General features: G+C 61.3%; 49 protein-coding genes, 1 tRNA gene and 3 pseudogenes (2 of these 53 running past the window's edge). 22 read left to right on the top strand and 31 right to left on the bottom strand.

The window, feature by feature from the left end; all coding sequences use genetic code 11:
• On the top strand, window positions 1-511 hold the 3' portion of the coding sequence (locus AB4O08_RS02435) for an NAD(P)H-dependent oxidoreductase (protein ID WP_010211281.1). 191 nt of this gene lie to the left of the window's left edge; only the last 511 of its 702 coding nucleotides appear in the window; its start codon lies beyond the left edge, outside the window; its stop codon occupies window positions 509-511.
• Between the two features lie 19 nt (window positions 512-530).
• Here the strand turns inward: AB4O08_RS02435 and AB4O08_RS02430 are convergent, their stop codons facing one another.
• Complete coding sequence (locus AB4O08_RS02430; protein WP_021493367.1) at window positions 531-1,610, bottom strand: 3-deoxy-7-phosphoheptulonate synthase; 1,080 nt, start codon at window positions 1,608-1,610, stop codon at window positions 531-533.
• A 612-nt stretch (window positions 1,611-2,222) separates the two neighbouring features.
• Here AB4O08_RS02430 and AB4O08_RS02425 point away from each other — a divergent pair.
• Window positions 2,223-2,654: a GNAT family N-acetyltransferase gene (locus AB4O08_RS02425; protein ID WP_010211279.1), complete on the top strand. Its 432-nt coding sequence runs from the start codon at window positions 2,223-2,225 to the stop codon at window positions 2,652-2,654.
• 35 nt (window positions 2,655-2,689) lie between these two features.
• On the opposite strand, the pseudogene AB4O08_RS02420 reads toward AB4O08_RS02425, so the two are convergent.
• A pseudogene (locus tag AB4O08_RS02420) lies at window positions 2,690-2,840 on the bottom strand (helix-turn-helix domain-containing protein); the annotation flags it as partial.
• A gap of 112 nt (window positions 2,841-2,952) precedes the next feature.
• Here AB4O08_RS02420 and AB4O08_RS02415 point away from each other — a divergent pair.
• The 8 genes and pseudogenes from AB4O08_RS02415 to AB4O08_RS02380 all read left to right on the top strand — a co-directional run bounded on the left by AB4O08_RS02415 (window position 2,953) and on the right by AB4O08_RS02380 (window position 8,330).
• Entirely contained in the window at window positions 2,953-3,318 is a 366-nt protein-coding gene (locus tag AB4O08_RS02415; RefSeq protein WP_010211278.1) for a helix-turn-helix domain-containing protein, read from the top strand.
• Window positions 3,319-3,469: 151 nt separating this feature from the next.
• Window positions 3,470-4,111, top strand: a complete 642-nt coding sequence (gene gacA, locus AB4O08_RS02410; protein ID WP_010211277.1) for a response regulator transcription factor GacA — start codon at window positions 3,470-3,472, stop codon at window positions 4,109-4,111.
• A 1-nt stretch (window position 4,112) separates the two neighbouring features.
• Window positions 4,113-5,936 (top strand): excinuclease ABC subunit UvrC, encoded by a 1,824-nt coding sequence (gene uvrC, locus AB4O08_RS02405; protein ID WP_010211276.1) that lies wholly within the window; start codon window positions 4,113-4,115, stop codon window positions 5,934-5,936.
• A gap of 32 nt (window positions 5,937-5,968) precedes the next feature.
• Window positions 5,969-6,529, top strand: a complete 561-nt coding sequence (pgsA, locus tag AB4O08_RS02400) for a CDP-diacylglycerol--glycerol-3-phosphate 3-phosphatidyltransferase (RefSeq protein WP_010211263.1) — start codon at window positions 5,969-5,971, stop codon at window positions 6,527-6,529.
• A 63-nt stretch (window positions 6,530-6,592) separates the two neighbouring features.
• Window positions 6,593-6,668, top strand: a tRNA-Gly gene (locus tag AB4O08_RS02395).
• Window positions 6,669-6,717: 49 nt separating this feature from the next.
• Window positions 6,718-6,843: pseudogene (locus tag AB4O08_RS02390) on the top strand (hypothetical protein); the annotation flags it as partial.
• 208 nt (window positions 6,844-7,051) lie between these two features.
• The gene (locus AB4O08_RS02385; protein ID WP_221214846.1) at window positions 7,052-7,966 is read left to right on the top strand and encodes a tetratricopeptide repeat protein; all 915 of its coding nucleotides are present in this window, start codon (window positions 7,052-7,054) and stop codon (window positions 7,964-7,966) included.
• A 52-nt stretch (window positions 7,967-8,018) separates the two neighbouring features.
• Complete coding sequence (locus AB4O08_RS02380; protein ID WP_021493365.1) at window positions 8,019-8,330, top strand: YdcA family protein; 312 nt, start codon at window positions 8,019-8,021, stop codon at window positions 8,328-8,330.
• Between the two features lie 204 nt (window positions 8,331-8,534).
• Here AB4O08_RS02380 and AB4O08_RS02375 read toward each other — a convergent pair whose 3' ends face one another.
• Together AB4O08_RS02375 and AB4O08_RS02370 are read right to left on the bottom strand one after the other, a co-directional pair.
• Window positions 8,535-10,760: an ATP-binding protein gene (locus tag AB4O08_RS02375; protein ID WP_010211260.1), complete on the bottom strand. Its 2,226-nt coding sequence runs from the start codon at window positions 10,758-10,760 to the stop codon at window positions 8,535-8,537.
• A 157-nt stretch (window positions 10,761-10,917) separates the two neighbouring features.
• Window positions 10,918-11,187: a hypothetical protein gene (locus AB4O08_RS02370; protein ID WP_010211259.1), complete on the bottom strand. Its 270-nt coding sequence runs from the start codon at window positions 11,185-11,187 to the stop codon at window positions 10,918-10,920.
• Window positions 11,188-11,485: 298 nt separating this feature from the next.
• On the opposite strand from AB4O08_RS02370, the gene AB4O08_RS02365 reads away from it, so the two are divergent.
• Window positions 11,486-12,157: a TetR/AcrR family transcriptional regulator gene (locus AB4O08_RS02365; protein WP_010211258.1), complete on the top strand. Its 672-nt coding sequence runs from the start codon at window positions 11,486-11,488 to the stop codon at window positions 12,155-12,157.
• Here the strand turns inward: AB4O08_RS02365 and AB4O08_RS02360 are convergent.
• On the bottom strand, window positions 12,154-14,190 hold the full coding sequence (locus tag AB4O08_RS02360) for an NADH:flavin oxidoreductase (RefSeq protein ID WP_010211257.1): 2,037 nt from the start codon (window positions 14,188-14,190) through the stop codon (window positions 12,154-12,156). The genes AB4O08_RS02365 and AB4O08_RS02360 overlap by 4 nt on opposite strands.
• A gap of 156 nt (window positions 14,191-14,346) precedes the next feature.
• On the opposite strand from AB4O08_RS02360, the gene AB4O08_RS02355 reads away from it, so the two are divergent.
• Window positions 14,347-15,246, top strand: coding sequence for a glycine betaine ABC transporter substrate-binding protein (locus tag AB4O08_RS02355; RefSeq protein WP_460114678.1), 900 nt, complete (start codon window positions 14,347-14,349; stop codon window positions 15,244-15,246).
• Window positions 15,247-15,252: 6 nt separating this feature from the next.
• Here the strand turns inward: AB4O08_RS02355 and AB4O08_RS02350 are convergent, their stop codons facing one another.
• Complete coding sequence (locus tag AB4O08_RS02350; protein ID WP_010211255.1) at window positions 15,253-16,170, bottom strand: LysR family transcriptional regulator; 918 nt, start codon at window positions 16,168-16,170, stop codon at window positions 15,253-15,255.
• Between the two features lie 136 nt (window positions 16,171-16,306).
• On the opposite strand from AB4O08_RS02350, the gene AB4O08_RS02345 reads away from it, so the two are divergent.
• Both AB4O08_RS02345 and AB4O08_RS02340 read left to right on the top strand, forming a co-directional pair.
• Entirely contained in the window at window positions 16,307-17,623 is a 1,317-nt protein-coding gene (locus tag AB4O08_RS02345) for an MFS transporter (protein ID WP_021493362.1), read from the top strand.
• A 19-nt stretch (window positions 17,624-17,642) separates the two neighbouring features.
• Window positions 17,643-18,416: a creatininase family protein gene (locus AB4O08_RS02340; protein WP_010211253.1), complete on the top strand. Its 774-nt coding sequence runs from the start codon at window positions 17,643-17,645 to the stop codon at window positions 18,414-18,416.
• On the opposite strand, the gene AB4O08_RS02335 is transcribed toward AB4O08_RS02340, so the two are convergent.
• From AB4O08_RS02335 to AB4O08_RS02315, 5 genes are all read right to left on the bottom strand, one after another.
• Window positions 18,405-18,713 carry a hypothetical protein gene (locus tag AB4O08_RS02335; RefSeq protein ID WP_010211252.1) on the bottom strand — a complete coding sequence of 103 codons (309 nt, stop codon included), beginning with the start codon at window positions 18,711-18,713 and terminating at the stop codon, window positions 18,405-18,407. The two genes, AB4O08_RS02340 and AB4O08_RS02335, sit on opposite strands and share 12 nt — an antisense overlap.
• Before the next feature lie 219 nt (window positions 18,714-18,932).
• Window positions 18,933-19,994: an ATP-binding protein gene (locus tag AB4O08_RS02330; protein ID WP_021493360.1), complete on the bottom strand. Its 1,062-nt coding sequence runs from the start codon at window positions 19,992-19,994 to the stop codon at window positions 18,933-18,935.
• Window positions 19,991-20,740: a response regulator gene (locus AB4O08_RS02325; RefSeq protein ID WP_010211250.1), complete on the bottom strand. Its 750-nt coding sequence runs from the start codon at window positions 20,738-20,740 to the stop codon at window positions 19,991-19,993. The genes AB4O08_RS02330 and AB4O08_RS02325 overlap by 4 nt, the downstream gene beginning before the upstream one ends.
• A 64-nt stretch (window positions 20,741-20,804) precedes the next feature.
• Complete coding sequence (gene flgG, locus AB4O08_RS02320; RefSeq protein WP_460114677.1) at window positions 20,805-21,590, bottom strand: flagellar basal-body rod protein FlgG; 786 nt, start codon at window positions 21,588-21,590, stop codon at window positions 20,805-20,807.
• Between the two features lie 275 nt (window positions 21,591-21,865).
• Complete coding sequence (locus AB4O08_RS02315) at window positions 21,866-22,321, bottom strand: GNAT family N-acetyltransferase (protein ID WP_010211248.1); 456 nt, start codon at window positions 22,319-22,321, stop codon at window positions 21,866-21,868.
• 259 nt (window positions 22,322-22,580) lie between these two features.
• Here AB4O08_RS02315 and gabP point away from each other — a divergent pair, with 259 nt between their 5' ends.
• Together gabP and gbdR are read left to right on the top strand one after the other, a co-directional pair.
• The gene (gabP, locus tag AB4O08_RS02310; RefSeq protein ID WP_010211247.1) at window positions 22,581-23,990 is read left to right on the top strand and encodes a GABA permease; all 1,410 of its coding nucleotides are present in this window, start codon (window positions 22,581-22,583) and stop codon (window positions 23,988-23,990) included.
• A complete protein-coding gene (gbdR, locus tag AB4O08_RS02305) occupies window positions 23,987-25,063 on the top strand; it encodes a choline metabolism transcriptional regulator GbdR (protein ID WP_010211246.1) in 1,077 nt (358 codons plus the stop codon). Before gabP ends, gbdR begins: the two co-directional genes overlap by 4 nt.
• Before the next feature lie 2 nt (window positions 25,064-25,065).
• Here the strand turns inward: gbdR and AB4O08_RS02300 are convergent, their stop codons facing one another.
• The 4 genes from AB4O08_RS02300 to AB4O08_RS02285 all read right to left on the bottom strand — a co-directional run bounded on the left by AB4O08_RS02300 (window position 25,066) and on the right by AB4O08_RS02285 (window position 30,952).
• Window positions 25,066-26,409, bottom strand: coding sequence for a c-type cytochrome (locus tag AB4O08_RS02300; RefSeq protein ID WP_010211245.1), 1,344 nt, complete (start codon window positions 26,407-26,409; stop codon window positions 25,066-25,068).
• A gap of 16 nt (window positions 26,410-26,425) precedes the next feature.
• On the bottom strand, window positions 26,426-28,645 hold the full coding sequence (locus AB4O08_RS02295) for a xanthine dehydrogenase family protein molybdopterin-binding subunit (RefSeq protein ID WP_042571508.1): 2,220 nt from the start codon (window positions 28,643-28,645) through the stop codon (window positions 26,426-26,428).
• Window positions 28,645-29,100, bottom strand: a complete 456-nt coding sequence (locus AB4O08_RS02290) for a (2Fe-2S)-binding protein (RefSeq protein ID WP_010211243.1) — start codon at window positions 29,098-29,100, stop codon at window positions 28,645-28,647. Before AB4O08_RS02290 ends, AB4O08_RS02295 begins: the two co-directional genes overlap by 1 nt.
• Before the next feature lie 151 nt (window positions 29,101-29,251).
• Window positions 29,252-30,952 (bottom strand): AMP-binding protein, encoded by a 1,701-nt coding sequence (locus AB4O08_RS02285; RefSeq protein WP_042571509.1) that lies wholly within the window; start codon window positions 30,950-30,952, stop codon window positions 29,252-29,254.
• 261 nt (window positions 30,953-31,213) lie between these two features.
• On the opposite strand from AB4O08_RS02285, the gene AB4O08_RS02280 reads away from it, so the two are divergent.
• Complete coding sequence (locus tag AB4O08_RS02280; RefSeq protein WP_010211241.1) at window positions 31,214-31,990, top strand: ABC transporter substrate-binding protein; 777 nt, start codon at window positions 31,214-31,216, stop codon at window positions 31,988-31,990.
• A gap of 119 nt (window positions 31,991-32,109) precedes the next feature.
• On the opposite strand, the gene AB4O08_RS02275 is transcribed toward AB4O08_RS02280, so the two are convergent.
• The 4 genes from AB4O08_RS02275 to AB4O08_RS02260 all read right to left on the bottom strand — a co-directional run bounded on the left by AB4O08_RS02275 (window position 32,110) and on the right by AB4O08_RS02260 (window position 35,898).
• Window positions 32,110-32,736, bottom strand: a complete 627-nt coding sequence (locus AB4O08_RS02275; RefSeq protein WP_010211240.1) for a helix-turn-helix transcriptional regulator — start codon at window positions 32,734-32,736, stop codon at window positions 32,110-32,112.
• Window positions 32,736-33,869 carry an NAD(P)/FAD-dependent oxidoreductase gene (locus AB4O08_RS02270; protein WP_042571510.1) on the bottom strand — a complete coding sequence of 378 codons (1,134 nt, stop codon included), beginning with the start codon at window positions 33,867-33,869 and terminating at the stop codon, window positions 32,736-32,738. Before AB4O08_RS02270 ends, AB4O08_RS02275 begins: the two co-directional genes overlap by 1 nt.
• Window positions 33,866-34,810, bottom strand: a complete 945-nt coding sequence (locus tag AB4O08_RS02265) for an ornithine cyclodeaminase family protein (RefSeq protein WP_106119646.1) — start codon at window positions 34,808-34,810, stop codon at window positions 33,866-33,868. Before AB4O08_RS02265 ends, AB4O08_RS02270 begins: the two co-directional genes overlap by 4 nt.
• Window positions 34,811-34,956: 146 nt before the next feature.
• Window positions 34,957-35,898 carry a LysR family transcriptional regulator gene (locus AB4O08_RS02260; protein ID WP_010211237.1) on the bottom strand — a complete coding sequence of 314 codons (942 nt, stop codon included), beginning with the start codon at window positions 35,896-35,898 and terminating at the stop codon, window positions 34,957-34,959.
• Between the two features lie 109 nt (window positions 35,899-36,007).
• Here AB4O08_RS02260 and AB4O08_RS02255 point away from each other — a divergent pair, with 109 nt between their 5' ends.
• Window positions 36,008-37,507, top strand: a complete 1,500-nt coding sequence (locus AB4O08_RS02255) for a CoA-acylating methylmalonate-semialdehyde dehydrogenase (RefSeq protein WP_010211236.1) — start codon at window positions 36,008-36,010, stop codon at window positions 37,505-37,507.
• A gap of 232 nt (window positions 37,508-37,739) precedes the next feature.
• On the opposite strand, the gene AB4O08_RS02250 is transcribed toward AB4O08_RS02255, so the two are convergent.
• From AB4O08_RS02250 to xylA, 4 genes are all read right to left on the bottom strand, one after another.
• Window positions 37,740-38,876, bottom strand: a complete 1,137-nt coding sequence (locus tag AB4O08_RS02250; protein WP_021493353.1) for a sugar ABC transporter permease — start codon at window positions 38,874-38,876, stop codon at window positions 37,740-37,742.
• Window positions 38,877-40,424: a D-xylose ABC transporter ATP-binding protein gene (gene xylG / locus AB4O08_RS02245; protein ID WP_460114676.1), complete on the bottom strand. Its 1,548-nt coding sequence runs from the start codon at window positions 40,422-40,424 to the stop codon at window positions 38,877-38,879.
• Window positions 40,425-40,429: 5 nt separating this feature from the next.
• Window positions 40,430-41,431, bottom strand: coding sequence for a D-xylose ABC transporter substrate-binding protein (gene xylF, locus AB4O08_RS02240; protein ID WP_010211233.1), 1,002 nt, complete (start codon window positions 41,429-41,431; stop codon window positions 40,430-40,432).
• Between the two features lie 101 nt (window positions 41,432-41,532).
• A complete protein-coding gene (gene xylA, locus AB4O08_RS02235) occupies window positions 41,533-42,849 on the bottom strand; it encodes a xylose isomerase (RefSeq protein WP_010211232.1) in 1,317 nt (438 codons plus the stop codon).
• A gap of 139 nt (window positions 42,850-42,988) precedes the next feature.
• Between xylA and AB4O08_RS02230 the strand changes: the two genes are divergently transcribed.
• Window positions 42,989-44,164: a XylR family transcriptional regulator gene (locus AB4O08_RS02230; RefSeq protein WP_044286980.1), complete on the top strand. Its 1,176-nt coding sequence runs from the start codon at window positions 42,989-42,991 to the stop codon at window positions 44,162-44,164.
• On the opposite strand, the gene AB4O08_RS02225 is transcribed toward AB4O08_RS02230, so the two are convergent.
• From AB4O08_RS02225 to AB4O08_RS02205, 5 genes and pseudogenes are all read right to left on the bottom strand, one after another.
• A complete protein-coding gene (locus AB4O08_RS02225; RefSeq protein ID WP_042571514.1) occupies window positions 44,161-45,426 on the bottom strand; it encodes a carbohydrate porin in 1,266 nt (421 codons plus the stop codon). The genes AB4O08_RS02230 and AB4O08_RS02225 overlap by 4 nt on opposite strands.
• 57 nt (window positions 45,427-45,483) lie before the next feature.
• A complete protein-coding gene (locus AB4O08_RS02220; RefSeq protein ID WP_045792296.1) occupies window positions 45,484-47,892 on the bottom strand; it encodes a glucose/quinate/shikimate family membrane-bound PQQ-dependent dehydrogenase in 2,409 nt (802 codons plus the stop codon).
• Between the two features lie 210 nt (window positions 47,893-48,102).
• Window positions 48,103-48,807 carry a methyl-accepting chemotaxis protein gene (locus AB4O08_RS02215; RefSeq protein ID WP_420865034.1) on the bottom strand — a complete coding sequence of 235 codons (705 nt, stop codon included), beginning with the start codon at window positions 48,805-48,807 and terminating at the stop codon, window positions 48,103-48,105.
• A gap of 207 nt (window positions 48,808-49,014) precedes the next feature.
• Window positions 49,015-49,890: pseudogene (locus AB4O08_RS02210) on the bottom strand (cache domain-containing protein); the annotation flags it as partial.
• A gap of 301 nt (window positions 49,891-50,191) precedes the next feature.
• Window positions 50,192-51,082, bottom strand: a complete 891-nt coding sequence (locus AB4O08_RS02205) for a bestrophin family protein (protein ID WP_010211227.1) — start codon at window positions 51,080-51,082, stop codon at window positions 50,192-50,194.
• A gap of 300 nt (window positions 51,083-51,382) precedes the next feature.
• Between AB4O08_RS02205 and AB4O08_RS02200 the strand changes: the two genes are divergently transcribed.
• Window positions 51,383-51,535, top strand: coding sequence for a hypothetical protein (locus AB4O08_RS02200; RefSeq protein WP_021493346.1), 153 nt, complete (start codon window positions 51,383-51,385; stop codon window positions 51,533-51,535).
• On the opposite strand, the gene AB4O08_RS02195 is transcribed toward AB4O08_RS02200, so the two are convergent.
• Window positions 51,506-51,805 (bottom strand): ArsR/SmtB family transcription factor, encoded by a 300-nt coding sequence (locus tag AB4O08_RS02195; RefSeq protein WP_032882858.1) that lies wholly within the window; start codon window positions 51,803-51,805, stop codon window positions 51,506-51,508. The two genes, AB4O08_RS02200 and AB4O08_RS02195, sit on opposite strands and share 30 nt — an antisense overlap.
• Window positions 51,806-51,895: 90 nt before the next feature.
• On the opposite strand from AB4O08_RS02195, the gene AB4O08_RS02190 reads away from it, so the two are divergent.
• A complete protein-coding gene (locus tag AB4O08_RS02190) occupies window positions 51,896-52,987 on the top strand; it encodes an NADH:flavin oxidoreductase/NADH oxidase (protein ID WP_010211224.1) in 1,092 nt (363 codons plus the stop codon).
• Between the two features lie 174 nt (window positions 52,988-53,161).
• The gene (locus AB4O08_RS02185; RefSeq protein ID WP_042571518.1) at window positions 53,162-55,279 is read left to right on the top strand and encodes a TonB-dependent siderophore receptor; all 2,118 of its coding nucleotides are present in this window, start codon (window positions 53,162-53,164) and stop codon (window positions 55,277-55,279) included.
• Window positions 55,280-55,434: 155 nt separating this feature from the next.
• Here the strand turns inward: AB4O08_RS02185 and AB4O08_RS02180 are convergent, their stop codons facing one another.
• Entirely contained in the window at window positions 55,435-56,157 is a 723-nt protein-coding gene (locus AB4O08_RS02180) for a FadR/GntR family transcriptional regulator (protein WP_010211221.1), read from the bottom strand.
• 48 nt (window positions 56,158-56,205) lie between these two features.
• On the bottom strand, window positions 56,206-56,260 hold the final stretch of the coding sequence (locus AB4O08_RS02175; RefSeq protein WP_010211220.1) for an IlvD/Edd family dehydratase. It continues 1,682 nt past the right edge of the window; only the last 55 of its 1,737 coding nucleotides appear in the window; its start codon lies beyond the right edge, outside the window — the gene reads right to left on this strand; it ends in the stop codon at window positions 56,206-56,208.

Raw genomic sequence — 56,260 nt, 5'->3', positions numbered from 1 at the left:
TGCCCTGGAGCAGCGCCTGGGGGTGAAGAAGCAGTCAATCGCCGCAGATATCCAGGGCGAGTTGGACAAGCTGCTGTGGGCTGACCTGTTGATCCTCAACTTTCCGATCTTCTGGTTCTCGGCGCCGGCGATGCTCAAGGGCTGGATCGACCGGGTGCTGGTGTCGGGGGTGTGTTACGGCGGCAAGCGCTTTTATGATCAGGGCGGGCTGGCGGGCAAACGGGCGATGATCACGGTGACCCTGGGCGGGCGCGAGCATATGTTCGGTGAGGGCGCGATTCATGGGCCGCTGGAGGATATGCTGCGGCCGATTCTGCGCGGGACGTTGGCGTATGTGGGCTATGACGTGCTGGCGCCGTTTGTGGCGTGGCATGTGCCGTACATCAGCGCTGAAGCGCGGCAGGATTTCCTGGTGGCGTATGAGCAGCGGTTGCAAGGGCTGGCGGATGAACAGCCCTTGGTGTTTCCGAAGCTGGCGCAGTTCGATGAGGCGCTATACCCCCTATCCTGAGCGGATTACCGTTTAAATGTCAGTCGGTCTTGCGTTGTTCCCGCAACCTTTCGGCCGCACTGCGCAACAACCGCTCGGTGCCATTCCAGCCCAGGCAACCATCGGTCACCGATACGCCGTATTTCATCGACGCGCTCAGCGGCTGGCAGCCTTCGAACAGATGGCTTTCGAGCATCATGCCGATCAGCGAGGTGTCGCCCTGCAGGCGCTGGTCCAGCACCTCGTTGAACACCGCCGGTTGGCGCAACGGGTCCTTGCCGCTATTGGCGTGGCTGCAATCGACCATGATGCGCGCCGCCACCTTGGACTTGGCCAGATCGTGCTTCACCTGTGCCACGCTTTGCGCATCGTAGTTCGGCCCACGGTGACCTCCGCGCAGCACCAGGTGAGTGTCAGGGTTGCCTGGGGTCTGGATGATCGCCGGGTGGCCCTGGCTGTCGACGCCGAAGTGACGGTGCGGGTGGGACGCCGAGCGCATCGCGTCACAGGCAATTGCGACGCCACCGTCGGTGCCGTTCTTGAAACCCACGGGCATGCCCAGGCCGCTGGCCATCTCGCGGTGGATCTGCGATTCAGTGGTGCGCGCGCCAATCGCGACCCAGCTGAGCAGGTCATCGAAGTAGCCGGCGGCCATGGGTTGCAGCAGCTCCGTGGCGACCGGCAAGCCCAGGCGCAGCATTTCACGCATCAACTGGCGGGACAGCGTGAGGCCGGCGGCCATGTCATCGCTGCCGTCCAGGTGTGGGTCGTAGGCCAGGCCTTTCCAACCAATAGTGGTGCGCGGTTTTTCGACGTAGGCGCGAATCACCAGCAGCATCTGGTCGCTGACTTCGAGCGCGAGCTTCTTTAGGTTGCGCGCGTATTCCATGGCCGACTCAGGGTCGTGGATCGAGCACGGGCCGACAATCACCAGCAAACGCGAATCTTCGCCATTGAGGATGGCGCGCACGGCGTGGCGATGGGCGTGGACTTGTTCGGTGAGGAACGGGCTGAGGGGCAGTTGGTGCTTGAGCTCAAGGGAGCTGGGCAGGCGCTGGGTCAGGGCTTCATTGGCGCTGGTCAGTGCAGAAATCGGCAGAGCGGCGGTGGCGGAGTTCATATTCAAGGCTTCCTGGGCAAGCGGCGGGCTGTTCCCGCGCGCTCTGCCCTACTGGGGTGTTCGACAATTGGCCGTATTGGCTACGTGTGTTGGCTTGCCACCAAGAGGTGACCGATCGGAGGCGGCAGGCTGTCCCGAGCGGAGCTGGCTAAATCGCCATGCGGTGGAGGTGTCGTAGCGGTAATAGGTGGCGTAGTTCATGTCGTGTGTCCTTTAAGTGTTCTGCGAAATTAATAGAGGCCTGAAAAAACAAAACCCCCGGTCGGGGAGCCGACCGGGGGTTTAGATTTCTCTGGTAGGCGACCCCTTGAGTAGTGGGCGCCGATTTCAGGTATCAGGCGCGCCAGTGGCTAAACCAATACCCAAAATAAAAGCTTACTGCTGCGCTCGAACCGTTCACACGGGTAGCCGATACCGCGCGCGGGGCGCTGGTAGCAGGGCAGACCTGAGTGTGGGTGAGTTGCAACATGGTGTGTCTCCAAATGATTGGCAGAGCTTACTTGACGCACACCGGTAGTTTCAATCAGAAATTTCTATTGTCATGGGCTACTTACGACTATGGGGTGAGTGCCGATATGCTGTGGACACTCTAATTGGGATGGATACGGACAGATGGCGTTTCACTTACGCGCAGCCACGGACCTTGACCTGCCGTTCGCACGCACCCTGACCTTTGAGGCTATGAGCCATTACTACCGGCAATACGGGCTGATGTGGTCCAACGATGGTTTTGACGTCGCCTGGGCTGGCCGTGAAAACTGGCTGATCTGCAATGACGACGGGGTGATGGGCTTTGTCAGCCTGAGCCGCGACAGCCGTGCGCTCTACATCCGAGAGCTGCATATGCTCGAAACGTGTCGCAGATTGGGTGCGGGCAGTTGGGTGCTGGAGCAGATGGCGCTCAAGGCGCAGGCGTTGGGTTTGCTGCGTTTGACGGTATTCAAGACCAATCCGGCCAGGCGGCTCTATCAGCGTAGGGGGTTGAGCATTGTCGGTGAGGAGGACTGCTTCTGGCGTATGGAGCGTGTCTGCCCATCCCGCTAAATCATGCAGTCAATCCTAATAGGCGCATACTGGCTTCAGGAGACGACCTCCTGATCGTTGTTTTGGCCATCAGCCTTAATAAAGGATGATCCCTTCTTTCATGCCCAAAAGGACCGCTACCTTATGGGCTTCTCCACGCCGTCCCTTTTTGCGCCCAGCGAGCACTTGATAGGTGGTTGCCGGATTGGCTTATGCAGCATTACGGATTCCGGGCGTAGTTTAAAGCCGTTCAAGTTCGTTTAATAAAGAGATGAGCGTGTCACCTCTTGAGGTGTGCCAAATAGGAGCATGCATTCAAATGAGTGGAATCGGTTCGCGTTTGAGGCAAGAAAGAGAGCGACTTGGCCTGTCGCAAAAAGTCTTTGGTGAAATAGGCGGCGTTGAAGCCAACGCACAAGGCAAATACGAAAGTGGAGGGCGCGTGCCCAAGGCCGACTACTTGTCGCGTGTTGCCGAGAGAGGCGTGGATGTGTTGTACGTGCTGACCGGCGTGATTACGCCGATTCAACTGAAAAACCTCAGCCAGATTGAAGAAAAGGTACTGGGTGACTACCGCGTAATGTTCAAGGAAGACCAGGCTGCTATACGCCGCTTGACGGCAACCCTGGCCGAGCACTCCATTTTGCAGAGTAGAAAAATCAAGCCGCAGCCCCGGAATTCCTGACCTATTGACCAGCAAATAGAGCCGTTCGCCACTCGGTGGATGGATACTGTGTGTTCAAACTCTATATATATGACGCTTGCAGCTAGGTCTGCGCCTTGGTTTTTTGCTAAGGTGTTCAGCAACCTATAAGACCATATCGCGAGGTGTCTGCTTGATTAGGGTGCTAGTAGTCGATGACCATGATCTCGTTCGTACAGGCATTACACGAATGCTGGCTGACATCGATGGCCTGCAAGTAGTCGGCCAGGCCGAGTCCGGGGAAGAGTCCCTGATCAAGGCCCGGGAGTTGAAACCCGATGTGGTGCTGATGGACGTCAAGATGCCTGGTATCGGCGGTCTTGGCGCCACGACCAAATTGTTGCGCAGCCATCCGGACATCAAAGTCGTGGTGGTAACTGTGTGTGAAGAAGACCCGTTCCCGACGCGCTTGTTGCAGGCGGGAGCGGCGGGTTACCTGACCAAGGGCGCGGGCTTGGCGGAGATGGTGCAAGCCATTCGCCTGGTGTTTGCCGGCCAGCGCTACATAAGCCCGCAGATTGCCCAGCAATTGGCGATCAAATCCTTCCAACCCGTCAGCGACTCACCGTTCGATGTGCTGTCGGAGCGGGAAATCCAGATCGCGTTGATGATCGTCGGTTGCCAGAAGGTGCAGACCATCTCCGATAAATTGTGCCTATCGCCCAAAACCGTCAACACCTACCGCTATCGCATTTTCGAGAAGCTCGCCATCAGCAGTGATGTTGAATTGACCCTGCTCGCGGTGCGCCACGGCATGGTGGACGCCAGCGCCTGACATGAGCACACCGTTTGATCCAAGTGCCTTTCTCTCAACCTGCAGTGGCCGCCCCGGCGTGTACCGCATGTTCGACAGCGAGGCGCGCCTGCTGTATGTCGGCAAAGCCAAGAACCTGAAGAACCGCCTGGCGAGCTACTTTCGCAAGAGCGGTCTCGCGCCGAAAACCGCCGCGCTGGTGGCGCGCATCGCCCAGGTCGAAACCACCATCACCGCGAATGAAACCGAGGCGCTGCTGCTTGAGCAGACGTTGATCAAGGAGTGGCGCCCGCCCTACAACATCCTGCTGCGCGACGATAAATCCTACCCCTACGTGTTTTTATCCGACGGCAACTTCCCACGGCTGAGCATTCACCGTGGCGCGAAGAAGCAGAAGGGCAAGTATTTCGGCCCGTACCCGAGTGCCGGCGCGATCCGTGAGAGCCTGAGCCTGCTGCAAAAGACCTTTTTTGTGCGCCAGTGCGAAGACAGTTTCTACAAGAACCGCACCCGGCCTTGCCTGCAGTATCAGATCAAGCGCTGCAAGGCGCCTTGCGTGGGCTTGGTCGAGCCGGCCGAGTACGCCGAGGATGTGCGCCACTCGGTGATGTTTCTGGAAGGGCGGAGCAATGCCCTCACCGATGAACTGTCCGGTGCCATGGAGCAGGCCGCCAGCACCCTGGACTTCGAGCGCGCCGCCGAGCTACGTGACCAGATCTCACTGCTACGCCGCGTCCAGGACCAGCAGAGCATGGAGGGCGGCACCGGCGACGTCGATGTGATCGCGGCCTTCGTCAACCCAGGCGGCGCCTGCGTGCACCTCATCAGCGTGCGGGGTGGTCGGGTACTGGGCAGCAAGAACTTTTTCCCACAGACCGGTATCGACGAGGACGTGGCCGAAGTCATGGCGGCCTTCCTTGGGCAGTACTACGTCAGCAGCCCCGAGCGCGATTTGCCGTCGGAGCTGATCGTCAACGTGGTGCATGAAGACTTCCCCACGCTGATCGAGGCGATCCACGAACTGCGCGGCCGCGAGCTGGACATCAGCCACCGCGTACGTGGCACCCGCGCGCGCTGGCAGCAACTGGCGGTGACCAACGCCGAACAGGCCCTGAGTGCGCGCCTGGCCAATCGACAGCACGTCGCCGCACGCTTCGATGCCCTGGCCGAAGTCCTCAACCTGGACGAACCGCCGCAGCGCCTGGAGTGCTACGACATCAGTCACTCCAGCGGCGAGGCCACCGTGGCGTCGTGCGTGGTGTTTGGTCCGGAAGGGCCGATCAAATCCGATTACCGGCGCTACAACATCGAAGGCGTCACTGCCGGCGATGACTACGCGGCCATGCACCAGGCCCTGACCCGGCGTTTCAGCAAGCTTAAGGACGGCGAGGGCAAACTCCCGGATATCCTGCTGGTGGACGGTGGCAAGGGCCAGTTGTCGATGGCGCGTGACGTGCTCAACGAACTGGCAGTGCCCGACCTGATCCTGCTCGGCGTGGCCAAGGGCGCCACGCGCAAAGCCGGTTTCGAGACGTTGTACTTGAATGATGCCGCCCATGAGTTCACCTTGAAGGGCGACTCACCTGCGCTGCACCTGATTCAACAGATCCGTGACGAAGCCCACCGTTTCGCCATTACCGGTCACCGCGCCCGGCGTGGCAAAACCCGGCGAACCTCAACCCTGGAAGGGGTGGCGGGCGTCGGGCCGACACGGCGACGCGACTTGCTTAAACATTTTGGTGGCTTGCAAGAGCTATCCCGTGCCAGCATTGACGAAATAGCCAAAGCACCCGGTATCAGTAAAAAGCTCGCTGAGTTGATTTATGCGAATCTGCATAGCGAATAGAATGCCTTTCCACCTCGTAGCCAGTTGTGCCGATGAATATCCCTAATCTGATCACCGTTCTACGCGTCCTGCTTATTCCGATTTTCATTCTGTTGTTCTATTTGCCGTACGAATGGAGCTATGCGGCCTCCAGTTCCGTGTTCGCCTTCGCGGCCGCCACCGACTGGCTCGACGGTTATCTGGCCCGGCGCCTGGAGCAGAGCACGCCGTTTGGCGCGTTCCTGGACCCGGTGGCTGACAAGCTCATGGTGGCCGTCGCCCTGGTGTTGTTGGTGCAAGAACACGGCAACCTGTGGCTGACCCTGCCTGCCGCCGTGATCATCGGCCGTGAGATCGTCGTTTCCGCCTTGCGCGAATGGATGGCTGAAATCGGCGCCCGCGCCCACGTGGCCGTTTCCAACATGGGCAAATGGAAAACTGCTGCGCAGATGCTTGCGCTGGTCATCCTGCTAGCCAACCCGTCGCACTTCACCTTCTGGGTCCTGCTGGGCTACGCCTTGCTGCTCGTCGCGGCCGGCCTGACCCTGTGGTCCATGCTCCAGTATTTGCGTGCTGCCTGGCCACATCTGCGCACCACTGTTGAAAAGAAATAAAACTTTTTTGAATCAAAGGGTTGACCGCTTCTGATAATTCTATAGAATGCGCATCACCAAGACGCGGGAATAGCTCAGTTGGTAGAGCACGACCTTGCCAAGGTCGGGGTCGCGAGTTCGAGTCTCGTTTCCCGCTCCAAACACAAAGAAAAAGCCACTCAATAGAGTGGCTTTTTTTTGCCTGTAATTTGGCTTTTCTACAGGGACCTTCAGCTCGCGCCTGGTGTTGGGCTCCGTGCTTAAACCTCCTGGTATCCAGCGACAGTGATTTCACTCGACTGGCGTCGCGTCTCCGGGAGGGGCGGCACACGGTTTATGGGCTCGGCGAAGCGAAAACCCCACCGCCGTTCGTGCCGGCCTGCGACAAGTATCATTTATACCGAGTTGCTCCGCGAACACGCGTCCGCCTTGAGCAGCAGCGATACACGGGCCGTAGTGCTTTCGGTAAACGTCAAGCCGACCCCGTCGACTTGATTGGTGGCATAATGATTTCACGTGTTTCTCAGTGGACGCATGGATGCCATGTTCAAGACGCTTACTTTTCTACTGCTGTTGATCTCTATCACGGGCTGCCAGAGCCTGACCCGACCCGCCGACTACAACGCTCCACTCGTTGGCCTTCGCTGTATGTGGATCGCCGGCCAGAAGCCGTTTGAGCGAGATAATCTGCGGTATATCGAACGCTACGCGGGTTATGGAAATGCCACGTGCAAGGCCATGCTGGGCAAGTTGTATCAGGAAGGCGGCTACGGCGTCGATCAAGACTTCGGCCAGGCCCATGCGCTATTCGTCGAGGCCGCCCAGCTTGACCCGGCTGTGAATGTGCTCTTGGGGCAGATGGCCGAGCGCGGTGAGGGTGAGCCGGTGGACTATGTCAAGGCACGTGAGTTTTACCGCCTCTCGGGCAAGAACGCCGTGTTGCAACTGGGGCTACTCATGGAGGAGGGCAAGGGTGGCCCGCAGGATTTGCCGGGTGCGCTGGCGCTGTATCTGGATGCGGTCGAACGCTGCCGCGATGACGCCTGGGAGGCGATGAACCGTCTGCGTAGAGCAGGGCAGCCGCTCAATGAAAGCCAGGCCCGGCGTTATCAGCAACTGTGGATGAAAGGTTTCGTCAGTTTGCAGACGCGACGTCTGGCGGTAGGGGAAGTATTCGAGGCCGTCAATGCCTCGGGTGCAGCCAAGACCGTGACGTTGGCGTATCGCTTCAAGTCGGACAGTGGCCTGCCCCAGGTGACGATGGTCAAGGGCTCGGGCGATGCCAATGTGGATCAGTGGATCATGAAGGCCGCGGCGCGAATCACCATGGGCGACTCGGCGCCATTGACTGACAGCTCGGGTGAGATGGAGATCAAATCACCCTTGGTTTTTCCTCCTCAAGACACGCCACGCACGTCACACCTGAATTGGATCTGCGGCAGGAAACCCTGTGCTTGATTGCGTCTTCGCTATCGTTTGAGGGTACGTAATGTCTCGTTCTCATCACCGGATGATCATGCTGGGCGTTGTCCTGATGCTGTCGAGCACGATCAGCCTGGCTGCCAATACGCCTTGCTCAGGTCGCAAGGGTGGGATTGCCGGTTGTGATGGGGACGTATTCCTGTGCAACGACGGCTCCATCAGTGCCTCGAAAAGAAGTTGTCTGGCTTACACCGGTAATCAGCAGTCACGGCCCGCGTTGCAACCGCTGCAAGGTCGTACGGGCAGCTGCGGCTGCGGCAGTGGTACTTACTGCACCGGCCCGCGGGGTGGGGTGTACTGCCTCACGCCCGCCGGACAGAAAAGTTACCGGCGGCGTTGATATCTATCCCACAAGTGTCCGGGCATTCTTTGTGTCCAGAGGCTCGAATGGCTTACACACGTGACCGATTCAAGGCGGCTGAATGGGTGTCGAGGGGCGGATAAATACGCCGGCCGGCAATGCTGGTGTGAGGCGCAATCATCAATCAACGGCTGTCTTTGCGCGATGAATTGAGGGTTGCCCTTCACCGCCTTCACTTGATAGCTACGACTCGATCAACTCCCGCACTCGCGCCGTCAAGGTGTCTATCGCAAACGGCTTGGTCAGCACCTGCATCCCCGGCCCGAGGCTGTTGTCGCCGATGATGGTGCTTTCGGCATAGCCGGTGATGAACAGGGTTTTCAGCGCCGGCCGTACTTCTCGGCCAGCATCGGCCATCTGTCGACCGTTCATGCCGCCGGGCAGGCCGACATCGGTGATCAGCAGGTCGATATGCACGTCGGAGCGCAGGATCTTGAGGCCGGTAATGCTGTCGCTCGCTTCGATCAGGCTGTAATCGAGTCCGCCCAGTACATCCATCAGCAGGGTGCGCACACTGGGTTCATCGTCCACGATCAGGATGGTCTCGCCGCGCTCGGCCGGGGTGGCGCTGGTACTGTCCAGTTCAGGATCGGCCTCGATGGCCTGCCCCTGGTAGCGCGGCAGGTAAAGGCTGATCGCCGTGCCGCGCCCGACCTGCGATGCAATCCGTGCCTGCCCGCCGGATTGCTTGGCGAACCCGTAAATCATCGACAGCCCCAGGCCGGTACCCTGGCCGATGGGCTTGGTGGTAAAGAACGGATCGAACGCCTTGGCCATGATTTCGGGCGTCATGCCCGTGCCGGTGTCGCTGACTGTCAGCGTCAGGTATTCCCCTTCGGTCAAGTCGTGGGCGCTGGCGGTGGCAGCATCCACGCATACATTGGCGGTTTCAATGCGGATACGCCCGCCGTGGGGCATGGCGTCCCGAGCGTTGATGCACAGGTTCAGCAGGGCGTTTTCCAACTGGCTGGCATCCACCAGTGTCGGCCATACGCCGCTGGCACCGAGGGTGTCGACCGTGATGCTGGGGCCTACCGTACGCTGGATAAGTTCGCCCATGCCTTCCATCAGCACGTTCACATCGGTTGGCCGTGGGTCCAGGGTCTGCCGGCGCGAGAACGCCAGCAGACGATGGGTCAACGCCGCCGCACGCTTGGCCGCACCCTGTGCGGTGCTGATGTACTTGTCCACTTCTTGCCAGCGCCCTTGTGCGATGCGCAGCCCGGTAAGTTCCAACGCCCCGGAGATACCTGCGAGCAGGTTGTTGAAGTCATGGGCGAGGCCGCCGGTCAATTGGCCCACGGCTTCCATTTTCTGTGACTGGCGCAGTTTTTCTTCGGCCTGGATCAATTCGACGGTGCGCTCGGCCACGCGTTGTTCCAGGGTTTCATTCAGGGCGCGCAGTGCGGCAGTCGCACGGTCGCGCTCAGCCTCGACAGAGCGGCGACTCTCCACATCGATGACCACGCCCGGCAGCGTCAACGGTGTGCCATCTTCGGCAAGGTCAACGCGCCCATTGGCTTCGATCCAATAATATCGACCGTCATCGCGACGCACGCGGTACTGGTGGGCATAGGCGCCACCCCGGGCAATCGCAGCATGGATGGCGGTGGTCAGTCCCTCCCGGTCTTCCGGGTGTACCGAGGTCATCACCTGCGCGAGGCTAAGGCCCTCATGGCCCAAGGCCGGGTCCACGCCAAAGGCGCGGGCGAAGGCTTCATCGATGCTGAAGCGGTCGCTGGGAATGTCCCAGTGCCAGGTGCCGATGATTGCGCCTGCAGCCAGCGCCAGTTGCACACGCTCCACGTTTTGCCGCGCCACTGCCTCGCTGATGCGCAGGCGCTCCTCGGCGTTGCGGCGTTCGGTGACGTCGCTGAAGATAATTGCGATTTGCCGGTCAGCCGGATCACCAACGCGCACCGCGCGTACATCGAACCAGCGCTTGAATGCTTCGGCATAGCTTTCGAAGGTTGCCGGCTCACCGGTCTTGGCCACGTGCCCGTAGGTCTCGAACCAGAACTGTTCCAGGTCCGGCGCGAATTCGGTGACCCACTTGCCGCGCAGGTCGACCCCGGCTTGATGCTCGAAGGCCGGGTTGGCTTCGACGAAGCGGTAGTCGATCGGTCTGTCATCGGCGTCAAACTTGACCTTGACGATGGCGAACGCCGACTCGACCGTCTCCAGGATTGTGCGAAAGCGTTCTTCGCTCTGACGCAGTGCGGTGTGCTCAACGCGCATGCTGGACAGGTCGAGCACCGCCTGGCGGTAGCACGCTTGCGTTTCATCCACAGAGCGCTGCGCCGCGCCATTGCCAGGTGAACCTGACAACGGATCAAGGCCTGCGCCTTCCAGCAGGGCACGCAAATGCAGGACTTGCGCCTCCAGTTCTGCACGAGTCAGGTTTTTCACTGCTGTTTCCATAGACGAGTTAGAGGGGCTCCCAGCCGCTGTATGACCGGCGCCCCTGTCACAGGGTTCAATTGTTGCGGCGCGCGGCATCCCGACGAGTAAAGTCGGGTTTTCCGTAGCTGGCTACTCTTTCAGGTCTGCATCGCGCAGGCGCACATCACCGGTCGCAGCACTGTCCTTGCCGGGGCCTCGACCCCACTGTAGTGCGCCGGATGCGCAGCAGGTCTTGGTACGCTTCAGCGCGTTTCGTCTCGGCCACCCGCTTGGCTTCAGAAAAACGCAGCCAGGCATCGGCATCCGCCAGGCTAGTGTCAATGATGTCGTAGGCGGCTTTCTCCAATCGATCTGCTTCGTAGAACAGTTCGGCATTCCTGGCGAGTTCGTCCGGGACGAAGGGTGTCGATGCTTCACGCGTGTTCGCGGCCATGGCCTTTACCTCAAGGTCGTCGTAGGCGAGCGCGGTGAAGGGCGCCTAGGGTGCCGGGTTCGTAGCTCGCACAAGGACTGACACAAGCCGTTCTTGTGTCTGGGGTCCTGCTTAATGGAGAGGTAAAAGCGCAGAATCGTTCAAGTTAGTGCAAGGTTGGGGGCGTTGAGCCTTCAAACTGCCCAAACGATGGGTCAGGCAGGGCGTACAGGAAATGTACGTCGATGTACATTCCCTGTGCGCTGCACGTCTTGCGGTGTAGAGTGGCGTGCAATTCCCTGGCAAAGGTAACCCCCGGATGTCGCACACCGCAAAACCGCGAGGCAAGGCCCAGGACACCGGCTGGCGAGGCTCGGTCGACGTGTGGCTGGACGCCGCTTACGCCGCCTTGAAAGAGTCCGGCATCGACGCCGTACGCGTCATGCCACTGGCCAAGCAATTGGGCTTGTCGCGTACCAGTTTCTATTGGTTCTATGAGGACCGCGAGCAATTGCTCGCCGCCTTGCTGACCCGCTGGCGCGACAAGAACACCGGCAACCTGGTGCACCAGTGCGAACGTTATGCCGAGAGTATTTCCGAAGCCATCCTCAACGTCTTCGAGTGCTGGTTGAACCCGGAATTGTTCGACTCGCAATTCGAATTTGCCGTACGCAGTTGGGCGATGCAGTCGGCGGACGTCTCGGCAGAAATCGCGTTGGCCGATGACACCCGTATCAACGCGCTGACCGGTATGTTCCGGCGTTTTGGCTACGATGAAGAGGCGGCCGATGTGCGTGCCCGGACCATCTACCTGACGCAGATCGGCTATATCTCGATGAACACCACCGAGGATGTGGTGGTGCGGTTCCGGCGTATTCCGCAGTACGTCAGCGTGTTCACCGGCAAGGCGTTGAAGCGGCGTGAACTGGACCGCTTCTATGGGGCATTTGGCTACGCCGAAACCGCACCGGGCGTGTTTGAGCTTTTTTAGAGGTCCTTGACCAACCGCAACGCATCGTAGATCGCCGCATGGGTATTGCGTGCGGCCACCGCATCGCCGATCCGGAACAACTGGAAGCGGCCCTCGGCGTGGGTCACGATATTCTGCACGTTGCCGGCAATCAAATCGTGCTGCTCGACCGCGCCGCCGTTGCTGGAGTGCGCGCGCAGGTCGAAGTACAGGTCGTCCAGCGGAACCGTGCCATGGTTGATCACCACTTGGTCGACCACCCGCTGTTTGTGCACCGTGCCGTAGTCACTGCCAAAACGGGCGACCAGCCGACCGTCGCGTTTCTCCACCGACTCGACCCGATAGGTCACGGTAAAGATCACGTCCAGGTCCTGCAGGCTGCGCATGTAGGGCACCAGGTTCATGGCCATGACTTCCGGGGCGAACGCGCGGTCCGGGGTGACGATTTCGACGCTCGCGCCGCTTTGCGCAATCACCTCGGCGGCTTGCAGCGCGGCATGGTCGCCGGCATCGTCGAAGATCAACACATGACGCCCCGGTTTGACGTCGCCTGAAATGATGTCCCAGGTCGACACCACCAGTTCATTGCCCTCGGCGAGCACCTCGGTATGGGGCATGCCGCCGGTGGCGACGATTACCACGTCCGGCTCATGGGCCAGCACCGTCTCGGCCTCGGCCCAGGTATTGAAGTGGAATGTCACGCCAAGGCGTTCGCACTGGGCCATGCGCCAGTCGATGATGCCGATCATTTCGCGACGCCGCTCGCTCAGGGCGGTCAGGCGGATTTGCCCGCCGGGCCGGTCTGCCGCTTCCAGTACTGTCACCTCATGGCCGCGCTCGCCGGCAACCCTTGCGGCTTCCAGCCCGGCCGGGCCCGTGCCGATAACCAGCACTTTGCGCTTTACGGCCGCCTTGGGAATGTCGTGGGGCATGCTGGTTTCCCGGCCGGTCGCCGCGTTGTGGATACAGTAGGCAGCGCCACCCTGGTAGATGCGGTCCAGGCAGTAGTTGGCGCCGACACAGGGCCGGATATCCTCTTCGCGCCGCTCGATGATCTTGCGCACGATATGTGGGTCGGTCATATGGGCGCGGGTCATGCCGACCATGTCCACCTTGCCCGATGCGATGGCGTAGCGTGCGGTGGCGACGTCCGGGATTTTCGCCGCGTGGAAGGTGGGGAATCCGGTGGACGCGCGGATCTCGCCGGCAAACTCCAGGTGCGGCGAGTTGCGCATGCCCTGGATCGGAATCACGTCGGTCAGGCCCGCGTCCGTATCGATGTGCCCGCGCACCACGTTGAGGAAGTCCACCAGCCCGCTGTCCTTGAGCATGTGCGACACCTGCAGGCCTTCGTTGGCGGTGAACCCGCCTGGCAGCGCTTCGTCACCGGTGTAGCGCACGCCCAGCAGAAAGTCTTCACCGACGCGCTGGCGAATGCCGCGCAGGACGTCGAAGGTAAAGCGCATGCGGTTTTCCAGGGAACCACCGTAAGGGCCCTCTAGCTCGTTGGTCAGTGGCGACCAGAACTGGTCCATCAAATGACCGTAGGCTTGCAGTTCCAGGCCATCCAATCCGGCCGCTTTCATACGCTCGGCGGCGTCGACGTAGTCCTTGATGATCCGCTCGATGTCCCAGTCTTCCAGCTTCTTCGGGAAGGAGCGGTGTGACGCCTCGCGGCGGTGCGAGGGCGAGACCACCGGCAGCCAGTCGGCCTTGTCCCAGCGTGTACGACGGCCCAGGTGCGTTAGCTGAATCATCACCGCCGCGCCGTGTTCGTGGCACTCATCGGTCAGGTCCTTCAACCAGCCGACCACCTCATCTTTGTACGCCAGCACGTTGTTGAACACCGGCGGACTGTCCCGTGATACGGCGGCGGAACCTGCGGTCATGGTCAAGGCCACGCCCGCCTTGGCGCGCTCGACGTGGTAGGCGCGGTATAACGCCTGCGGCATGCCGTCCACCGGGTAGGCCGGTTCGTGGGCCGTGGTCATGATCCGATTGCGCAGGGTCAGGTGCTTGATTTTGTAAGGCTGCAGCAGGGGATCGCTGGACATTATTCTGTGCTCCGTAGTGGGCATCATCAGGCTCGGCGATCTGAAATTAGGATAAATGTACATAGGTGTCAATCATGGTTGACATGCATGTACATTTTTATTGCGGGGCCCTGAACTCATCGTTAAGATCGGCCTCACCCCTTAGGAGGACGCCTGATGAATGCTCATGTGCACTATCGGAAAAAAGCCTGTGCCTACCTGCTCGGCCTTGCGCTGGGAGCCAGTGCGGCGGTGACCCAAGCAGAGGAAAAACCACCGGTCCGCATCGGTTGGGTGAACTGGTCCGACACGGAAATCACCGTCAAGCTCGCCAGTACGGCCTTGCAAGAGCATCTCAAGCAACCGGTCAAGTTGGTGATGGCCGACATCGGCATCCAGTTCCAGGCGCTGGCCAACGGCAACATCGACCTGATTCCGATGGTCTGGCTACCCAGTACCCACAAGGCGTTCTACGACAAGTACAAGGACCGGCTCGAAGACCTTGGCGTGCTGTATGAAGGGCGAATCGGCATGGCCGTGCCCACCTCGGTGCCGGTTGCAGAAGTCGCCAGCGTGGAGGACCTGAACAAGCCTGGGATCCGCGCGAAGTTCGACGGCAAGATCTTGACCTCCGAAGTCGGCAACGGCCAGTACACACTCACCGTCAAGGCGATCGAGGACTACAAGTTGACGGGCTACAAATTGGTGGGGTCTTCGGAAAGCGGCATGCTCAACGAGATGGACCGCAATCTCAAGCGTGACAAGTGGTCATTGGTCAACGCCTGGAGCCCGCACTGGATGTTCTCCAAATGGTCGCTGCGCTACCTGGAGGATCCCAAGCAGATCTTCGGCGGCGCCGAACAGATCCACGCCATGGCCCGCAAAGGCTTCAGCCAGGAACACCCCGAGGTGGCGTACTTCTTTGCGCATTTCTCCCTCCCCCAGGCCGACCTCGAAGCGTTGATGATGCAGGCGCGGGAGAGCACGGCAGACAAGGCGGTGGCGGCGTATTACGCGGCGAACAAGGCGCGTTTTGAGGGGATGTTCAATCCAGAACTGGTTTCCCGCACCCGGTAAGCCTGCTTATGCCTGCGACTTGAACATCGGCAAACGCGCCAGCATCCAGTCCAACAGCTCCTGGGCGGGGGCCGCCAACGGGCGTGCGGCCTTCACCAGCAATTTGGCTTCCACCCCCAGCAGTAGGGGATGATCGATCAGCACCGATGCCAGCTCGCCATTTTCGATCTCCCGAGAGGCCGCGAACTCCCCGGCCAGCGAGGCAAAGTCGCCGCTGGCAACCAGACGCTTGAGCGCCGCCAGCGAATTGCTGACCAGGGTCGGGCGCACCTGGATCTTCTCGGCATACTCAAGCAGGGTGATGGCGTGCCCGATGCCGAAGGTGGTGGGGGTGAGGACCAGCGGGCATTCGAGCACGTCCTGCACACTGGCCATGCTGCCGCGCACAGCCAATGGGTGGTCAGGGCGCACCAGCAACATCACCGGCTGCAAGGAGGCAGCGCGAAACTCAATGTGCGGGTGCGTCGGCGGGTTGTACGCCAGGCCAATGTGCGCACGGTTTTCAGCGACTTCGTTGAGCACATCCACCACCGGCAGGATATCCAGCGTGACTTCCAGTTTGGGGTACTGCTTGCAGAAAGGCGCGAGCACGTTGTCCACCAGCACATCGACATACCCTTCACTGATCACCACGCGCACATGGCCTTGCTGCAAGCCCTTGATCGCCTGCAACTGGTCTTCGAGTTTCTCCTGCTGTGAACGATAACCGCGCCAGAATTCAAGCAAATGCGCGGCCGCCTCGGTCGGTTGTACGCCACGGGCCTGGCGCTCGAATAGCTTCGCGCCGAGTTCTTCTTCCAGCAGTTTGATCTGGCGGGTGATCACCGACGGCGAGGTGTTGATGCTGTCCGCCGCACCCCGGATAGAACCGTGCATCAGCACTTCATGAAAGTAGCGCAGGCGTTGTTGATTGATCTCTCGCATGAGGGTCACCGTCGTAAAGGTTGCGTTGCCTATAAAGCAACACTACGCGAACTTAGTTGCTCTTGCTGGCGATAATGGCGCGGCGCACCATGGATTGGCAAGCCCGCAGCACCCACAAGAATAATGGGAGACACGTATGCCAACCGCTCCGGCACCCGCAACCAACGAGGCCATTGCTGCCCTCTACCACAAACTCAATTGGCGGCTGTTGCCGCTGTTGTTCATCGGCTACGTCTTCGCTTATCTGGACCGCATCAATGTCGGCTTCGCCAAGCTGCAGATGCAAAGCGACCTGGGCTTGTCCGATGCGGCGTACGGCGCCGGTGCCGGGATTTTCTTCGTCGGCTACGTGCTGTTCGAATTGCCCAGCACCCTGATGCTGCCGCGCATCGGCGCGCGCAAAACCTTCAGCCGCATTCTGGTGCTGTGGGGCATCACCTCCGCCTGCATGCTGTTTGTGCGCGACGTGCCGACGTTTTATGCCATGCGCTTTTTGCTGGGCGTGTTCGAAGCCGGTTTTGCACCGGGCATGATCTATTACCTGTCCCGTTGGTACGGCCCGAGCCGCATGGCGCGGGCGATTGCCATCGTGTTTATCGCCGGGCCCATGGGCGGCATCCTGGGTGGCCCGATTTCAGCGTGGCTGATCACCACGTTTGCCGGCGTCGGCGGCCTGGCCGGGTGGCAATGGATGTTCCTGATCGAAGGCCTGCCCTGTGTGTTTCTCGGCGTGCTCATGTACGTCGTGCTGTGTGATCGGCCCGCAGACGCGCCGTGGCTGAATGCCGCCGAAAAGCAGTTGCTGGAAACCGAACTGGGCACTGCGAGCGCGCGCAGCCATTCATTTCGTACCGTGTTGCGCGACCCCAAGCTATATGTCCTGGCATCGGCGTACTTCTGCATCATCTTTTCGATCTACGCCATGAGCTTCTGGCTGCCGGCCGTCATCAAAGCCCTGGGCGTCAACGACACCCAGCAGTTGGGCTGGTACGCCGCGTTGCCTTATGTCGGCGCGGCACTCGGTATGTATTGGATCGGACGGCGTTCGGACCGCCTCGGCGAGCGACGCCTGCACTGCGCCATCCCTGCTGCCACCGGTGCCGTCCTGCTGATCCTCTATCCCCTGGCAGGCGGCAACCTGCTGGTGTCGATGGCACTGCTGACCCTGTCGATCAGCATGATGTTCATGGCCTACACCGTGTTATGGGCGATGCCCTCCGAGCACATCAAGGGCGAAGCGGCCGCGGGCGGCATTGCCTTGATCAATACCATCGGACTGTCCGGTGGTTTCTGGGGCCCGGCCATGATCGGCTGGGCCAAAACCGCTACCGGCAGCCTCGACACGGGGCTCATCGCCGTGGGCTGTGTGTTCCTGTGCGCGGCCTTCGTGATCATCGCGACCAAACCGCGAACACGCACCGGGCAGACGGGCGATTACATCCGCAGTCATTGAAACCAACGAGGAAACCATCATGCTTTTATACCTGTCGACCTGGGCCGAGATCGGCCAGTTCCTTGAGCGCAGCCGCACCATCGTGATTCCGATCGGCTCCAACGAGCAGCACGGCCCCACCGGTTTGTTGGGCACCGATTGGATGTGCCCGGAGATCATTGCGTGCCAGGCGCAAAAAAGCGCCGATATCCTGATCGCGCCAACGTTCAACATAGGCATGGCCCAGCACCACATCGGCTTTCCCGGCACGATCTCGCTGCGACCCTCGACGTTTATTGCCGCCATCGGCGACTGGGTGCACTCGCTGGTCGCCCACGGCTTTGAAAAGATCCTGCTCCTCAATGGTCATGGCGGCAATGTCGCCTCCATTGAAGCCGCATTCTCCGAGTTGTACGCCGAGGCAAGTTTCGCCCGGCGCCCTGCGGGATTCGCGCTGAAGTTATGCAATTGGTGGGACCTTGAAGGTGTCGGTGAACTGGCCAAGGAACAGTTCCCCACCGGGCACGGCATTCATGCCACACCGTCGGAGATAGCGGTGACCCAATGGGCCTACCCGGAGGCGATCAAAACCGCTGACTACTCGCCTCAAATCGCGCCCTGGGGCCCGATCCGTGAAGCCTTTGATTTCCGTGCGCGCCATGTGGACGGGCGCATGGGTTCAGACCCGGCGCAGGCCAGCCCGGACAAGGGACGTGATCTGGTGATGATGGCTGCGCGAGGTTTGATACAGGAAGTCGAAGCGTTCAGTAGTGAGCCGATGCCAACGCCTTACGCGAGAGGCTCAGGCGTATGAAAACCTGTCACGGGCCGCTCTCAACGCGTCGCGAACGGCATCGGTGCGCAACTGCAGTGTCATTTGCGTCTCGTCGATCACGATTTCCGCGACGATCAACACGCAGATCAGCGGCGCGGTTACGAACCAGTGGCACCAGCACTGGGTCGCCAGCGACACGGAAACGCCGATGATCCACAGCGCCAGCACCCACTTTGGCGCGTGCTGTTGCAGCGGCACCCAGAACCGTTGCAGCCTTTTCAGGCGGGCCGTGTGCAGGCGCAGTGACTCTTCAAGGAGTGACAGGGAAGGGCTCATGTTCACACTCGTTAAGTTATCCGGGCACGACTGGGGAGGGACTTCCCCAGCCACGACAAGTTGATGCGGTCAACTTCTATCCAATGCCCGCTTTGAGGTGCTGCGATGCAGCTTTTGAACGCAATGCACATACATTCGGCGTCCAACAGGACAAAGCATCGATAGCGTTGAATGGGTCTGAACAGCCTGGAAAAGATGTGCATGACGGGCCGGGTTTACTCAAAGGTTCCAACTGAGTTCGAACAGCGTTCCGCCGTTTTCCATTTTTCGACACGTCACCGCGCCACCATGGGCAATGGCAATCGCGCGCACCACCGCCAGGCCCAGGCCACTGCCGCCCTGGGCGCGTGAGCGAGAGTTTTCGCCGCGCTGGAAGGCTTCGAACAGGTGCGTCGCAAAATCCTCATCAATGCCAGGGCCGTCGTCGCGTACCCTCAGGTAGTGAACGCCGTCGCGCGTGCTCAGGTGCACATTGACGTTGCCAGGTGTCGCGTGCCGACGCACGTTGTCCAGCAGGGCCAGCAAGGCCTGGCGAATCCGTGCAGGGTCGCAGCGCAGGGTGCGGCGTTGTAGGTCCAGTTGCAGGGTAAAACCAGCAGCGGCCAGGCTGGGTTCGAACAGCCGCACATCGTCCTCAACCCCTGCGGCGAGGTCGGCGTCTTGCACGTTGACTTCCAGGTAGCCGCTGTCCCCCAGACCGACCACGCGCAAATCCTCGATCATCCGTGCCAGCCCTTCGACCTGCCCAAGCAGGCTGTAGAATTGCGCCGTGTCCGGCTCGAACACCCCCTCGGCCAAGCCTTGCAGGCGACCGCGCAGGATGGTCAGTGGCGTGCGCAGTTCATGGGCAATGGCTGCATTCCAGAATGCTTGTTCCTGTGCCATACGTTTCAAGCGTTGGGCCATGCTGTTGAAGTCATTCACCAAAATAGCCGCCTCACCGATGGACTCGTCGCCGGCCACGGCTTGCACATCGAGATCGCCGTCCGCCAGCTTGCGCAGGTTCTCGGCCACCGAGTTCAATGGCATCAGGATGCGCCGCGACAACTTGGTGGCGACAAATGCGCCGACGGCCAGGCTGACGCAGGTGGTCAAGCCCATCCACGCCCATTCGGCATTGGCCGGCATCCACTCGTCGACCTGCTCGTCCGGAAGTGGCCAGTAGGTCCAAAGCAGGGCATAGAACACATAGGAGCCGATCACTGCCAGGGCGACCACGCACAGCACCACGACCGACATGGACAAGATGATCTGGCGGCTCAAACCATTGAATAGTTTCACGCGCCACTCCCGAACCGATAACCCACCCCGCGAATGCTCGCCGGCACGCCTTGCAGCCCAAGGTCTTCGATCTTGCGGCGCAACTTGCTGATATGGCTGTCGACTGTACGTTCCAGGCTGTCGCTTTCCGGCGAGCACAGCGCCAACAATTCCGCGCGGCTGAACACGCGTTTCGGCGCTCGGGCCAATTGGGCCAGCAGTTTGAACTCGGTGACGGTCAGCAGCAGCGGCAGGGCGTTGCCCGAGATGTTCACCGTGACCTGATGGCTCTCGATATCGATCTCAAACCCATCCACCCGCAACACGCTGGCGCTGACACCGGATGTGTAGTTGACGGAGCGCCGCAGCACCGCCTGGGTACGGGCCACCACCTCGGCCGGGTTGAACGGCTTGACGATGTAGTCATCGGCGCCGATACGCAAACCCATCAACTTGTCCATGTCCTGGTCCTGTGCGGTCAGCATGATCACCGGCGTGTTGCCGCGATGGCGCACTTCGGCCAGGACTTGCCAGCCATCGACATGGGGCATCAGCACATCCAGCAGCATCAGGTCTGGCTTGAGGCTCAGGTGCAGTTCCAGCGCGCGCCGGCCATCAAGGGCGTGGGCGGTACGGAAGCCGCTGCGCTTGAGATAGGCGATGAGGATATCCGCGATCTCGGGCTCGTCTTCGGCGATCAGCACCAAGGCCTGGTTCTCTCGGATGCTGTTGGGACGGGGTGTCGATGCAACGGGGTAATCGTTCATAGTCTGCTCGGTGAAGAGGCCTTGTCGTGATTGCCGCTCCATGGCCCACGCTGTCAGGTGTTGATCATAGCTTCTGGGTAAGGGCGCCCAACATCTGGTTGGCGGTGGAAATCACTTTGGAATTCATCTCGTAGGCCTGCTGCGTGGTGATCATATTGACCATCTCTTCAACCGTGCTCACGTTCGAAGTCTCCAGGGCGCGCTGCAACGTGGTGCCAAAGCCGTTGAGCCCCGGCGTACCGACTTGGGGCGCGCCACTGGACGCGGTTTCCAGGAACAGGTTGTTGCCGATTGCCTGCAAACCAGCCGGGTTGATGAAGTCGGCGGTCTGCAGGTTGCCGATCACTTGCGCCGCGGAGTTGCCGGCCAGAGTGATGGACACCGTGCCGTCCTGGCCGACGGTGAAGGTCTTGGCGTTGTCCGGCACCACAACGGCGGGCTCCAGGGCGAACCCGCTGGCGGTGACCACCTGGCCATTGGCATTCAGGTGGAAGGTGCCGTCACGAGTGTAGCCGGTGGTACCGTCCGGCTGCAGCACTTGGAAGAACCCTCGGCCATTAACGGCCAGGTCCAGCGGTTGTCCGGTGGTCTGCAGGCTGCCGGCGCTGAAGTTCTTCTGGGTGCCGACGATCTGTACGCCGGTGCCCAGTTGCAGTCCTGATGGCAATGCACTGTCCTGCGTCGACTGCGCGCCCGGCTGGCGCTTGATCTGATACAGCAAGTCCTGGAACTCGGCACGGTCGCGTTTGAATCCGGTGGTCGAGACGTTCGCCAGGTTGTTGGAAATGGTCGTCAGCTGGGTGTCCTGGGCCGACAAGCCGGTTTTTGCGACGTACAGGGCTGGAATCATGAGGTTCTCCGTGTGACCCGTTCAAGGGGGCACTGTGATGAACCTGATTGTGCGCAACCAACGTGCGCATTCATGGGAGGTTTTGTGGAGGAATGATGGAGAGGGCAGTTTTTTTCCGGCCATGCGCATTTAAGCCAGGCTCGATCAAACTCGCAGTAGAGCGCGCGGTCTGCGGTGGCAACGTTGTCGCTGTTTTGGGAGGCGCCAGTGTGCACAAGGGGTGGAGTTTTACGGGAGGTTCGATGGAGGGGGCGTGGAGCCGATGGGAAACGCAATCACAGGGGCTGGATAAATTTCACATACACCTGCTCAGGGTCGTGGTCGTCCAGGTTGTCGATCTGCCCGCTCGGCACGAATCCAGCCTTGGCAAGCAGCGCCTGGGCTGCGGTGTTTGACGCATTGGTCGACGCAAACAACTTGGGCGTCTTGCATGCCGCCTGTGCCGCGGCCAGCAATCGCAGCGCCACACCTCGACGCTGGTGCGCCGGCGACACGACGACCAGCGCCACAAAGCCGTGATCGAAAAAGTCATGGGTCAGCACCAGGTAACCGGCGCATCGGCCAGCGGTGTCGACGGCAACCAGGCATTGTTGGCGAATCACAGCATCGTGGATGAACACGCGACGATGGGTGTGAGCGGTTGCGTAGGTGTCCAGTTCGATCAGGGCACGCACGTCGTCGGGTGTGGCTTGGCGAATGGGATCTTTCGCGTGGTTGCTGTCGTTAGGCATTGGAAGCGTCCTGCCAGTGTTGGAGTGCTGCTTTGACAGAGCCTACTCCATGGGTTGCTGACCTGGAAACACCCTTCCTTTCCAACGTTGCCTTCTGGCTTTTGCGCAGCCTCATGTCGATATCAGACCAATCTATGCCGCTCCCAGGCTATTTTCGATGAAGTCAGGCCGCGTAAGGTGACCCATCATTAAGAAATGATGATCGCCTGACTCTTCAGTCAGTACGCCCTAACGTCGATCACCGAGAACAACAAAAACAATGAATAGCCTGAATTCCAACGATTCCAACGGCCAGTTGGCGCAAGGCTTCAAGCCGCGTCATGTGACCATGCTTTCCATCGCAGGCATTATCGGTGCGGGGTTGTTTGTCGGTTCCGGGCATGCGATTGCGGCGGCGGGGCCGGCGGTACTCCTGGCTTATCTGTTCTCCGGCACACTGGTGGTGCTGGTGATGCGCATGCTGGGGGAGATGGCGGTGGCCAATCCTGACACCGGGTCTTTCTCGACCTATGCCGACCAGGCCATCGGTCGCTGGGCCGGGTTCACCATCGGTTGGTTGTACTGGTGGTTCTGGGTGCTGGTGATTCCCATCGAGGCCCTGGCCGCCGGGCATATCCTCAACCAGTGGTTCCCGCAGATCGACGCTTGGCTGTTTGCCTTGTTGTCGATCTTTTTGTTGGTGGTCACCAATTTGTTCAGCGTGTCCAAATACGGCGAGTTTGAGTTCTGGTTCGCCATGGCCAAGGTCATTGCGATCATCGCTTTCATCGGCCTGGGCTTCGCGGTGCTGATGGGCTGGATTCCCGAGCGGGAGGTCAGCGGGTTGAGTCGGTTGATGGAGGAACACGGTGGGTTCGCGCCCAACGGGCTGTCGGCGGTGGTCGGGGCCTTCATCACCATCATGTTCAGTTTTATCGGCACGGAGGCGGTCACCATCGCGGCGGCCGAGTCCAGCAACCCCGCGCAGAACATCGCCCGGGCCACGCGCTCGGTGATGTGGCGCATCGGTGTCTTCTACCTGCTGTCGATCTTCGTGGTGATTTCCGTAGTGCCATGGAATGACCCGTTGCTGGCGTCGGTCGGGTCTTACCAGCGTGCACTGGAACTGATGAACATTCCCCACGCCAAGTTGCTGGTTGACGTGGTGGTGTTGATCGCCGTGGCCAGTTGCATGAATTCTTCCATCTACATTGCCTCGCGCATGCTGTTTTCCCTGGGCAAGCGTGGGGATGCTCCCGCACTGATGAAGAAAACCTCGGCGGCCAGTGTGCCGCGGGCTGCGGTGATTGCCAGCACCATCCTGGGCGCGGGCGTAACCCTGTTCAGTTACTTCGCGCCGGCCGGGTTGTTCCAGTTCCTGCTGGCCAGTTCGGGTGCCATCGCCTTGCTGGTGTACCTGGTGATCGCCGTGTCCCAGTTGCGCATGCGCAAGATCCTGCGACAGCGCAACGTCACGTTGACCTTCCAGATGTGGCTGTTTCCCTGGCTGACCTGGCTGGTCATCGCGTTCATCTGTGCCGCATTGACGGTGATGCTGGTAACGCCTGAACACCGATTTGAAGTGTCATCGACCATCGGCCTGGCCCTGGTGATTTCCCTGGTCGGTTTGCTGACTGCACGACAGCCGGAACGTACGCAAAAAACAGTGGGCGCAGCCTCACAGCTATGAGTGGCCGCCCTGTAAGCAGCATCGTGTTCCTGCTGCTGGACCAGTTCACCCTGATGTCACTGGCTTCGGCGGTCGAACCCTTGCGCATGGCCAACCAGCTGTCGGGCCAGGAGCTCTACAAGTGGCACACCGCGAGTTCGGACGGTAACCCCGTGTGGGCCAGTGACGGTGTGCCCATCACCCCAGAGGGTTCGATATTCAGCGTGCCGCCCGCCGACATTGTGATTGTCTGTGGTGGCATTGGCATCCAGGGCACTGTGACCGGCGAACTGGTCAAGTGGTTGCGCGGCCAGGCGCGTTACGCCAAGCGACTGGGCGGTATCTGCACCGGTAGCTTTGTGTTGGCACGGGCCGGCTTGCTGGATGGCTACGAATGCAGTGTGCATTGGGAATGGTTGGCGGCCATGCAGGAGGCCTTTCCACGGGTCACCGTCAGCTCCAGTCTGTTCAGCCTTGACCGTGACCGTCTCACCAGCTCGGGCGGCACGGCGCCCTTGGACATGATGCTGCACCTGATTGGTCGTGATCACGGGCACGAGCTGTCAGCGGCCATCTCCGACATGTTTGTGTACGAACGGATTCGTAACGAGCAGGACCATCAGCGCGTGCCCCTCAAGCACATGCTCGGCACCCAGCAGCCCAAGTTGCAGGAAATCGTGGCGTTGATGGAGGCCAACCTGGAGGAGCCGATCAACCTGGATGAGCTGGCCGCGTATGTCGCGTTGTCCCGTCGCCAGCTTGAGCGCATGTTCCAGAAATACCTGCACTGTTCGCCTTCGCGCTATTACCTGCGGCTGCGGCTGATCCGTGCGCGGCAGTTGCTCAAGCAGACGCCCATTTCCATCGTGGAGTTGGCGGTGCTTTGCGGCTTTGTGTCCACGCCGCATTTCTCCAAGTGCTACCGCGAGTACTTCGGCGTGCCGCCCAGTGACGAACGCTCGATCACCGACAGCGAGCGAGCCATCGTGATCAAGCCGGTGATGCACGCGTTGCCTACCCCCGTGCCCATGAATGTAATGGAGCAGGCGCGGGGCGAGGCAACGTTTGCCAGTGTGAAAAACCTGAAGTCCTGAACTCAGCGCATGTGCAGGATGATCGGGCTGCTGCTCGCCGGGTCGGTGTGCCCGCGCAGCTTGCCCACCGCGTTGGCGTCAACCGCGCCCCCGTTGTTGCCCCAGGTGCTACGCACGTAGCTCAACACCTCGGCGATTTCCGTGTCGGACAGTTGCTCACGGAACGCCGGCATGCGGTAGGCATCCGGCACGCCAGACGCCACCACGCGTTGCGAGCCGTTGAGGGTGATGTTGATCGCCGAGGCGCTTTCCTTCGCCAGCGCCGAGGTGGCCCCGGCGAGGGGGGGCATCCACTCGGGCTGGCCCTTGCCGTCGAGGCCATGGCAGGAGGCGCAGCGGGTTGCGTAAGTGTGGGCGCCAGGGGCGTCTTGCACCGCTGCCACCGCCTGATACTGCCAGGGGGCGCCGTCGCGCTGCGGGTCGCCGGGCAATGACTTGAGATAGCGGGCGATGGCCGCCAGGTCGTCGTCCTGCATGAACTGCGTGGAGTTGTTGAAGGCTTCGGTCATCGAGCCGTAGACCACTGCATGGGCGTTGCGCCCGGTCTTGAGGAACTGCACGATCTGCGGTTCGCTCCAACGGCCCAGCCCGGTGTTGGGGTCCTGGCGCAGGCTGGGTGCGTACCAGCCATCGAGCAGGGCGCCGGCGAGGAACGGCGCGCCGGCTTCGTCCAGGGCTTTTTCGTTGAAGGCCAGGCCGCGTGGCGTGTGGCAACTGCCGCAGTGGCCGGGGCCCTGGACGATGTAGGCGCCGCGGTTCCACAGGGCGTCCTGGTCGGGCTTGGCGGCGTAAGTCGCAGTGGGGGCGAACACGCCATTCCACAGCGCGATGGGCCAGCGCATATTCAGCGGCCAGGGAATATCACTGGGGATATTCGGCTGGTTGGCCGGTTTTATGCCCTGCATGAAAAACGCGTACAGCGCTTTTATGTCGTCATCGCTGAGTTTCACGTAGGACGGGTAGGGCATGGCCGGATACAGCCGGCGGCCGCCCGGTGCTACGCCATGGCGCACCGCACGGTCGAAGTCGGCCAGGCTGTAGGTGCCGATACCCGTGGATTTGTCCGGCGTGATGTTGGTGGCGTGGATCGCCCCCAACGGCGTGGCCATTTCCAGGCCCCCGGCGAACGGTGCCTTGCCCGCCAGACTGTGGCAGGCCACGCAGTCGCTGAGACGGGCAACATACTCGCCACGGCTGACCAGGGCGGGTTCGAAGGTGGCGCCCGCCTGTTCCTGTTCGAACGGCGTAGCCGGTTCACGGGTGACGTACCAGGCCAGCAGGCCTGCGGCGACCAGGCAGGGCAGCGCCAGCCAGCCTGCGGTTCTTGCGAATCGACGGTTGTTCATGGGCGTTTCCTGAAGGTCAGCTGAAAGTGTGTCGGCTCAAGGGCAGGCTGCGCACGCGCTGGCCTGTCAACTGTGCCACCGCATTGGCCACGGCCGGTGCCACGGCTGGCAATGGAGGCTCGCCGATACCGCCCATTTTTTCGCCACTCTCGACCACCCGCACATGCACCCGCGCCATCTGCGCAGGCGCCAGGATCGGGTAAAGGTCGTAGTTGCGCGCCCGGGGCTTGCCGTCCACGTAGACCGCTTCTTCCAATAAGGTCTGGGACAAGCCCAACGCCACGGCGCCGTTGACCTGTGCCTCGACAATCGCCGGGTTGACGATGCTGCCGGGGTCGATGGCCTGCCAGATATCGTGCACCTTGACCTTGCCATTCTCGATCGACACTTCCGCGATCGCCGCAGTGTGGGAACCGAACGGCGAAGCCATTGCCACGCCGCGTGCGCGCCGGGTGCCGTCCTCGGCGGTAAAGGGGCCGCGCTTCCAGCCACCGGAGAGTTCACCCGCCGCTTGCAGCAACGTGGTCAGCCGTGGGTTGTCGCGCAGCAGGTGCAGGCGCAGCTCATAGGGATCATGCCCACCCTTGTCCGCCAGTTCGTCGAGGAACGACTCGTAGAAAAAGTCGTTGAGCGAATTGCCCACCGAGCGCCAGTAACCGAGCATCGGTGCGCCTTTGACGTAGATCTGCGCGATGCGTTTGTTGGGGATCGCGTAGGACTTGCCCGACAACCCTTCAACGGCCGTGGGGTCGATCTTATCGCCCTGTTTGCCGGCGAGTGCCTCGGTCGGGCCTTCGGTTGCACTGACCGCTTCGATGGCCACCGGCAGGCCTTTGTCATCCAGCGCGGCACGGAACTTGACCACCGCCAGTGGGCGCAGTACATCGCGCAGGAACTCTTCCTCACGGCTCCAGATCAGCTTGATCGGACGGCCCACCGCCTTGGCCAGTGCAATGGCCTGCGGATAAGGGTTAGCCGAGTCATACAGGAAGTGCCGGCCGAAAAAACCACCGAGTAGCGGCGAGTGCAGGGTGATTTGCGCAGGGTCTAGGCCGGTGCGTTTGGCAATGTCGGCGCGGAACATGTCCGGCGCCTGGTTGGGCAGCCAGATTTCCAGCGTGCCATCGGGGTTGAAGCGCGCCAGGGCCGACGGCGGCTCCAGCTGGGCGTGGTTGAGGTATTGGTTGTGGTAGGTCGCCTCGACCTGGGTCTTGGCGCCTTTCAACGCACCGGCCACGTCACCTTCGTTCTCGTCGTCGCGGGTCGGGCCCTGTTGGGCCGCTAGGAACTCACGGTGCTTGTCGCTGGAAAAATCCGCCGGCATGACGCGCAGTGCCGAGTCGGCAGCCGCCTCCTGCCAGTCGACCTGGATCGCTTCTACCGCACGCTTGGCATGCCACCAGCGTTCAGCCACCACGGCCACTGCGCCGGGCAGCACGTGCACCGAATGCACGCCTTTCATGCCTTCGACCTGCGACTGGTTGCGCAGGCTGCCCACGGTCATGCCCAGGCGTGGCGCATGCTGGACGGCTGCGTGAAGCATGTTGTCGACTTTCAGGTCGATGCTGTAGAGCGCCTTGCCAGTGGATTTGTCGTAGGCGTCCAGGCGCTTCACCGGTTTGCCGATCCAGCGGAATTGGCTCGGGTCGCGCAGGGTGATGCTGGCGGGATCGGGCACTGGCATGTCGAGGGCGCTACTGGCCAGTTCGCCATAACCCAGCGAACGACCGGAAGCCGCGTGCACCACGCGGCCAGGCTGGGTAGTCAGTTCGCCAACCGGTACGCCCCATTGTTTGGCGCCCGCCTGCAGCAGCATCGCACGGGCCAGGGCGCCGAGGCGGCGCATGGTCGGGTAGCTCATGCGCACCGACATGCTGCCGCCGGTGATGCGCAGGCCGTTTTCCATCACCACATAGGCTTCGCCGGGCGGGGCGGCTTCGACGATGAACGTCGCGGGGTCGGCATCCAGTTCTTCACCGACAATCTGCGCCATGGCGGTGTGCGTGCCTTGCCCGCCTTCCATGAAGGGGCTGAGCAGGCGCACCGTGCCGTCCGGACGAATCTCCAGGAACGCCGGCACCTGGGTGCCGCGTTCAGCCGCGGTGGCGGCTTGCACCCGACCCGAGCCCAGTGGCAGGCCAAAACCAATCACCAGCGCACCCACGGCCGTACTCGCCAGAAAGCGGCGGCGCGAAAGGTTTACCGGCGCGTCGAGCAGTTCGTTGATGAGGTTCATCAGACGCCCCCCTGCTTGGCCAGGTCGTCGACAGCCGCATGGATGGCGTTATACGTGCCGCAACGGCACAGGTTGATCATCGCCGCGTCGATCTGCGCCTTGCTGGGCGCCGGCGTGTGCTTGAGCAGCGCAGTGGCCGCCATCACTTGCCCGGACTGGCAGTAGCCGCATTGCGCCACCTGATGCTCGACCCAGGTCGCGACCACACGCTTGCCCACTTCATCGGTTTCAATCGCTTCGATGGTGGTGATTTCTCGTCCGACCACCCCGGCCACCGGGGTGACGCAGGAGCGCACCACGTTGCCATCCACCAGTACCGAACACGCGCCGCACTGGGCCAGGCCACAGCCATACTTGGTGCCAGTCAGGCCCAGGTCATCGCGGATCACCCACAGCAATGGCGTGTCCGCGTCGGCATCGACCTGATAGGCCTTTTGGTTGATTCGTAATTCCATGGCTCACCTGCTGATCGACGGTAGGTGCGGCCTGTTTTAGTCATGAACGCAGTGGCCGCTTATTGTCGAACTCTAGACCAGCGCGCAAGGGCTATCTATCCATTAGTCGATAAGTCGGAGGATCAGGCAAGTATTCAACAGGATTGTGCGACTACGATTCAGCGGTTGGGCGCACGAAGTCTTCCTCGAAGTGCTCATGCTCACCCCGCGTATCACCCTGGCGCCGCAGCACCTCCATTTGCCGCAGTTCCACCCGCCGAATCTTCCCGGATATGGTCTTGGGCAGCTCGGTGACGAACTCGATGCGTCGCACCCGCTTGTACGGCGCCAAATGCTCACGGGCGAAGGCCAGAATATGTTGGGCCAACGCCGCGCTGCCGGGTTCGTCATGGGCCAGGATCAGGAACGCCTTGGGCACCGCCAGGCGCAACGGGTCGGGGCTCGGCACCACGGCGACTTCCATGACGGCCGGGTGTTCGATCAAGGCGCTTTCCAGTTCGAATGGGCTGATGCGGTAGTCGGAGGCCTTGAACACATCGTCGGCGCGACCGACGAAGGTGATGTAGCCGTCGGCGTCGATCTGCGCGGTGTCGCCGGTGCGGTAGTAACCGTCACGCATGACCTCGGCGGTTTTCTCCGGGCTGTCCTCGTAGCAGAGCATCAGGCCGAGCGGGCGCACGTCCAGGGGCAGGGCGACTTCGCCTTCGTTGCCGGGAATGCCATCCGGGTCGAGCAGGGCCACCTGGTAGCCCGGCAACGGGCGCCCCATGGAACCGGGCTTGAGCAACTGGCCGGGCGTGTTGCCTACCAGGGCAGTGGTTTCCGATTGGCCGAAACCATCACGTAACGGCAAGCCCCAGGCCTGTTGGATCTGCTCGATGATTTCCGGGTTCAGCGGCTCACCCGCGCCCACCAGCTCGCGCAGGCTCAGGCGCGGTTTGTAGCTGGCCAGGTCTTCCTGGATCAGCATGCGCCACACCGTCGGCGGCGCGCACAGGCTGGTTACGCCGTAGCGTTCCAAGGCACTGAGCAAGGCCGGCGCGCTGAATCGCGCGACGTTATGGATAAAGATGCACGCACCGGCATTCCACGGTGCGAACAGGCAACTCCAGGCATGCTTGGCCCAGCCTGGCGATGAGATATTCAGGTGCAGGTCGCCCGGTTGCAGGCCGATCCAGTACATGGTCGACAAGTGCCCCACCGGATAGCTCTGGTGGCTGTGCAGCACCATTTTCGGCTTGGAGGTGGTGCCGGAAGTGAAGTACAGCAGCATTGGGTCGGTGGCCAGGGTGCGGCCTTGCGCCTCAAACTGTTCGGGGTATTCAAAGGCCGCGTTGTGCGCGACCCAGCCGGCAGGCGCCGAACCCACGCAGATACGGCTGCAACCCTGAGCCAGGCCGGCGAACTTGTGCACATGCGCTTCGCCGACCACCACGTGGCGAACCTGGCCGCGTTCGATACGGTCGCGCAGGTCATCGGGGTTCAGCAACGCCGTGGCGGGAATGACCACGGCGCCGAGCTTGAATGCAGCCAGCATGGTGTCCCACAGTGCGACATCGTTACCGAGCATCAGCAGCACACGATCACCCCGGTTTACACCGAGGGCGCGTAGGTGGTTGGCCACCTGATTGGAGCGCGCAGCCAGTTGCTGGAAGCTGTAACGCTGCTCGCTGCAGTCCTCCTCGACGATCCACAGCGCATCGGCCGGATTGCCTTCGGCCATCGCATCGAAATAGTCCAGGGCCCAGTTGAATTCGCCCAGTTGCGGCCAACGGAAATCCCGTACGGCTGTGGCGTAATCGGTGCGGTGAGCGAGCAGAAAATCCCGAGCGGCCAGGAAGGGCTGGGTCATGGTGGCTGTCCTTAATTATTGTTGTGGGACTCCCCCCGGCTGAACCGAGAGGCTGGACCGAGTATAGGCACGCATAAATCAGAGCAGAACGCTCAAAAACACCGGTACGTTGTGCAAAAAAGTCATGGGTGTCGAACCGCAAAGCGGCGTGATTGACGATAAAGACGTAAAAGTCCAATATGGAATTATAAGTACAAAGTTAACGGCTTCGTTTCTTTCTTCAGGCTTGCCAAACCAACAACAACTTGCGAGAACACCACCATGAAGAAGCGCTCCCTTATCACCGTCCTGGCCCTGGGCCTGCTTGCGTCCAGCCACGCGATGGCCGCCGAGAAAACCCTGCGCATCGGCATCGAGGCGGCTTACCCGCCATTCGCGTCCAAGACCGAGGAAGGCAAGATCGTTGGCTTTGACTACGATATCGGCAATGCGCTGTGCGCGCAGATGAAGGTCAAGTGCGTGTGGGTAGAAGGTGAGTTCGACGGTCTGATTCCTTCCCTCAAGGTGAAGAAAATCGACATGGCCTTGTCGTCCATGACCATCAACGAAGACCGCAAGAAGTCGGTGGACTTCACCCACAAGTACTACTTCACGTCATCGCGCCTGGTGATGAAGGAGGGCGCCGTGGTGGATGACCAATATGCCAGCCTCAAGGGCAAGACGATCGGCGTGCAGCGCGCCACCACCACCGACCGTTATGCCACCGAGGTGTTCGAGCCCAAGGGCATCAACGTCAAGCGCTACAGCAATAATGAAGAGATCTACATGGACCTGGCAGCCGGTCGCCTCGATGCGATCTTTGCCGACACCATTCCCCTGAACGACTTCCTGCAGATGCCACGCGGCAAGGGCTATGCGTTTGTCGGCCCGGAACTCAAGGACCCGAAATACGTGGGCGAGGGTGCAGGGATCGCGGTGCGCAAGGGCAATACGGAGTTGGTCGGCCAGTTGAATGCGGCCATCGATGGCATTCGCGCCAGTGGCGAGTACCAGAAGATTTCGCAGCAGTACTTCAAATCCGACATCTACGGCGATTGATGCCCCTTGTAGGCGCGAGCTTGCTCGCGAAAAAAGTTAACCGTAACGCGTTCGTTCTGGCTTCACGCGTCGTCAGTGATTTTTTCGCGAGCAAGCAAGCTCCTACAGGGGCAAGTCCATCAGCCCTTCAACTCCTTCAGGTGTTTGTAGACCGTCGCCCGCCCCATGCCCAGCACATTGGCCACATAGTTCGACGCGCTCTTGCCCTTGAACGCCCCTTCGGCATGCAGGGCCAGAACCAGCTCGCGCTTGTGGTCACGGGTCAGCAGGTTCAGGCTCAACTGGCGCTCACGCATCCACGCATGCAGGAAGGTATTGATGCGCTCCTGCCAGTCATCGCGAAACAGCGAGTCTGGTTGCGGGATCAGTTTGCTCGGTGACAGAAACAGGTCCAGCGCCGCCTTGGCGTTTTCAAACAATGAAATATTCAGGTTGATGCACAGTACCGCCAGTCGACGGCCTTTGTGGTCATGCAGCACGGTACTCAGGCTGCGGATTTTCTGACCGTCCCAGTTGAGCTTTTCGTACGGGCCGATGTTTACATCGCTGACATCGTCGCTGAGCATGTCCTCCAGCGCCGAATCATCGCCTATGCTGCGCTTGGACAAGTTGTTGGCGATGTAATCGACTTTTTGCGAGCGCAGGTCATGCAACACCGCTTCGGCGTGGGGGAAAAACAGGGTAGCGATGGCGTCGGCCATCGCACGGAAGTTCTGCATGACCTTGTCTTGTTCAGCGGTGTTCATCAATGGGGCTCCAGGCGGGCAGGGGAGAGCATACCAGCGTCGAGGCCGAACCGCGTCAGTGCCTCCGGCAGCGGGGCGCCGCGCACCAGTGCCGCACTGGCCTGGCCCATGGCCGGCGAGGTCTGAATGCCATAACCCCCTTGCGCCGCCACCCAAAACAGGCCCGCTACCTTTGGGTCAAAACCTGAGAGCAGATCACCGTCGTGCACAAAGCTGCGCAGGCCGGCCCAGGTTCGCGTCGGACGGCGGATGGTCAGGGTGGTGGCTTCTTCGATCTGGTAGATGCCCATGGCGATGTCCAGTTCTTCGGGCTGGATGTCCTGGGGTTCGACCGGGTCGGCATTGGCCGGTGAGCCGAGGAACATGCCGGCGTCGGGTTTCATGTAGAAGGATTCGTCCAGCGCCACCAGCATTGGCCAGTGGTGGCTGTCGACCCCTTCGGGGCCGGCGAAGATCAGCGCCGAGCGCCGCTTGGGCTGCAAGCCGATGGACGCGGCCCCGGCGAGCCCGCCGATGTGGTCGGCCCAGGCGCCGGCGGCGTTGATGATGACTGGCGCGGTGCAGGTCGCGTCCTGGGTCTGTACCTGCCAGATGCCGTCGGCTTCGCGGCTCAAACCGAGCACATGACTGTCGGTGCGTACCTCGCCGCCGTTGCGGCGGATGCCACGCAGGTAGCCCTGGTGCAGAGCGTCGGTGTCGATGTCGCTGGCGGTGGGGTCATACAACGCGCCGTGGACTTTTTCGCGGCGCAGGATCGGCAGTCTCGCACAGGCTTCGTCGGCGCTGAGCAGTTCGACCTGCGGCACGGTGGCCTTGGCGCTAAGGTACTGGTCGTTCAACTCAACCGCATCGCCAATGAAATCCACCGTCATTTCGCCCCTTGGGGTGAGTAACGGATGTTCGCAAAAACCAGGTGGCGGGTTATCGAAAAATTCACGGCTGGCCAGGGTCAGCGCCCGCACCTGCGGGGTGCCATAGGCGGCGGTGTACAGCGCCGCCGAACGCCCGGTGGAGTGATAGGCCGGGTGGCTTTCGCGCTCCAGCACCAGCACTTTGCCGTGCTGCGACAACCAGAACCCCGTGGACGCGCCGGCAATGCCGCCGCCGATGATGATGAAGTCTGCGTGGCTCATAGCTGTCTCCAGAGGGCGTTGGCCAGTGCGATGTCTTCCAGGCCCAGGCCGATGGAGCGGAAAAACACAGGGCTGTCGTAGGTCGGGCGCTTTACCTGTTCGCTGAGCAATTCGGGCAGGTCACCGGCCACTGCGCGCGGATCCCAACCGTATTGTTCGGCTGCGATTAACATTTCACCGGCCGAGCCAGGGGTGGTCCGGCGATAGTCGCAAAATACCTGCATCGTGTTGAGGCGTTGCGGCGGCACTTCATGGGCGCGCGGGGCGTTGGTGCTGATCGACGTGATCAGTGCCGGCTTGGTCAACCGCGCCGGGTCGAGCACCGGTCCGGCCGACGACGTACACAACAGGATCACATCGGCGTCTTCCACCGCCGTCTCGCAACTGCTGGCGATGACCACGCGTGGGTCCAGGCCTTTGAGTTGCGCGATGGTATCGGTGGATGCGTTGGCCAGGCTGGGTGAAAACACGCTGATGCGCTGCCAATCCCTGAAGCCTTTCACATAATGCAGGTGCGCCTGGGCCACCTTGCCACTGCCGATGATCGCCAAGCGTCGCGCCGATAAAGGCGCCAATGCATCCACTGCCAGGGCTGTGGTGGCGGCCGTGCGGGCGGTGGTCAGTTCGGCTGCATCGCATAGCAGCAACGGTTGGCCGGTCTGCATCGACATCAATAATGTCCAAGCCGTCACCAGCGGGCCTTGTTCACGCACGATATAGGGCGAAGTCTTGACCCCGTACACCCCATCCTCGGCCAGCACGCCCAGATAGTTGATGAAGTCGCCCGCCGCTTGCGGGAACTCCACGAGCTGCTGCGCCGGCTGCACCGCTTGCCCGGTCGCCAGGTCACGGAACAACTTGCGCAGGATAGACGGCACATCGATTTGGCCGAGCAGCTCGCGGGCCTGGGCCTGATGGATCACGTGGGGTGTGCTGGACATGGGTGTCTCCGCGGGTGAACTTTTTTGTCCATTATGGACTTTTAGTTCTGTCGAGCAATATCCCGCGAGAAAAAAGCGCGCGCCTCACTTGCCCCGGTTCCGATTCATCAGACTGCCCGGCACCGCGCCCCGGCGGGCTGGCGCAATCAGTGGGCGTTGTATTGAAACCCGCCGGACAATTTCCCCTTCAAATAGCTGACCAGCGCACTCACCGCTTTCGGCACATGTGGCGAGTACGGCCGGATCAGGTAGATCTCATCGGCAAACGCCCCCTTGAGCGTCCAGCCCTTGAGCACCTGCACCAATTTGCCGCTGGACAGGGCAGCGTGGGCGCTGAAATCCGGCAGCAGGGCGATGCCCAGGTGGTTGAGCGCCGAGTCGCGCAGGGCTTCGCTGTTGTTGGTGGCGAAGCTGCCGGCGATGGGCACGGTGAGGCGTTCGACGTTTTTAGTGCCGCGCTCGAAGGTCCAGGCGGGCTGATCGGTGCCGCGAGGGTAGAACAGGCAGTTATGCGCGGACAGATCGCCAGGTTCGCGGGGTTCTCCGTGACGTTGCAGGTAGTCCTGGCTGGCGACCAGCACCGAGCCGGTGTCGCACAGCTTCCACGCCACATGGGTTTCCGGCACCTGGAAACCGTGGCGGACGGCCAGGTCGTAGCCCTCGGCGGCCAGTGAACTCAGGGCATCCGACACGTCGAGCTGTAGGCGTACCTGCGGGTATTGCTGCAAAAACTCCGACAGATGCGGCACCAGTTGCTGACGGGCAAATGCCACGGGCGCTGTCAGTCGTAGCAGACCTCGAATCTCTCCCACCGAGTCGCGCACCGACGAGAAACTGCGGGCGATCTGTTCATAGGCGCTGCGCACTTCGCGGGTCAACGAAAGCCCCGCATCGGTCAGCCTTACACTGCGTGTAGTGCGCGTCACCAGGCGCGTGCCGGTGGCCTTTTCCAAGTCGGAAATACGCTGGCTCACGGCGGACTTGCTCACGCCCAGTCGTGCCGCCGCAGCGGTATAGGTGCCTTGTTCCTCCAGCACCGACAGCCAATGGATATGGGTCCACAGCCCTTCGATCTCGGCCTTTTCCATGATTGTATTGTTCGCATTGGTGGACAATAAGTTCTGGATTCTGCTCTGGTTTGGAACAAAGCGAAAGCCTATCGTGGTCCTCACTGTTACTCACCTGGGATCTACTGCCATGACCACCACCATCGAGCACTACATCAACGACCAGCGCGTGTCCCGCGATGATCGCTATCAGGACGTCTTCAATCCGGCCACCGGCGAAAAGACCGGTCGCGTCGCCCTGGCCAGTCGCCAGACCGTGTCCGAAGCCGTTGCCGCCGCCCAGGCCGCGTTCGCCGGGTGGGCCGACACGCCGCCGATCCGTCGCGCCCGTGTGCTGTTCGAATACCTTCATCTGCTGCGTGAGCGCAAGGACGACCTGGCGCGCATCATCGTCGCCGAGCACGGCAAGGTCTTCACCGACGCCCAGGGCGAAGTCGACCGTGGCATCGACATTCTCGAATTCGCCTGCGGTATCCCCAACCTGCTCAAGGGTGAGCATTCCGACCAGGTTTCCCGCGGCATGGACAATTGGACAATGCGCCAGCCCCTGGGCGTGGTCGCCGGCGTCACGCCGTTCAACTTCCCGGTGATGGTGCCAATGTGGATGTACCCGATCGCTATTGCGGCGGGCAACACGTTCATCCTCAAGCCAAGCCCGACCGACCCGAGCGCCTCGCTGTTCATGGCCGAGTTGCTGCGTGAAGCCGGTTTGCCCAAAGGCGTGTTCAACGTGGTGCAGGGCGACAAGGAGTCAGTGGACGCGCTTATCGAACACCCGGACGTCAAGGCGGTGAGCTTTGTCGGCTCCACGCCGATTGCCCAGTACATCTACGAAACCGGCGCCCGCAACGGCAAGCGCGTGCAAGGCTTGGGTGGCGCGAAAAACCACATGGTGGTGATGCCGGACGCCGATATCGAAAAAACCGTCGACGCCCTGATGGGTGCCGCCTACGGCAGTGCTGGCGAGCGTTGCATGGCCATCTCCGTAGCGGTGCTGGTGGGTGATGTGGGCGACAAAGTCATCGCCGCCCTGACCGAACGTGCCAAGCACCTGCGCATCACCGACGGCCGCGACCTCAAGGCCGAAATGGGCCCGATCGTGTCCCGCGCGGCGCTGGAACGCATCAGCGGCTACATCGAACAAGGCGTACAAGCCGGCGCGCAATTGCTGCTCGACGGGCGTGACTATGTACCCACCGAACCGGGCCTGGAAAATGGCTTCTGGCTAGGGGCGACATTGTTCGACCATGTGACTGAAGAGATGAGCATTTACCGCGAAGAAATTTTCGGCCCGGTTCTGGCGTGCGTGCGCGTGAATGACTTCGCCGAAGCGATCAAACTGGTCAACGCTCACGAATTCGGTAACGGTGTGAGTTGCTTCACCCGCGACGGCAACATCGCGCGTGAATTTGCACGGCGGATTGAAGTGGGCATGGTCGGCATCAACGTACCGATTCCGGTGCCGATGGCGTGGCACGGGTTTGGCGGCTGGAAGAAGAGCCTGTTTGGCGACATGCACGCGTATGGCACTGAAGGTGTGCGGTTCTATACCAAGCAGAAGTCGATCATGCAGCGCTGGTCGGAGAGCATCGAGCAGGGCGCCGAGTTTGCGATGCCGGTGTCCAAGTAATTTAAGTACACCTTAGGTCCAATGGGGGAGCGGGATTGTCCGCGATAGCACAGTGTCAGATCAGCAGGTCTGGCAGGGATACAGCGCTATCGCAGGCAAGCCCGCTCGCACATTTTTTCGCGTTCAGGCCGTGGCTTGTGTGGGGTTCAAGCGCTCGATAGAGCGTTCCACCGTGGTGTTGGCAATCTCCAGCCAATGCCACACCCCCGCAATCCAACGCCGTCGCTGCGGTTCATCGCCGACCCGCCCGCGTGCTCACATCCACCCAAACCGCCAGTACCAGAATGCTGCCCTTCACAATCATCTGCCAATAGCTGTCCACGTCCAGCATCGACATGCCATTGTCCAGGCTGGTGATCACCAAGGCCCCGAGCAATGCGCCATACACCGTACCCGAACCACCGCGCATTGACGTACCGCCAATAAAACATGCTGCAATCGCATCCAGCTCACCCATATTCCCCGCCGACGGTGAGCCGGCAGCCAGGCGAGCCGTGTTGACCAACCCGGCCAGGGCACACATCACGCCCATGATGCCGAAGATCCACAGTTTCACCGCCTGTACGTTGATGCCCGACAGGCGCGTGGCTTCCATATTGCTGCCCACCGCGTACACGCGACGGCCGAATACGGTCTGGCTGGTGACGTAGCTGAATACGCCCAATAAAACCAGCAGAAGCAAGACCGGGACGGGAATCCCGTCGTAGCTGTTGAGCGTCGTGACAAACCCCGCCAGTACGGCGCCGATCACCGCCACCCGCACCAGGTCACGTACCAGCGAGTGCGCCGCCAACCCATGCAGCGCGCGATTGCGCCGCTGCTTCCAGGTCAGGAAAACGGTCAGTGCAAACAACAGCACGCCCAGCCCGATCCCCACCGAATGCGGCAGGTAACCCTGGCCCACGTACACCAGCGAAGGCGACACCGGCGCGATGGTGGTGCCGCCGGTGATCCCCAGCAGAATACCGCGAAACGCCAGCATCCCGCCCAAGCCGACAATGAACGAAGGGATGCGCAAATAGGCGGTCATGTACCCATTGGCCAGCCCGATCATCAACCCGCACAACGCCACCAGGCTCAAGTTGGCCAGCAATGGAATGTGATAAACCACATCCAGGATCGCCGCCAGCCCACCCAGCAACCCGAGCAACGAGCCCACCGACAAATCGATCTCGCCGCTGATGATCACCAGCACCATGCCGCACGCCAATATCCCGGTGATCGACATTTGCCTCAGCAAGTTGGACAGGTTGCGCGGGGTGAGGAAACCGCCCTCGGTCTGCCAGCTGAAAAACACCCAGATCACCGCCACGGCGATGACCAGGGCGAGCATTTTGTAGCGGGTAAAAAGGTGTTTGACCTGATTCATCTACACGGTCTTCCGATCATTATTGTTGTGTTGGCTGAGCGCAGCGGCGAGCACTTGTTCCTGGGTGAGCCCCTCGTTGATGAAGTCACCGCGCAATTGGCCGTCGCCGATTACCAGCACGCGGTCGGAAACGCCGAGCACTTCGGCCAGCTCCGAGGACACCATGATGATCGCCACGCCTTCGGCCGCCAGCGCGCCCATCAACTTGTAGATCTCATATTTGGCACCCACGTCCACGCCCCGTGTGGGCTCGTCGAGGATCAGCACCTTGGGCTTGGCCATCAGCATTTTCGCCAGCACGGCCTTTTGCTGGTTGCCACCGGACAGGCTGGTGATCGGCAGGAACGGGCTGGCGGTCTTGAGGTGCATGCGCGCGATCTGCTGGTCGATGCTGCCCAGTTCGGCTTCGGCATCGATGCGGGTTCGGTGCGCATAGCTGTCGAGCACCGTCAGGGTGATGTTCTGGCCCACGCCCAGGTCGGGAATGATGCCTTGGCGCTTGCGATCCTCGGGCACCATGCATAACCCGGCGCGGATCGATTTGAGCGGCGTGCGTGTGTCGATCACCTGGCCGTCCAGCCACACCTCGGCGCTGTAGCGGCCGGGATAGGCGCCGAACAGCGCCGACACCAGTTCCGTGCGCCCGGCGCCCACCAACCCGGCGATGCCGAGGATTTCCCCACGCTTGAGCACAAAGGACACATCGTCCACGCGCTTGCGCTTGGGGTTGTCGACATCATGGCAGGTGACGTTACGCGCCTCGAAAATCACCTCGCCCACCGCATGGGGCTCGGTGGGGTAGAGGTTGCTCATCTCGCGGCCGACCATCTGGGTGATGATCTTCGCGATGTCCATATCGGCCATGGCGGTGGTCGCGATGTGCTTGCCGTCGCGGATCACCGCAATGGTATCGCACACTGCCGCCACTTCATCGAGCTTGTGGGAAATGTACACGCAGGCCACGCCCTTGGCCTTGAGGCCACGGATGATATCGAGCAGCACCTCGATTTCCGAACGGGTCAGGGCCGAGGACGGCTCGTCGAGAATCAACAGTCGCGCCTGCTTGTTCAGGGCCTTGGCGATTTCCACCAGTTGCTGGTAGCCGCCGCCGTACTGCGACACGGGCAGCGCCACGTTCATGTCCGGCACCTTGAGCTCGCGCATCAGCGCTTCGGCGCGGTGGAACATCGCCGGGTAGTTCATGCGCCCACCCGGCAAGGTCAGTTCGTGGCCCATGAAGATGTTTTCAGCCACCGACAGGTCGGGCACCAGGGTCAGTTCCTGGTGGATGATCACGATGCCGGCGGCCTCGGTTTCGCTGATGGAGTGGGCCTTGAGCGGCTGCCCGTCCCAAAGGATTTCACCTTCCCAGGTGCCGTACGGGTAGACCGCCGACAGCACCTTCATCAAGGTGGACTTGCCGGCACCGTTCTCGCCGCACAGGCCAACGCATTCCCCTGGCCGCACCCTGATATCGATGCCGTTCAGCGCGTTGACACCGCCAAAGCTTTTGACGATGCCGTTCATTTGCAGCAGGTAGTCGGACATGGCGGTCACTGCCCGGCAATCTGCTCTTTGGTGTAGAACCCGTCTTTCTCCAACAGGTCGATATTGGCCTTGGTCAGCGGGGTAGGGGTGAGCAGGATGGTGTCGACCTTTTTGCTGCCGTTGTCGTATTGCGAGCTGTAGGTGGGTTTCTCATTGCGCGCCAGCTGCACCGAAAGCTTGGCGGCTTCCGAGGCGATCAGCTTGAGCGGCTTGTACACGGTCATGGTCTGGGTGCCGTCGATGACGCGCTTGATCGCGGCCAGGTCGGCGTCTTGCCCGGAGATCGGCACCTTGCCCGCCAGTTTCTGTGCGGCCAGGGCCTGGATCGCGCCGCCGGCGGTGGCGTCGTTGGAGGCGACGATGGCGTCGATCTTGTTGTTGTTCCGGGTCAGGGCGTTTTCGACGATGCTCAGGGCTTCGGTGGGGTTCCATTCCTTGACCCACTGCTGGCCGACAACCTTGATGTCGCCCTTGTCGATGGCCGGTTGCAACACCTTCATCTGGCCTTCGCGCAGGACCTTGGCGTTGTTGTCGGTGGGCGCGCCGCCGAGCAGGAAGTAGTTACCCTTGGGCGCCGCTTGCAACACGCCGCTGGCCTGCATTTCGCCGACTTTTTCGTTATCGAAGGAGATGTAGGCGTCGATGTCCGCGTTGAGAATCAGGCGATCATAGGACACCACCTTGATCCCGGCCTTCTTGGCTTCGGCGACGGCGTTGGTGAGCACGGTGGCGTTGAACGGCACGATGACAATTACGTCGACGCCACGTGAGATCAGGTTTTCAATCTGCGAGATCTGTTTCTGTTCGTTGGCATCGGCCGATTGCACGAAGACCTTGGCGTCGAGTTTTTCCGCGGCGGCGACGAAGTAGTCACGGTCGCGGGACCAGCGCTCCAGACGCAGGTCATCGATGGAGAAACCGATCTTCGGGTGGGCGGAATCGGCCATCGCCGGTAGGGCGAGCAGGGCCAGGGCCGTGGCGATAAGTGTGCGTTTGAATGACTTCATGGTAGTGCGTCCTTTTATTGTTGTTGGAAAGACACAGCGTGATGCGGGTAAGACTGTAGAGCGTCCCTCGACGCTCTGTGCAGAGATTTGTCGCGCAAATGTCACCGGTAGATAAAGCGATTCACCACGCCTTCAAGCATCTCCTGGCGACCACTCACCGCCTGCGGGTCCAGCTCGTGGGCAAATGCATGTTCGGCCAGTGATTCCAGGCTGAACTCACCGGCCAGCACGGCCTGGCCCAGCGGTTGCTGCCAACCGGCGTACCGTTGGTCCTTGAATTGCTGCAACCGATCGTTCTCGACCATCGCTGCCGCGCGTTCCAGTGCCAAAGCCAGTACATCCATGGCCGCCACATGCCCGTGGAACAGGTCCACATCGTCCAGGCTCTGGCGGCGTACCTTGGAGTCGAAGTTGTAGCCGCCATTTTTGAAGCCCCCGGCCTTGAGGATTTCATAGGTGGCCAGGGTCATTTCCTCGACGCTGTTGGGGAACTGGTCGGTGTCCCAGCCGTTCTGCGGGTCGCCTCGGTTGGCGTCGATGCTGCCGAAGATCCCCAGGGACACGGCGGTGGCAATCTCATGATGAAAGCTGTGCCCGGCCAGGGTTGCGTGGTTGGCCTCGATGTTCACCTTGATCTCATGTTCCAGGCCGTACTCATGCAGGAAGCCGAACACCGTGGCGCTGTCGTAATCGTATTGGTGCTTGGTGGGTTCCTGGGGCTTGGGCTCGATCAGCAGGTCGCCCTTGAAGCCGATCTTGTGCTTGTGCTCCACCACCATGCGCATGAAGCGCCCGAGCTGTTCGCGTTCGCGCTTGAGGTCGGTGTTGAGCAGCGTTTCATAACCCTCGCGGCCGCCCCACAACACATAGTTGGAACCCTTGAGGCGCAGGGTGGCGTTCATTGCGCTGAACACCTGGGCGGCGGCGTAGGCAAACACTTCCGGGTCCGGGTTGCTGGCGGCGCCGGCGGCAAAGCGCGGGTTGCTGAAGCAATTGGCGGTGCCCCACAGCAGCTTGATGCCGGTGTGTTCCTGATGGCGTTCCAGGTGGTCGACCATCTGTGCGAAGTGGTGGCGATACTCCTTGAGCGAGCTGCCTTCGGGGGCGACGTCCGTGTCGTGAAAGCTGTAGTAGTCGATGCCCAGCTTGGAGAAAAATTCGAAAGCGGCGTCTGCCTTGCCGATGGCCAGTTCCATCGGGTCGCCACTGCGCTGCCACGGCCGCTTGAACGTGCCCACACCAAACATATCCGCCCCAGGCCAGACGAAGGTGTGCCAGTAACAGGCCGCCATGCGCAGATGTTCGCGCATGGGCTTGCCGAGGATGAGCTTGTTGGCATCGTAATGGCGAAAGGCGAGGGGGGCATCGCTGCTGGGGCCTTCGAAGCGAACCTTCTCGACACCGGGGAAGTACGGCATGGCGTTTTCCTTATTGTTCTTGGCGGTGACTCGATACTAACAACGGCGCTGCGCCTGCCGATTACGAAAATCATCAAGAGATGGTGCGATTTTGCGTGACAGGGGCTAGTCTGTTTTGACCGGCTTCAGGATAAAAACAATGAAAACCCTACCGCCCGTGCACCGCATTGCCCTGCTGTTCAACGGCAGCAAAATCTACGACCGTGGCATTATCGCCGGCATCGGCAATTACCTGAGCAGTACCCGCGCGTCCTGGGACTTGTTCCTCGAAGAGGACTTCCTGTGCCGCCTCAAAGGCATCGAGCGCTGGCAGGGCGACGGCATCATTGCTGACTTTGATGACCCGCTGATTGGCGAGGCGCTGGCCGGGAGCAAGCTGCCCGTGGTGGCGGTGGGGGGTTCCTACGAGGATGTGCGTGCCTATCCCAAAGGCATGCCCTACGTGGCCACGGACAACTACGCCTTGATCAAGCTGGCCTATGAACATTTGATCGAGGCCGGCCTGACGCGGTTTGCCTGTTTCAGCCTGCCCGAAGCCCAGGCCAATCGCTGGGCCCAGGAGCGCGAAAAAGCCTTTCGCCGCCTGCTGCAACGGGACGGATTGCAGGTCGAGGTCTATCGCGGGCTGGGCACCAGCGCACCGCTGTGGGACAGCGCCGTCGAACAGCAAATCGCCTGGTTGCACAGCCTCCCCAAGCCTATTGGCATTATCGCGGTCACTGACGCCCGCGCCCGGCAGTTGCTGCAAGCATGTCTCACGGCCGGCATTGCCGTGCCGGAGGAAGTGGCGCTGATCGGTATCGACAATGATCCGCTGACTCGGACGCTCACGCGGGTGCCGTTGAGTTCGGTTATTCAGGGCACCGAAACCATGGGCCGCACGGCCGCCGCGCTGTTACACCAGATGTTGCACGGCAAGCCGTGCAGAGGTGAGCAGATCCTGGTGCCGCCGGATGCGATTAATGTGCAGGCTTCAAGCTTGCATCAACCCTTGGGTAATCCGTACGTGATGCAGGCGCTGTTGTTTATCCGGCAGTACGCCTGCCAGGGGATCAAGACCGCTCAGGTGGCGGGATATGTGGGGGTATCGCGTTCATCGCTGGAGACACATTTTCGCAAGGTGCGTGGCTGCAGTGTGCATGACGAGATCCTGCGCTTCAAACTCGCCGCTGCCGCCAAGGGCCTGCAGAACCAGGCCCTGGCGATTGCCGATATTGCCCAGGCCTGCGGCTTCAAATCGGCGCAGTATCTGCACACGGTGTTCCGCCGCGAGTTTGGGTGTACGCCACGCGAGTATCAGCAGAGTGAGGCCTAGAACACGGCCTTGACTTGCAAGCCCAGCACCAGCGCGTTGTCGATGTTTTCGCCCGAGAATGCCCCCGGCTCGATGATGTACTGCACATCCGGGCGCAAGGTCAGCCAAGGCGTGGCCTGGTAGCCGTAGCTGAGTTCGATCAGCTGTTCGGCATTATTCAGGTTGGGGTAGTCGTTCCCGGCGTTGAGCGCGGCCAGTTCCTGCACCTCGCGGCTGCGCGGGTTGGGCACGGCGCGACCATAACCCAGGGCCAGGGTGTCACGCGGCCGGCCTTCGAACGGTTTGTACAACACCACGCCCGCGCCATACCACTTGCTGAACGGCGAGGCCGCTTCGCTGGCGGCGGAGTATTGGCCGAAGGCGTGCAGCACGCGGCCGGCGGAGGACTCCGAGGCCCATACGGCCTGATCAATCAACAGGTAGTGACCACCGCGACCGCTGACCTCCTTGTTGCTGCCGATGCGTTTCACGTCGGAACTGTCGTAGTAATAGCCCAGCTTGTATTCGCCCGGCAGGCTGCCCGCGTGTTTGTACACCAACTCGATCGGCACCACGGTGCCGGTGGTGTGCTTGGGCCCCAGGTGCCAGGCGCGGCTGGAGTTGCCATTGCTTTGCGGGTCGACGTTGAACGCGGCGACGCGCAGTTGCCAGTTGGGGGCAAAGTCGTATTTCACCCGCGCACCCAGGTGCGCATTCGGGTAGTTGGTCCAGCCGCTGCCGCCGGACATGTTCAGCGGATGCCCGCAGAAACCGGCGTTCATGAAGTTGCACAGAATCCCGCTGTCCAGGCCGCCGAGGTCGTTGCCCATGGCCATGTAGCCGAGCTTGACGTTCAGCGCCGGAGTAAAGAGCGTGCGCTCGTAACTCAGCTCGGTCAGGCGAGTGTACAGGCCGCCGTAGTTTTCCTGGATCGGCAGGCGGTTGCCCACCAGGTCCTCGGAAGCGCTATTGCCACGACGGTCGTTGAGGGTGACCTGGATGCGGTCGCCATTGTTGAAACCGTAGAGCTTGCCCAGGTCGAACTGCACGCCGAGCTTGAGGTTCTGCGAGTAGCGCGCCGAGCGGTGTTGGCCGCCGTGGGCGTTGTAGGCGGTTTCGCCACTGTAGTCGCCGGTAAAGCGGATGCCTTGCGCGTCGAGCTCATGGCGCAGGCCACCCCAGTCGCCGGTCAGGGTGGTGTCATCGGCTTGCACGGGCAGGGCGGCACCCAGGGCAAGGCCCAGCAACAGGCGCCCAAGGGGAATGTGAGAAGTGGGGGTCATGCGGGTTCTTCCAAACAGAAGGCGCGGTGCCGGGGGAGGCACCGCGCGAAGAGGGGGTTATGGCAGGGCGTAGGCGATCACGTAGTCGCCACGGTCGGTGGACTGGCGTGCGCCACCGGCAGTGATCACGATGTATTGCTTGCCGGTTTTCGGCGACACGTAAGTCATCGGGCCACCCTGGCTGCCCACGGGCAGGCGGGCTTTCCAGACTTCATCACCGTTGCCGCTGTTGAAGGCGCGCAGGTAGAAGTCCTGGGTGCCGGCGATAAAGATCAAGCCGCCCTGGGTCGACAGGGTGCCGCCGAGGGTTGGCAGGCCGATCTTGATCGGCAGGTGCATGCGGATGCCCAGGGGGCCGGTGTCTTCAACGGTACCGACCGGTACTTGCCAGGCGACCTTTTGCGTCTTCATGTCGATCGCGGTCAGGGTGCCGAACGGTGGCGCCTGGCACGGAATGCCGGCCACCGACAAGAAGCGGTTCTTGTTCACCGCATAGGGCGTACCCTTGAGCGGCACGGCGCCCATACCGGTGTTCAGCGCTTCGCCACCGGACGAGGCCTGGGCCTTGTTTTGCGACGGCACCATCTGGATCCACAGGCCCAGGCGCATGTCGTTGACGAAGATAAACCCATGCACCGGGTCGGTGGAAATGCTGCCCCAGTTCATGCCGCCCAGCGAACCCGGGAAGCTCAGGGATTTATCAGTGCCTGGCGCGGTGTACAGGCCTTCGTAGCGCATGCCTTTGAAGTCGATGCGGCACAGCAGCTGGTCAAACGGCGTGGCACCCCACATGTCCGATTCGGTCAGGGTCTGTGCGCCGATCTGCGGCATGCCGACCGATTTTGGCTGGGTGGGCGAGTAGGGTTCGTTAGGGATGTTGGCGGCCTTGACCGGGACTTCCTGCACGTCGGTCAACGGCTTGCCAGTGGCCCGGTCGAGCACGTAGATCTGCCCGGCCTTGGTGCCGATCACTACCGCTGGCACCGCTTTGTCGCTGCCCGGCGGGGTGAAGTCGATCAGGCTCGGCTGCATCGGCAGGTCGAAGTCCCACAGGTCATTGTGGACGGTCTGGTACACCCATTTTTCCGCACCGGTGGAGGCGTCCAGCGCCAGTACCGAAGCGCCGTATTTGTGGTTGAGCTGGGTGCGTTCCACGCCGTAGATGTCGGTGGACGAGCTGCCCATCGGCAAGAACACGGTGTTCATCAGCGGGTCATAGGACATCGGCGCCCAGCTGTTTGGGGTGCTGCGCACGTAGGTGCTGCCGTCGGCGGGCGCCTGCTTGTCTTCCGGGTTGCCTGGGTCGAAGGCCCAGCGCATCTGGCCGCTGATCACGTCGAAGCCACGGATCACACCGCCGGGCATGTCGGTCTGGACGTTGTCGGCCACGCGACCGCCCACCACCACGGTGGTGCCGGCGATCAGTGGCGCGGAGGACAGCTGATAGTAGCTGTCCGGTACGTTACCCAGGCCGGCTTTCAGATCCACCTGGCCGTGGGTGCCGAAGTCTTCGCAGAACTTGCCGGTGTCGGCATCCACGGCGATCAGGCGTGCATCGATGGTGTTGGTCAGCAGGCGACGCTGGCACTGCGCACCGGCGGGAACGCTGGCAGGCATGATCGGCGAACTGTTGGGCTGGGTCGGCTGGGCAATCGGCGCGGTGGCGTCGAAGTAGGCCATGCCACGGCAACGCTGCCACACCGCCGATTTGGCGTTGACTTCGTTCTTCCACAGCTCTTTGCCGGTGTCGGCGTCAAGGGCGATCAGGTTGTTGTGCGGCGTGCAGATGAACACTTTGTTGCCGATCTGCAGGGGCGTCAGTTGGTCTTCGGCACCGTTGCCGTCGCTGATGGCCACGTCGCCGGTGTGATAGGTCCACGCCACCTTGAGCTTGTTGACCGTGTCGCGGTTGATCTGGTCCAGCGCGGCGAAGCGGCTGCCCCCTTCGGTATTGCCGTAGTGCGCCCAGTCTTTCTGTGCGTCGGCCGCAGCCACCGGGGTGATGCCTGGGCCGGCACCGTTCGGCGCCACGCTTGGGTGGGCGACGAACATATTGCCTGCCGCCAAAGCAACGCCCGCCGTCAGTACGGCCGCCACGGCATAGGCGCCGCGCGCAGGCTTATTGACGAGCAGCGGGTAGACCAGCGCCACCACCATACCGATGGCCGCAAACATGAAGAGTCGCGAGAACAGCGGCCAGAACACCAGGCCCACATCCGCCACCGCCCAGATGGCCGTGCCGATCAGAAAGGCTGCGAACACCCATGCGCCGGCAGGCTTGCGGCAGGCGATCAACAGCCCGGCGATTGCCATGATTGCGCCGCCGATCAGGAAGTACCAGGAACCTCCCAGGCTGACCAGTTTGACGCCGCCAATGGCCAGCGCGAGGCCGAGCAGGGCGATGATAACGCCCAAGCCCAGCAATAATAATCTAGAGACGCCAGCGGCGCGCGATGCTCGTTTCATGTCGAAAGGACTCGAATGTGAGAGGGCAAAGACGCGATTTTAGCAAGATAAGTAACTGGTTAGTACATTATAGTCCTGCAATAGACTATTACAGGTACTGCGATGATGACGTGTGGCTAAATGTCGCCCAGGGCGCAATGCAAGTGTGGTGAGCGGAGCAAGCCCGCTCACCACTGTGATGCGCTGAATGGGAGCAGGTTTCGCGCCCGATCAGAACTTAAAGCGACCTACCAATCCTTTGAGCTGGCCCGAAATGTCCGTCAACCGACCTGACCCGGTCTGCGCCGAGTGGGCAAAACCTTCGACCAGTTGCGCGTCGGCATGGATCTGCGCGATGTGCCGGTTGATCTCTTCGGCCACTTGGTGTTGCTCTTCGGCGGCCGTGGCGATCTGGGTGTTCTGGTCGCGGATCGAGTCCACCGAGCCGCGGATCTTGTCGAAGCTGTCGCGTGCCTGCTGGATACGTTCCACGCTGGTGTGAGACACCAGCAGGCTGCCTTGCATCTGCTGCGTCACCTCCTGGGTGCGGCGGGCGAGGTTGCCGAGCAGGCTGTCGATTTCGCCGGTGGAGTCGGCGGTGCGACGGGCGAGGGCGCGGACTTCGTCGGCGACCACCGCAAAACCTCGGCCTTGGTCGCCGGCGCGCGCCGCTTCGATCGCCGCGTTGAGCGCCAGCAGGTTGGTCTGCTCGGCAATCGAGCGGATGGTGTCGAGGATGGTGTTGATGTTTTTGCTGTCCTGCTCCAACTGCTGCATGGTCTGGGTCGAGCGTTGCAAGTCTTCACTGAGTTTGAGCACGCTGCCGGTGGCTTCGCCGATGTGCTGCTGGCCGTCATGCACGTCGCGGTAGCCTTCGTCGGCACTGGTGGCGGCGGCGCTGCAGGAACGCGCGACTTCGTTGGCGGTGGCCACCATTTCGTTGAACGCGGTGCTCACCAGTTCCACGGCTTCGCGTTGGCGACCGGCCGCCTGGTTCATGTTGTGGGCCACTTCGCGGGTATCGGCGGCGGCGCTCTGCAGGTCGGACGAGGCGTTGCCGATGCGTTGCACCAACTGGGCGATCATGCTCAGGAACTGGTTGAACCAGCCGGCCAGGCTGGCGGTTTCGTCCTTGCCTTGCACCTTGAGCTGGCGCGTCAGGTCGCCTTCACCTTCGGCGATCTCTTGCAGGCCGTCGGCTACGCCACGGATCGGGCGCACGATAACGCTGGCAAAGCTGGCACCGACTATTGCGAACACCAATGCCAATACCGCTGCAATGGCTGCAATCAACCAAGTCAGGCGCGTGGCGCCGGCCATCACTTCGTCGCGCTTGATCAGGCCGATAAAGCGCCAGCCCAAGTCTTTGGAGCTAACCATATTGGCCATGTACGCCACGCCATCAATCTCGATCTGGGTCACGCCGTCGCCGCGTTTAGCCAGTTCGGCATAGTTCGGGCCCAGGTCGGCCAGGGGCTTGAAGTTGTGCTTGGCATCGCTGGGGTCCACCAGCACGTTGCCGTTGCCTTCCACCAGCATCAGGTAGCCGCTGTCGCCCAGCTTGATGTTGCGTACCAGTTCGGTGAGCTGCTTGAGCGACACGTCCAGGCCGACCACGCCGAGGATATTCCCGGTGGCATCAGCGACGGTGTGTACGGTGCCGATCAGCGTCACATCATCCGGCGCCCAATAGTAGGCACCGGTGCGCACGGTTTTACCCGGCGCGGCGATGGCCGCTTGATACCAGGGGCGCACGCGCGGATCGTAGTTGTTGAGTTTGGTGTCGTCGGGCCAACTGGCGTAGCCGCCGTCTTTCAAACCCAGGGACAGGTAGGCAGTGCTGGGATGGCTCTTGGCGAACTGGTCGAAGATCTCCAGCAGCTCTTTATTCGTGGGGGTGAGCGGGATTTGTGCGGCGTCGGCGCCGGCGTAGCTCTTGAGGTCCTTGGCCGCGACAACGCGCGGGTCCTTGGCCACATAGTCGACGTTCTGGCTGATGCCATCGAAGAACTGCTTCATGCCGTTGTCGATCTGGCGGATCTCACGGCCACTGCTGTCGAGGAAATTGGCCTGGGCCCCCTCGCGCAGATTCAACACGACCAGCACGGCCACCAGGATAACCGGCACGCACGCGATGGCGGCAAATGCCCAGGTCAGCTTTTGCTTGATATTCATGACTTCACCCGCGGGTATTTATAATTTTGGCAAGGAGAAAACAGTAGCGTCGAGCGTCGCATGTGTTGTTATGAGGGGGGTGTGGCCCATGCGTACTCCCTGTATATCGACTGAGGGAGCACGCACTTGAGGCCGAAGGGAGGGTTTAACCGATGCGCTCGCCACCCAGCGCATCACGCTGCATTGACTGCAGGTTTTTCTCGATGGTTTCGCAGATGGTGTCCATCTGTATCTGGTGTTCGCTGGAGTTGAACGGGCTTTGCAGGTCGGTGCCGATGCGCTCGATGGCCAGCAGCATGAAGCCCACCACCGTCGAGGCCAGCGGGGTGAACCAACCCAGGGACTCCACTAGGCCCACCGGTACGATCAGGCAGAACAGCGAGATAAACAGGCGCGGGAAATACACGTAAGGGTAGGGTAGCGGTGTGTTGGCGATCCGTTCCATGCCGCCCTGGGCGTTGGACAAATCCACCAGGGTCGACTCCAGCCGTGCCAGGCGAATGCTGTCGAGGTGACCGACCTTGTACTCCCGTGCCAGCAACGCCGCTGAACCGGTGAGGATATCGTTGGCAAAGTTGTTGGTGGCGCCGTTACGCGCAAACTCATCGCCGGGGATAAACGCGCGGACTTCTTCAGGGCACGGTTGGCCCTTGAGGTGTGCGGCCAGGCAATTCACATAGGCCACATGGCGACGCAGCAGGGTGGCCTTGACCGGGTTCACTTCGTCGTCGGGATCGTCCAGCAGGGTCAGTACCTGGCGTGCAAAACTGCGCGAGTTGTTGACCATCGCGCCCCACAGGGTACGGGCTTCCCACCAGCGGTTGTAGGCGCTGCTGTTACGAAAACTGATCAGCACCACCAGCGCCGAACCCAGCAGGGTCAGGGGCATCAGCGGCAGATTGATCTTGTAGGTGAGGAACAACATGAAGTCCACAGTGACGGCGACGTCCCACAACAACAGCCAGAACAGCGCCCAGCCCACGTAGCCCATGGTCTTAATGATCAGGCGGTACTTTTTGATGATGGCGGCTTTCAAACGAGAACCTCGCGAGCGGTAAGCAACAGTGCTTAAGCTCGGACGCGGGTTCACAGCAAAGGTTCGCCTGATGCCTGAATCGTTTAAGTGCCGCGAATGTCGATCTCTTGCTGGCGCAGCACCTCAAGCGCTGCCAGCACGACATGCGCTTGTCCAATGACGTTGCCCGCCATTACTTCATGGTCGTCTATTCATGATGGTTTCTCATTCGGGTGAGTACGTTGTTTTTATCGATGGCACTGACCACCTCAATGCCAAGTTTCACCCAAGGACTGCCTGCTGCGCCTGGGGGACCTGAGCATGATGTTCAACGCACGGTTGGAGGCGCAGCGATTTGTCGACCAACTGCAAGGGCGCATTGGCGCACTCAAATTCGGCGGTGCGCCGAGCCGTGATGCTGTGCAGGGGGAGGCTGATCCTGGCTCAGTGCTGGGCGAGGATGCACCCGAGTAAACCCGGAAAGCGCGCCTCAAGCACCTCGGCACGCAACGAATTCAGATGCGTGGTGCCCGCGCTGCGGGTGTGCACCAGCCCGGCGTCACGCAACACGCGAAAGTGGTGGGACATGCTCGACTTGGGTCGCCCGCCATCCAGTTCGCCACAGGTGGCCTCGGGCACGCCGGCCAGGCAGCGCACGATTTCGAGGCGAACCGGGTCACTCAGCGCGTACAGCAGGCGTTCGAGGGTCAGGTCTTCAAGGGGAGGGTGTTTAAAGGCTCGCATGAAATGAATCATAGCAGGGGGGTATCGTTGAATACCATAGTTCGATTACCATCGAACTATCGAATCACTCACTCGCTCTTGGAGTTCTTCATGTCCGCTTTGTTCGAACCGTTCACACTCAAAGACGTCACCCTGCGTAACCGCATCGCTATTCCGCCGATGTGCCAGTACATGGCCGAAGACGGCATCGTCAACGATTGGCACCACGTGCACCTGGCCAGCATGGCCCGTGGCGGTGCCGGTCTGGTAGTGGTCGAAGCCACCGCTGTCGCGCCGGAAGGCCGCATCACCCCCGGCTGCGCTGGTATTTGGAGCGACGCCCACGCCGAGGCCTTCGTGCCAATGGTCAAAGCCATCAAGGCTGCTGGCTCGGTGCCGGGCATCCAGATCGGCCACGCCGGCCGTAAGGCCAGCGCCAACCGCCCGTGGGAAGGTGACGACCATATCGCCGCCTCCGATGCCCGCAGCTGGGAAACCATCGCCCCGTCGGCCATCGCCTTTGGTGCCAACCTGCCGCAAGTGCCGCGGGCCATGACCCTGGACGACATTGCGCGTGTGCGCCAGGACTTCGTCGACGCTGCCCGCCGTGCGCGTGACGCCGGCTTTGAGTGGATCGAACTGCATTTTGCCCACGGTTACCTGGGCCAGAGCTTCTTCTCCGAGCACTCCAACCAACGCACCGACGCCTATGGCGGCAGCTTCGATAACCGCAGCCGTTTCCTCCTGGAAACCCTGGCCGCCGTTCGTGAAGTCTGGCCGGAAAACCTGCCACTCACTGCACGTTTCGGCGTGATCGAATACGACGGCCGCGACGAGCAGACCCTCACCGAGTCCATCGAACTGGCCCGTCGTTTCAAGGCCGGTGGCCTGGACCTGCTGAGCGTGAGCGTCGGTTTCACCATCCCTGACACCAATATTCCGTGGGGTCCGGCGTTCATGGGCCCGATCGCTGAGCGCGTGCGTCGCGAAGCCGGTATTCCGGTCACCTCGGCCTGGGGTTTTGGCACCCCGCAGCTGGCTGAAGGTGCATTGCAGGCGGGTCACCTGGACCTGGTCTCGGTGGGCCGTGCTCACCTGGCAGACCCGCATTGGGCATACTTTGCGGCTAAAGAACTGGGCGTCGATAAGTCGTCCTGGACCTTGCCTGCGCCGTATGCGCATTGGTTGGAACGCTATCGCTGAGGCGAAATAGCCTGCGTTCATCATCGAAAGCCACTCTCAGGAGTGGTTTTTTTTCATCTGTCGAAAAGTAACGAATGAGAACGCATGTCAATCGGTAATGAGTTGCTATAACATGCGCGGCAAAATAATTGGCAAATATGCCGCTCCATTTGGCTCATTTACTAGGTCATTCCCATGCGTCGTACCCTGGTTTCCCTGTGTGTGCTTCAGGCGTTTTCCCCGTTGAGTTGGGCAGAGGTCGAGTCGGCTGAAAAAGCCGGCATCGAGTTGCAGGCCACCAGCATCACCGGCACTGCCGACTATGAAACAGCGCAGGGGCCGGTGCAGGGCTACCACGCCACACGCTCGGCGAGCGCGACGCGTACCGACACGTCGATTCATGAAACCCCGCAGTCCATCAGTGTGGTCTCCAAAGACGTGGTCGAGGACATTGGTGCTACCCGCCTGCAGGACGCGCTGGATTACGCCGGCGGTGTCGGGCGTGCCAACAACTTCGGCGGGCAGGGGCTCACCACCTTTACCGTGCGCGGCTTTACCACCGGCGAGTTCTACCGCAACGGCTTTCCGATCAACCGTGGTTACCCGAACATGCCGGACGCCAACACCATCGAACGCCTGGAAGTGCTGCGCGGCCCGGCGACCATGCTCTATGGTCGTGGCGATCCGGGTGGCACCTTCAACGTGGTCTCCAAGCAACCGCTGGCCGAGCCTACGGTGACCCTCGGCAGCCAGCTGGATGATCAGGGCATGCAGCGCGCCACCCTCGACGCCTCCGGCCCGCTGGACGAACAAGGTCGCCTGGCCTATCGCCTGAATGTGGTGGGCGAGGGCGGCGAGACCTTCCGTGACCATGTCGAGACCGAGCGTTACGGCGTGACGCCGGTCATCACTTGGCAAGCCACCGACGACACCAAGGTGATCTTCGAAGGCGACTTCATGCGCAACAATCACCCGCTGGATCGTGGCCTGACGCGCTTTACCAATCAGAAAGGCACCGCGTCGCGCGATACCTTCTGGGGGGATAAAGATGTCGGTAAATTGCACAACGACAACAACATGGCCCAACTGCGTTTCGAGCACCTGCTCAACGACAATTGGACCCTGGGCGGTGGGTTTCAGTGGTTGGACGGTACCTTGCAGGGCAACGCGATTGAAGCCAATAGCCTGGCGGCGGACGGTCACACGCTCAACCGAAACTTCAACTACCGCAAGCTGGAATGGACCGATAAAGATGCCCAGCTCAACCTGACCGGGCATTTCTCCACGGGGGCTTTTGATCACACCTTGCTGACGGGGGTTGAGTTTGAGGATTACGACTATAAGTCGATCATCCAGCGCTCCAGTGCCGCCTACACCAGCGATATTTTCAACCCGGTCTATGGCAAACCGCGCCCGGCGCTGACCAGCACCCCGACTCACGATAAAGAAAACCTTAAAACCTACTCGGCATTCATTCAGGATCAGGTCGCGCTGACCGAACGTCTGAAAGTGTTGGCGGGTGCGCGCTTTGAACGCTTCGAGCACGAGTACGAGACCTATGTAGCGGGTGGTAAAAACTGGAAGGCCAGCGACAACTCGGTCACTCCACGCGTGGGTGCGATCTACGACCTGACTGACACCCTGGCGATCTATGCCGACGCAGCACGCTCGTTCAAGCCCAATACCGGTGCTAGCAGTGGCGGAGTTGGATTTGAACCTGAAAAGGGCAAGTCGTATGAGATGGGCATCAAATGGGAAGGGTTGGATCGCCAGTTGAGCGTTGATGCCGCGATCTATCAGATCGACAAGAAAAATGTGCTCACCACTGATCCTTTGGACCCGAACTCAAAAGTCGCCGCTGGACAGGTGCGCAGCCGTGGGTTCGACCTGAACGTTGCCGGCAACCTCACCCCGGAATGGCGTGTCATCGGTGGCTATGCGTATGTGGACGCCGAAGTGACCAAAGACAACACCATTCGGGTCGGCTCGCGGTTGGCCAACATCCCGCGCAATAGCTTCAGCTTGCTGAACGTGTACGAATTTCAGGATGGCAGCCTTAAAGGGCTTGGGTTGGGCGCCGGCGCCAAATATGTCGATGAGCGCGTTGGCCAGACCTCCAATACGCCGTTCTCGATGGACGCCTACACCGTGGTCGACCTGCTCAGCTACTACAAGGTCAACGACAAAGTCCGGCTGAACCTGGACGTGAAGAACCTGTTCAACCGCGACTTTGAAGAAGGCGCGTTCGGGAACTTCTACGCCTACCCAGGCGAGCCGCGCACGGTGCAGGTCGGTATCGCCTACACCCTCTAACGGCGTACACAGGTAAAAATGTGGGAGCGGGCTTGCCCGCGAATGCAAAGTGTCAGTCACTGAATGTATTGGCTGATACACCGCATTCGCGAGCAAGCCCGCTCCCACATTTGGATCGAGTTACACCCGATAAAGCCCGGTTGCCGGCTCCCGCTTCAGAGCGGCGTCAGCACATTCATCACCGTATCCAACGCCACCCGCGTGTCATCCAACTGCACCAGCGACGCATGCCGCGCGCCCAGCGCGTCGCGGTTCTGGATTGCGGTGAGAATCGCCTTGTGCCGGGGCAGGCTCAGGCCCTGGATGTCCGGGCGGCGGTTGGTGATGTTGATCGACTCGCGCAACGGCAGCGACAGCATATTGCACATGTAGGCCAGCAGGTCGTTGCGGGTGGCGTCGGCAATCGCGCGGTGGAAGTCCAGGTCGGCCTGAAGCAGCTGTTCGTGGGTCTGCGCGGTTTCCATGCCCAGGTAGGCTTGTTCGATGGTGGCGATGTCTTCATCGGTGGCGGTGGTCGCAGCCATGGCGGCGATTTCCGGTTCGAGGATGCGTCGCACGCCGGCCAACGTGTTGAAGAACTCACTGTGGGGCGTGGACTGCATCAACCAGGACAATACGTCCGGGTCGAGCAGGTGCCATTTCAACCGAGGCCGCACCACCGCGCCCACCCGTGGCTTGGAATACACCAGGCCCTTGGCGCTGAGCACCCGCGTAGCCTCACGCAACACCGAGCGGCTGACCTTGTACTCCTCGCAGAGCGTGGCCTCCATGGGCAGCCGTTCTTCAGGCTTGAAGCGACCGGAAACGATGTGCATGCCCAAGTCCTGAACGATCTGGGCATGCTGGCTCTTGCGCGGCTTGGACGGCTGGTGATCCATGACTACAGGGAGGCTCTGGCTTGAATTCGCCGCATCATAGCATCCCAATTAGTGGGAATGCCTTGGGACTTCCGCCCCGCGGCAACCCACCAGGAAGTCAAAG

This window comes from Pseudomonas sp. H3_E07, assembly GCF_054668895.1.
Note: the sequence above shows the minus strand (reverse complement) of the source record. Positions and strands in the feature narration are given on the sequence as shown.

Excerpts from the sequence above, each read along its gene's own strand:
- AB4O08_RS02340 (WP_010211253.1), top strand. The coding sequence starts at position 17,643 with ATGCTTTTATACCTGTCGACCTGGGCCGAGATCGGCCAGTTCCTTGAG.
- AB4O08_RS02265 (WP_106119646.1), bottom strand. The coding sequence starts at position 34,810 with ATGTCCAGCACACCCCACGTGATCCATCAGGCCCAGGCCCGCGAGCTG.
- AB4O08_RS02255 (WP_010211236.1), top strand. The coding sequence starts at position 36,008 with ATGACCACCACCATCGAGCACTACATCAACGACCAGCGCGTGTCCCGC.
- AB4O08_RS02325 (WP_010211250.1), bottom strand. The coding sequence starts at position 20,740 with ATGAACGATTACCCCGTTGCATCGACACCCCGTCCCAACAGCATCCGA.
- flgG (WP_460114677.1), bottom strand. The coding sequence starts at position 21,590 with ATGATTCCAGCCCTGTACGTCGCAAAAACCGGCTTGTCGGCCCAGGAC.
- xylF (WP_010211233.1), bottom strand. The coding sequence starts at position 41,431 with ATGAAGTCATTCAAACGCACACTTATCGCCACGGCCCTGGCCCTGCTC.
- AB4O08_RS02280 (WP_010211241.1), top strand. The coding sequence starts at position 31,214 with ATGAAGAAGCGCTCCCTTATCACCGTCCTGGCCCTGGGCCTGCTTGCG.
- AB4O08_RS02250 (WP_021493353.1), bottom strand. The coding sequence starts at position 38,876 with ATGAATCAGGTCAAACACCTTTTTACCCGCTACAAAATGCTCGCCCTG.
- AB4O08_RS02430 (WP_021493367.1), bottom strand. The coding sequence starts at position 1,610 with ATGAACTCCGCCACCGCCGCTCTGCCGATTTCTGCACTGACCAGCGCC.
- gbdR (WP_010211246.1), top strand. The coding sequence starts at position 23,987 with ATGAGTGGCCGCCCTGTAAGCAGCATCGTGTTCCTGCTGCTGGACCAG.
- AB4O08_RS02415 (WP_010211278.1), top strand. The coding sequence starts at position 2,953 with ATGAGTGGAATCGGTTCGCGTTTGAGGCAAGAAAGAGAGCGACTTGGC.
- AB4O08_RS02220 (WP_045792296.1), bottom strand. The coding sequence starts at position 47,892 with ATGAAACGAGCATCGCGCGCCGCTGGCGTCTCTAGATTATTATTGCTG.
- AB4O08_RS02190 (WP_010211224.1), top strand. The coding sequence starts at position 51,896 with ATGTCCGCTTTGTTCGAACCGTTCACACTCAAAGACGTCACCCTGCGT.
- AB4O08_RS02385 (WP_221214846.1), top strand. The coding sequence starts at position 7,052 with ATGTTCAAGACGCTTACTTTTCTACTGCTGTTGATCTCTATCACGGGC.
- AB4O08_RS02270 (WP_042571510.1), bottom strand. The coding sequence starts at position 33,869 with ATGAGCCACGCAGACTTCATCATCATCGGCGGCGGCATTGCCGGCGCG.
- gabP (WP_010211247.1), top strand. The coding sequence starts at position 22,581 with ATGAATAGCCTGAATTCCAACGATTCCAACGGCCAGTTGGCGCAAGGC.
- AB4O08_RS02295 (WP_042571508.1), bottom strand. The coding sequence starts at position 28,645 with ATGAACCTCATCAACGAACTGCTCGACGCGCCGGTAAACCTTTCGCGC.
- AB4O08_RS02355 (WP_460114678.1), top strand. The coding sequence starts at position 14,347 with ATGAATGCTCATGTGCACTATCGGAAAAAAGCCTGTGCCTACCTGCTC.
- AB4O08_RS02350 (WP_010211255.1), bottom strand. The coding sequence starts at position 16,170 with ATGCGAGAGATCAATCAACAACGCCTGCGCTACTTTCATGAAGTGCTG.
- pgsA (WP_010211263.1), top strand. The coding sequence starts at position 5,969 with ATGAATATCCCTAATCTGATCACCGTTCTACGCGTCCTGCTTATTCCG.
- AB4O08_RS02285 (WP_042571509.1), bottom strand. The coding sequence starts at position 30,952 with ATGACCCAGCCCTTCCTGGCCGCTCGGGATTTTCTGCTCGCTCACCGC.
- AB4O08_RS02300 (WP_010211245.1), bottom strand. The coding sequence starts at position 26,409 with ATGAACAACCGTCGATTCGCAAGAACCGCAGGCTGGCTGGCGCTGCCC.
- xylG (WP_460114676.1), bottom strand. The coding sequence starts at position 40,424 with ATGTCCGACTACCTGCTGCAAATGAACGGCATCGTCAAAAGCTTTGGC.
- AB4O08_RS02260 (WP_010211237.1), bottom strand. The coding sequence starts at position 35,898 with ATGGAAAAGGCCGAGATCGAAGGGCTGTGGACCCATATCCATTGGCTG.
- xylA (WP_010211232.1), bottom strand. The coding sequence starts at position 42,849 with ATGCCGTACTTCCCCGGTGTCGAGAAGGTTCGCTTCGAAGGCCCCAGC.
- AB4O08_RS02225 (WP_042571514.1), bottom strand. The coding sequence starts at position 45,426 with ATGACCCCCACTTCTCACATTCCCCTTGGGCGCCTGTTGCTGGGCCTT.
- AB4O08_RS02345 (WP_021493362.1), top strand. The coding sequence starts at position 16,307 with ATGCCAACCGCTCCGGCACCCGCAACCAACGAGGCCATTGCTGCCCTC.
- AB4O08_RS02290 (WP_010211243.1), bottom strand. The coding sequence starts at position 29,100 with ATGGAATTACGAATCAACCAAAAGGCCTATCAGGTCGATGCCGACGCG.
- uvrC (WP_010211276.1), top strand. The coding sequence starts at position 4,113 with ATGAGCACACCGTTTGATCCAAGTGCCTTTCTCTCAACCTGCAGTGGC.
- AB4O08_RS02275 (WP_010211240.1), bottom strand. The coding sequence starts at position 32,736 with ATGAACACCGCTGAACAAGACAAGGTCATGCAGAACTTCCGTGCGATG.
- AB4O08_RS02195 (WP_032882858.1), bottom strand. The coding sequence starts at position 51,805 with ATGCGAGCCTTTAAACACCCTCCCCTTGAAGACCTGACCCTCGAACGC.
- AB4O08_RS02315 (WP_010211248.1), bottom strand. The coding sequence starts at position 22,321 with ATGCCTAACGACAGCAACCACGCGAAAGATCCCATTCGCCAAGCCACA.
- AB4O08_RS02180 (WP_010211221.1), bottom strand. The coding sequence starts at position 56,157 with ATGGATCACCAGCCGTCCAAGCCGCGCAAGAGCCAGCATGCCCAGATC.
- AB4O08_RS02360 (WP_010211257.1), bottom strand. The coding sequence starts at position 14,190 with ATGTCCAGCGATCCCCTGCTGCAGCCTTACAAAATCAAGCACCTGACC.
- AB4O08_RS02380 (WP_021493365.1), top strand. The coding sequence starts at position 8,019 with ATGATCATGCTGGGCGTTGTCCTGATGCTGTCGAGCACGATCAGCCTG.
- AB4O08_RS02365 (WP_010211258.1), top strand. The coding sequence starts at position 11,486 with ATGTCGCACACCGCAAAACCGCGAGGCAAGGCCCAGGACACCGGCTGG.
- AB4O08_RS02230 (WP_044286980.1), top strand. The coding sequence starts at position 42,989 with ATGAAAACCCTACCGCCCGTGCACCGCATTGCCCTGCTGTTCAACGGC.
- AB4O08_RS02370 (WP_010211259.1), bottom strand. The coding sequence starts at position 11,187 with ATGGCCGCGAACACGCGTGAAGCATCGACACCCTTCGTCCCGGACGAA.
- AB4O08_RS02215 (WP_420865034.1), bottom strand. The coding sequence starts at position 48,807 with ATGGTGGCCACCGCCAACGAAGTCGCGCGTTCCTGCAGCGCCGCCGCC.
- AB4O08_RS02335 (WP_010211252.1), bottom strand. The coding sequence starts at position 18,713 with ATGAGCCCTTCCCTGTCACTCCTTGAAGAGTCACTGCGCCTGCACACG.
- AB4O08_RS02200 (WP_021493346.1), top strand. The coding sequence starts at position 51,383 with ATGATGTTCAACGCACGGTTGGAGGCGCAGCGATTTGTCGACCAACTG.
- AB4O08_RS02185 (WP_042571518.1), top strand. The coding sequence starts at position 53,162 with ATGCGTCGTACCCTGGTTTCCCTGTGTGTGCTTCAGGCGTTTTCCCCG.
- AB4O08_RS02425 (WP_010211279.1), top strand. The coding sequence starts at position 2,223 with ATGGCGTTTCACTTACGCGCAGCCACGGACCTTGACCTGCCGTTCGCA.